The following is a 56473-nucleotide window of genomic DNA, read 5'->3' on the forward strand; positions in this document are numbered from 1 at the left end:
TCGCCTCCATCTCGGCGTCGCCGCTGTCCAGCAGCTCGCGCGCGGCGGCCAGGTCGCGCTCGCGCTGTTCATAGAGGCGGTACTGTGTCAGCAGCGAGGACAGCTCGGACTGCTCCTTGCTGAGGCTGCGGTAGCGCTTGATGTCGGCCGCGAGGCTGCCATCGGCCAGGACGGTGTCCAGTTCGGCAAGGCGGAAGGCGAGGCGCTCGAACTGCTGGCGCAGCGTGTTGTTCATGGTGTGCGGGGAAGAAGCGGAGGCGGCGGGACAAGCGGCGCCCGCCCGTGGGGCGCGGCGCGCGGAGCGAAGCAGCGGGCTTCGCTAGGACTCCGCCGGATCGCGCGGGCTCTTGCGCAGGAACAGGCGCGACACGGTGTGGGCCAGTTCCAGGCGCTTGTCGCCGTCGCTGGCGTGCAGTTCGGCCATGGCGCCGTGCAGCATCTTCTGGGTCAGGCCGCGCGACAGGGCTTCCAGCACGGTGTCCACGTCCTCGCCACGCGCGAGCAGCTTGCGCGCGCGCTGGATCTCGGCCTGGCGCCAAGCGTCGGCCTGCTGATTGAGGGCCTGGATCAGCGGCACCGTGTGACGCTGTCCCAGCCAGTGCACAAAGCTCTGCACGCCGGTCTCGATGATGGCCTCGGCCTGCTCGACGGCGGCCTGGCGCTTCTCGCCGGCGGACTGCACCAGCTGGGCGAGGTCGTCGACGGTGTAGAGGTAGACGTCGTCCAGTTGCGCGACCTCGGGCTCGATGTCGCGCGGCACCGCCAAGTCGACCATGAACATGGGCTTGTGGCGGCGCTTCTTCAGCGCCCGTTCCACCGCGCCCAGGCCGATCAGCGGCAGCGTGGAGGCGGTGCAGGAGATGACGGCGTCGAACTCGTGCAGCCGGGCGGGCAGGTCGGCCAGGCGTATCGCCTCGGCGCCCAGGTGGGTCGCGAGCTTCTCGCCACGCTCCAGCGTGCGGTTGGCCACCGCCATCGCGCGCGGGGTCTTGGCCGCGAAGTGGGTGGCGACCAGTTCGATCATCTCGCCGGCGCCGACGAAGAGCACGCGGATGTCGGCCAGGTCCTCGAACAACTGGGCGGCCAGGCGCACCGAGGCCGCCGCCATGCTGATGGAATGGGCGCCGATCTCGGTGGAGCTGCGCACTTCCTTGGCCACCGCGAAGCTGCGCTGGAACAGCTGGTGCAGCGTGGTGCCCAGCGTGCCGGCCTGGTCGGCCTCGCGCACCGCCTGCTTCATCTGGCCGAGGATCTGGGGTTCGCCCAGCACCATGGAATCCAGCCCGCTGGCGACACGGAAGGCATGGCGCGCGGCGGCGCTGCCCTCGCGCACATAGGCATGGTCCATCAGCGTGCCGCTGCCCACGCCGCCGACCTGGGCCAGCCAGTCGACGGCCGGGCGCAGCATCTCGCCGTCTCCGGCGACATAGAGCTCGGTGCGGTTGCAGGTGGACAGCATGGCCGCTTCCGGCAGCGCGGCGCGGCGCTGGCCCAGCTGTTCGCGCAGGCGCAGCAGCGTGGGCGCCAGCTGCTCGACCGAGAACGCGAACCGACCGCGCAGGTCCAGTGGCGCGGATTGGTGGTTCAGGCCCAGCGTGAAGACCGACATAGTGGGCGCGATTATAAAATTGCCCTCCATCCTCCCAGGGACATGGGGACTTGATGTGCATCAAGCGCCCGTGTGATCGTCCCCCGGATGCCCCATTTCAGCACCGACACCCGCGCGTGACTCCTCTCGACGCCCTCTGGCATTTCTGCAACCTGTTCCTGCCCGCCTGGGGTGTGGCCGCGCTGATGGCGCTGGCCGTGAAGCTGCTGTGGCGGCGGCAGTCGGGAGCAGGGTCCTGGGCCTCGCTGTGGCTGTGGGCCGGGCTGGGCGGCAGTGCGGGCCAGGTGGCCGGGCTGGCGCTGACCGGGCGCGACGGCAGCATGAACGGCTATGCGCTGATGCTGCTGGGGCTCAGTGTCGCGCTGTGGTTCAGGCTGGGGCGGCGCTGAGCGCCTGCGCGTCGCCGTTGCGATAGAGCAGCACCTTCAGCGCCCGCTCCGGTTCCGCGTCCGCGAAGGCCGCCGGGTTGGCGATTCGTTCGACGAATGACAGTCCCGGGGCTTCGCTGGCCACCAGGGCGCGCAGGAAGTCCGCGTCCAGCTTGGGCGAGTTCAGGCACAGCAGGGCCTGGCCGCCGGGCGCCAGCAGCTCGGGCAGGCGGCGCACCAGCCGCGCATAGTCCTTGGTCGCGACGAAGCTGCCCTTCTGGTGGCTGGGCGGATCCATGATGACCAGTTCATAGGGGCCGCCGCGGCGCAGCTTGGCCCAGGAGTTGAAGACGTCATGGGCCAGGAAGCTGGCGCCGGTGGCGAGGCCGTTGAGCTGGTGGTTGCGGCGGCCGGCCTCCAGCGCGCCGCGCGCCATGTCGCAGTTGACCACCTCCGCGGCGCCGCCGCGCAGCGCCGCCACCGAGAAGGCGCAGGTGTAGGCGAACAGATTCAGCACCTTGCCGCCCGGCTGTCGCTGCGCCCACTGGCGCACCCAGCGCCGGCCTTCGGCCATGTCCAGGAACAGGCCGTGGTTGTGGCCGCGCATCAGGTGGACGCGATAGCGCGCGCCGTCCTCCGGTACCACATGGTCCTCGGGCACCGCGCCTGACATCAGGCGGTTGCCGGGCTGCAGCTCGTCGCGGTGCTGGAAGACCCAGTTCAGCGGCTCGCCTGGCGCGATCTCGGCCCAGCGCCGCTGCAGGGCCTGGCCGATGTCCGCCAGTGCCGCATCGGTCATTGGCTCGAAGCTGGTCAGCAGCCAGACCGGCGGGTAGAAGTCCAGCGCCCAGGCCTCGCAGCCCGGGAAGAGGCCGCCGCGACCGTGGAAGACGCGGCAGGCCTGGTCCGGTCGGGGGAGGCGGGCGATGATGTCGAGCAGGGCTTGCATGAAAGGAATCTAGCGATGTTCTCGCATGTCTTCGTCGGCGTGTCCGACTTCGAGCGGGCGATGGCCTTCTACCGGCCGGTGATGGAGGCGCTGGGCCTGCGGCTGCGCTTCGTGGAGGCCTCGCGCCCCTGGGCTGGCTGGGAGTCCGCGCCGGGGGAGCGGCCGCTGTTCCTGGTGGGCCGGCCTTATGACCGCGCGCCGCATCAGCCTGGCAATGGGCAGATGGTGGCCTTCCTTGCAGACAGCCGGGAGCGCGTGGACGGGGTGCACGCGCTGGCCCTGGCCCGCGGCGGGCTGTGCGGGGGCGCGCCGGGGTTGCGGCCGGAGTACCACCCGAATTACTACGGGGCGTATTTCAGGGACTTGGATGGGAACAAGCTGGGCGTGGCTTGTCATCGTGAGGAATGAGAGGGGGGTGTTGCTTTCATTGTCTTTTTGCGCGGGCGCGCGGAGCCCGCCGGGTCCCGGCCCGGCAGCCGGGTCACTTTCTTCTGGGCCCAGAAGAAAGTCACCAAAGAAGAGGGCCTCAAATCCGATTTGACCGCCGCCCGCGCTGAACACCGAGTGCGAGCCCGACGACCACCCGGGCCTCGTGCCACCGCTCATGGCCTGCCAATGCTTGCGGCTCGATGCTGCGAGCAGCGGCGGTATTCAGGGCCGAGGGCCGGGCCGCCCCCACCGGGGGCCGCCCAAGGGTCTCCTTGGGCGGGGTGCGTGATTCCAGGGGCCGAGCGCCGGGCCGCCCTCATCGCCGCCCCCTCGGGGGGCGGGCCCAGCGTACCCGCTGGGCCCGGGGGCCCATCACACTTCGCCGCGCAGCGAGTGAGCAAACGCCTCGGTGATGCGCAGCGGGATCAGTTGGTTCATCAGCGTGTCGTCGCCTTTGAAGTTGACGATGCGGTTGCACTCGGTGCGGCCCATCAGCTCGGTGGCGTCCTTGCGCGCATGGCCGGTGACCAGCACGGGCACGGTCTGGCCGACCAGCGCCTGGTTGTAGCGCACCGCGTTGGCCTCGATCAGGGCCTGCAGCTGCTGCAGGCGCTGCACCTTGAGCTCGTGCGGCGTGTCGTCGTGCAGATTGGCCGCGGGGGTGCCGGGACGCGGGCTGAAGATGAAGCTGAAGCTGGCGTCGAATTGCACGTCCTCGATCAGCTGCAGGGTCTTGGCATGGTCTTCGTCGGTCTCGCCGGGGAAGCCGACGATGAAGTCGCTGGCGATGCGGATGTCCGGCCGCACCGCGCGCAGCTTGCGCACGATGCTCTTGAACTGCAGCGCGGTGTAGCCGCGCTTCATCGCCATCAGGATGCGGTCGCTGCCATGCTGCACAGGCAGGTGCACATGGTTCACCAGCTGGGGGATCTTGGCGTAGGCGTCGATCAGGCGCTGGCTGAATTCGTTGGGATGGCTGGTGGTGTAGCGGATGCGTTCGATGCCGGGGATCTCGGCCACGTACTCCAGCAGCAGCGCGAAGTCGGCGATCTCGCCGTCGCCCTCGCCCATGCGGCCGCGGTAGGCGTTGACGTTCTGGCCCAGCAGCGTCACTTCCTTGACGCCCTGGTCGGCCAGGCCGGCGACTTCCACCAGCACGTCCTCGAAGGGCCGGCTGACTTCCTCGCCACGGGTGTAGGGCACCACGCAGTAGGAGCAGTACTTGGAGCAGCCCTCCATGATGGAGACAAAGGCCGAGGCGCCTTCCACCCGCGCCGGCGGCAGGTGGTCGAACTTCTCGATCTCGGGGAAGCTGATGTCCACCTGCGGGCGGGACTGCGTCTGGCGCTGCGCCAGCATCTCGGGCAGGCGGTGCAGGGTCTGCGGGCCAAAGACCACGTCCACATAGGGCGCGCGGGCGATGATGGCCTCGCCTTCCTGGCTGGCGACACAGCCGCCGACGCCGATCAGCGTGCCGCGCGCCTTCAGGTGCTTGACCCGGCCCAGGTCGGAGAACACCTTCTCCTGCGCCTTCTCGCGCACCGAGCAGGTGTTGAACAGGATCAGGTCGGCCTCCTCCATGTCCTGGGTGGGCTCGTAGCCTTCGGCGGCGCGCAGCACGTCGGCCATCTTGTCCGAGTCGTACTCGTTCATCTGGCAGCCAAAGGTCTTGATGAAGACTTTCTTGCTCATGGGGCACTTTCATCGCGCGCGCCGCGCGCGGAGGGAGAGAGGAGGCAAAAAGGGGCGGCCACGGACAGCGGCCCGGGTGTCAGACGCGCGCGGCGTTCAGGGCTTGGTCCAGACCTGGCTGGCCAGGTCGAAGCGCCAGCTGGCGGCTTCCTGCGGCGTGCTGGGCCAGGTTTTGTTGGCCAGCTCGACCTCGTTGAGCACCCACACGTCCATCAGCAAGCCGGTAAATTCGCGCGTGTAGTGCACGACCAGCTTTTCGCCGATCAGGCTGCCGGGCATCAGCAGCAGGTTGTTGGGGCTGCGGATGCGCGCACCCGGGGCCAGGCGCTCGGGCTTGCCGTTGAGCTGGACGATGGGCGGCTGGGTCAGCACCAGCTCGCCACGCAGCGCGTTGGCCGGGAAGTGCCGCGCGACCTGGGCTTGCGCCGAAGGCAGGGCGCCCAGCAGCGGCAGCGCACACAGCAGCATCAGGGCAACGCGACGGGGGAAGGCATGGGATGCACAGCGGTACATGGTGTAGATCCAGTGGCTGTCGGGGTAAACGCGGCATTGTACGGGGCGCTCTGCGGGTGCAGAGCCGCGTCCGGACGCACTGTGCCGATTTCCGCGCCCGCGGCGCCCCGATGCATCAAGACAGCACAGGGCGCGATTCCTACAGTCGCCAGCGGCAAAAACGACAAGCCCGCGAGGAGACATGAAACACCGATCCCTGACCCCGACCGCTCTGGCCGCGCTGATGGCGCTCAACCTGGGCCCGGCCTGGGCGCAGAGCGCCGAGCCCGAACGCGGGACCGACGGCAAGCTGCTGCCCAAGGTCGTCGTCACCGGCTCCAACATCAAGAGGACCGACACCGAAACCTCGCAGCCGCTGCAGGTGATCAGTCGCGAAGACATCAAGACCACCGGCGCGCTGACCGTGGGTGAGGTGCTGGGCACGCTGACCACCAACGACGGCAATGCGATCAGCGACCTGGGCGGCGCCAACTCCTGGGCCAGCGGCGCCTCTGGCGTGTCGCTGCGCAACCTGGGCACCGGCGGCACGCTGGTGCTGGTGAACGGCCGGCGCGTGTCCAGCTACGGCTTCGCCGACGGGCTGCAGCTGAACTTCACCAACATCGACAGCATCCCGGCCAACATCATCGAGCGCGTCGAGGTGCTGAAGGACGGCGCCTCGGCCATCTATGGCTCGGACGCGATCGGCGGGGTGATCAACATCATCACGCGCCAGGACTTCGCCGGGCTGGAGCTGTCGGCCAGCACCCAGCAGTCGCTGCGCCGCAGCTGGCTGGCCAAGGAGCAGCAGGCCTCGCTGACCGCGGGTCGCGGCTCGCTGGACGCCAATGGCTACAACGTCTACGGCCACCTGGAGTTCTTCAAGCGCGGCAGCTACAAGGACCGCGCGGTGCGCCCGCTGCTGCCCGATTGGTTCGTGCAGATGAACCCGGACCGCGACCAGCTCTCCACCGGGTCCATGCCCGGCAACTACGTGGGCCGTTATCCGGCCAACTACGCGGACCCGGCGCTGGCCGGCAAGTCCATCAACCGCGCGGCACCCGGCTGCGCGCCGGAGCTGCTGATCGGCGGGCTGTGCCGCTACGACTACTGGAAGGACAGCGACGCGATGCCGGGCACCGACCGTGTCACCGCGCTGGCTGGCGCGCGCGTCAAGCTGGGCCAGGAATGGACCGGCTTCGTCGAATTCCATGGCGCCGACATCCGCGCCAAGTACTACACGGCCGTGCCGCGCAGCAACATCACCGGCGTGCCGCTGAACTGGTACGACTCCATCAAGGGCGAGCTGCAGTACTTCACCGATCCGCAGCTGCCCGTGGGCCATCCCGCGAACCCCTACAGCTTTCCGATCGGCCTGAACTATCGCTTCTCCGACAACCCGGAGATGTTCAAGAACGTCGGCAGCTCCACGCAGTACCGGCTGCTGGCCGGGGCCGAGGGCCACTGGGCGGGCTGGGACATCGACACCGCGGTGGGCGTGATGGGCTCCAAGGCGCGCCAGCGCCAGCATGGCGCGCGCGACCGCTACGGCTACCACGACGCCATCGTCAATGGTGAATACAAGTTCGGCCAGGCCAACCCGCAAGAGCTGCTGGACCGCATGTTCCCCGAGTACGGGTCCTCGGGCCGCTACAAGCAGCTCTTCGTCGACCTGAAGGGCTCGCGCGAGATCGCCCGCATCGGCAACCGGCCGGTGATGCTGGCGACCGGCGTGGAGCTGCGCCACGAGGACTTCTGGCACCGCAGCTCGGACAATGTGCTGGCGGCGCGCATCGTGCAGTTCTCCGGCGTGTCCATCTCCGGCAAGCGCGACATGGCGGCGATGTTCGCCGAGGTCGAGGCGCCGCTGACGCGCGAGCTCAAGGCCACGCTGGCGCTGCGCGGCGACAAGGTCTTCGACGGCGCCGGCGCGGTCACGCCCAAGGTGCAGCTGGCCTGGCGGCCCAATGAGCGCGTGATGCTGCGCGGTACCGCGACCCAGGGCTTCCGTGCGCCCAGCCTGCCGGAAACCGGCAATGGCGGCGCGTCCTGGTTCAACAACGGCTATGTGGACCCCAAGCGCTGCGCCACCGCCACGCAGATGCGCGACATCCTGAAGACCGGCAACGCGGCTGACCAGGTCAACGCCAACGTGGCCTACGCGCTGGGCTGTTCGGTCAGTTTCCCGGCCGCGGTCTCGCCCAACCCCGATCTCAAGCCCGAGCATTCCAACAATGTCTCGGTGGGCATCGTGCTGCAGCCGCTGGATGCGCTGAGCCTGTCGCTGGACTACTACAGCATCCGCCGCCGCGACGAGATCGGCGTGCGCAGCGTGGATGCGACGCTGGCCAACGAGGACCTGATCCCCGGCCTGGTCGATCGCGGCGCGCTGACCGTGCAGGACAAGGAGCTGGCCCAGCGCATCAAGGAGCTGACGGGCCGCGACCTGGGCTTCGCCGTCGGTCCGGTGCGCAGCATCAGCGCCCAGTACCGCAACCAGAACAAGACCAAGGTCTCGGGCCTGGACCTGGACGTGCGCGCGCGCTGGGGCCTGGGCGACTGGGGCCGGCTCAGCACCGGGCTGGAGCTGAACTACCAGCTTGAGTACCGTGACTGGGACAGCTATGCCAACACCTACTCCGAGAACTATGTGGGCGGACGCGGCACGCCGCGCACGCGCGCGGTGGGCAAGCTGAACTGGAACCGCGGCGACTGGTCGCTCGGGTCGCGCATCAACTACCGCGCCGGGCAGAAGCTCGCCTGGGGCACGCTGGACAGCAGCAACACGCTGGAAGGCTGCGCCGACCGCGGCGTGGAGGCCTCGGCCTGCCGCATCGCGTCCAACACCACCGTGGACCTGTGGCTGCAGTACAGCGGCCTGAAGAACCTGGTGCTGTCGGCCAACCTGTTCAACGTCTTCGACCGCGCCGACCCGGTGCAGATGCGTGCCGGCTCCTACCTGCCGCTGGCCGGCCGCGTGGCCAAGCTCAGCGCGGAGTACCACTTCTGATGGGCGCGCCCGTCAAGATGATCGCGGGCCTCGCGGCGCTGCTGCTGGCCGCCTGCTCGGCACCGGTGGCGGCCGCGTCGGCGCCCGCGGGCGAACGCGAGGGCGCGGACCCCCACCTATGGCTGGAACAGGTCCAGGGCCGCGAGGCGCTGGACTGGGTGGGCGCGCAGAACGAACGCAGCCGCCAGCAGTTGGAGGGCAGTCCGCGCTTCGCCGCGCTGATGCCGCAGCTGCGCGAGGTGCTGGACTCGCCGCAGCGTCTGCCGCAGCTGCAGCAGATCGGCGCCCATGTCTACAACTTCTGGCGCGACGCCGAGCATCCGCGCGGCCTGTGGCGGCGCATCCCGGCCGAGCAGCTGGGGCGTGGCGAGCCGGCCTGGCAGACCGTGCTGGACCTGGACGCTTTGGCCCGGCGCGAAGGCGAGAACTGGGTCTGGGCCGGTGCCAGCTGCCTGGCGCCGCAGACCAGCCGTTGCCTGGTCTTCCTCAGCCGCGGCGGGGCCGACGCCCAGGTGCTGCGCGAGTTCGACACCGCGCGCGGCGACTTCGTCGCCGACGGCTTCGCGCTGCCCGAATCCAAGGGCGGCGCGGCCTGGGTGGATGCCGACACGATCAGCGTCAGCACCGACTTCGGCCCCGGCAGCATGACCGAGTCCGGCTACCCGCGCCAGGTCAGGCTCTGGACGCGCGGCACGCCGCTGGCGCAGGCGCGGCGGGTCTTCGAGGGCCGCGAGCGCGACGTTGGCGTCTGGACCTCGGCCGAGTCCACGCCGCAGGGGCGGCGCCACTGGGTGGAGCGGCGCAGCAGCTTCTTCGCCGGCGACGAGTACCTGCTGGTGGACGGCCGGCTGCAGCATCTGGACAAGCCCGCCGATGCCGACGCCCAGCTCTTCGGTGAGCAACTGTTGCTGCGGTTGCGTTCCGACTGGCGCACCGGCGGCCGGCAGCACCCGGCCGGCGCGCTGATCGCGATGCCGCTGCGCGACTTCCTGGCCGGCAAGCGCCGCTTCCAGACGCTGTACGCGCCGCCGTCGCGCGGCGCGCTGCAGCAGGTGCTGCCGCTGAAGGACCGGCTGCTGCTGATCAGCATGGAGGAGGTGCGCCAGTCGCTGGCCGAATGGCGGCTGGAGAAGGGACGCTGGCAGGCGCAGCCGGTCCCCACCGACCCGTTTGAAAGCCTCTCGGTGTCCGCGCTGGCGGGCCAGCAGGGCAATGCCTATCTGCTCACGCGCAGCAGCTTTCTGTCGCCCAGCCGCCTGGTGCTGATGGAGGCCGGCCAGCCGCAGCGCCAGACCGAGCTGCGCCGCCTGCCCGACTTCTTCGACGCCAGCGGGCTGGAGGTGAGCCAGCTGCAGGCGCGATCACGCGACGGCACGGCCGTGCCGTATTTCGTCGTCGGCCCGCGCGGCGCACTGGCGGACGGGCCGCGGCCCACGCTGCTGTATGGCTATGGCGGCTTCGAGATCTCGCTGAAGCCGGCCTACAACGCCCTGGTGGGCCGGGCCTGGCTGGCGCAAGGCGGGGTCTATGTGGTGGCCAATCTGCGTGGCGGCGGCGAATTCGGCCCGCGCTGGCACCGCGCGGCGCAGCGCGAACACCGGCAGCGCTCCTACGACGACTTCATCGCCGTCGCCGAGGACCTGCAGCGGCGCGGCATCACGCGGCCCCAGCAGCTGGGCATCATGGGCGGCAGCCTGGGCGGCATGCTGGTGTCGGTGGCCATGCAGCAGCGTCCCGAGCTCTTCGGCGCGGTGGTCAGCCAGGTGCCGCTGACCGACATGCGGCGCTATCACCGCATGCTGGCCGGCGCCTCCTGGATCGAGGAGTACGGCGACCCCGACATCCCCGAGCAATGGGCCTACATCCGCCCCTACTCGCCCTATCACAACGCCCAGGCCGGGCGGCACTACCCGCCGGTGCTCTACACCAGCTCCACGCGCGACGACCGCGTCCACCCGGGGCATGCGCGCAAGATGGTGGCGCGGCTGGCACAGCAAGGCCATGCGGTCTGGTACTGGGAGAACCTGGAGGGCGGCCATGCCGGCGCGGCCGACAGCAGCCAGCAGGCGCGGCTCTGGGCGCTGAGCTACAGCTTCCTGATGGACCGGCTTGCGGGGGCGCCAACGGCCGCGCCCGCGGCCCCCGCAGCGGTGGCGCGTTGAGCGGCGGCGACGGTGGTCGTGCGTTCAGCCGCCGCCGTCCTGCCGCAGGCGCCGGTACTGCGTCGGGCTCATGCCCACGGTGGCGCGGAACTGGCGCGTGAAGGCGCTGTGGTCGGCATAGCCGCAGGCCGCAGCGATCTCGGCCACGCTGGGGCCGGGCGATTGCGCCAGCAGCGCGCGCGCCGCGTCCAGCCGGGTCTGCAGCAGCATCTCGCGCGGGCTGAGGTGGAAGACGCGCTGGAACAGGCGCTCCACCCGGTCCAGGCTCAGCCCTTCGTCCTGCGCCAGTCGGGCCAGCGACAGCGGTCCCGGCGCCAGGCTGCGGATCTGCTCGGCGATGCGCGCCACCAGGCGATAGACCGGCTGGTCCTCGTCCGGCGCGCCGAGGTCGCGCGAAATGCCGGCGACGCCGACGATGGCGCCGCCCGCGTCGCGCAGCGGCAGCTTCTGCGTCAGGCACCAGCCGGCGCGGCGGTCGGCGTAGATGTGCAGCTCCAGATGGCGCTGCATGGGCTGACCGCTGCGCAGCACCTCGCGGTCCTGCTCGCCGAAGGCCTCGCCCATGCCGGCCGGGAACAGCTCCTGCGGCCGGCGCCCGATCAGCGCGGCCTTGCTGCGCAGCGCGCAGCGCCGCACCAGGGTGTGGTTGGCGGCGAGGTAGCGGCCCTCGCGGTCCTTGACGAAGAAGACCACGTCGCCCAGCGGATCGAACAGGTCTTCCAGCAGCGAGAGCTGGCAGGTCGGCAGCGCTCGGGCGGCGCGCAGCGGGGGATGCGGGGCCATGGACTCAGGCCCGCGGGCTCAGCAGGGCCACCAGGCGGTCCCGCCATGCCAGGTAGAGCGGGCCCAGGCGGCCCGCGGCGTCGACGGCGAAGCGCGTGGCCTGCTCGCGCCGGCGCGCGGCGTCGGGCTCGTCGGCCAACGCCTGGTCCAGCGCGTCGAAGGCCTGGTGCAGCGCCTGCTCGGCCGCGTCGCGCCAGGCGGCCAGCTGCGGCATGGCGCGCTGGTAGCCCAGCTGCACCAGCTGGTCGGCGGCCTGGATGCACCAGCGCAGCGAGCGCGGGTCGAAGCGCCGCGGATCGTGGCGGCCGATGGATTCGTGCACGGCATCCACGCCCACATGCATGGGCAGCCAGCTGCTGCTGTGCGGGTTGCCCAGGCACAGCCAGTAGACGCCGGCGATGTCGGCCGGGCGGCCCTGGCGCAGCTGGCAGAGCGCCGCGTACTGGCCGAAGTCGCGCGCCACGGTGCGGCGCTGCGTCAGCGCCAGCAGGCGGCGCCATTCGGCGCCGGGGAAGGGCGTGGCCAGCTCGCTCTTGCGCATCTGGCCCTGGTCGTCGACCACCCGCCATTGCGGCTGCGCGGTGATGTCGTAGATCGTGTCCTCGAAGGTGGCGCGGTGCAGGGCCATCAGGTCCTCGCGGCCCAGCGGGCGTTCGGGCCGGGCTGAGAAGGGATAGAAGTCCAAGGGCTCGACGACCTGGTGGTAGGCGTCCAGCGTGGCATGTGGATCGGCCCCCAGCCGGCGCGCCGGCCAGGGCTTCAGCGTGGGCGCGATGCGGCTGTAGAACAGCCACAGCCTGGCGGTCGCCCATTCGTGCGGCAATGGCGTAAAGCAGGCGCGCCAGTCGAACGGCTGGCCTTCGACATGCCAGCCGCGTGCCCGCGCGAAGGGCCGGGCGTGGGGGCTCAGGCGCTGGTGCTCGGCGTCGTCGGGGTCGATGCGACCCAGCACGCTCCAGTTGGCCGCGATCAGCGCCTCGTCCTCGGGCAGCTGGCGCGCGGCCCAGAGCACGCCCGGCTGGCCGCTGGCGGCGCTCCAGTCCGGGCCGACCGAGAACAGCTCCAGGATCCACACCTCCTGTGGGTCGGCGAGGCACAGCAGCTCGCCGCTGTCGTCGCAGGTCGGGCGGAAGCCGTGGCGCTCCATCAGCTCGGTGATCAGCGCCAATGCCTCCTGCGCGCGGCGGCAGCGCTGCAACGCGAAGACCATGGCCTGCTCCACGCTCATGATCTGCTCACCGCGGCCCTGGGTTTTCAGTTCGGGACGCTGCGCGATGGTGCTCTCGGTGATCGCGAGCTGGTGCTCGTTGAGATGCGAGTAGGCCGAATGGAAGTAGGCGTGGGTGTGCGCGACCTGGGGGATGTGGCCCAGCACGCGGCCGTGGTCGGCCAGATCCTCGCTATGGATGTGCTGCAGATCCTCATGCACCGGCGCCAGGCTGCCCGGCGCGTGGTCCATGGCCGGGACCTTGTGGACGCGCGAGTCCTCGCCCGCGTCCGAATGGCTGATCCAGGTGCTGCCGTCGCGGCTGGCGCGGCGTCCCACGGCAATCACTGTGCACATCGTCGTCTCCTTGGTGCGCGGCCCGCGCGCTGCGCTTGCGCCGGGCGTCAGGCCCCGTTGCGTCTGATATTGGATCCAATATACGATAACGGCCTGGTCTGCAACAGAGGCACAACACGGGGAGACGCATGGACAGAATCGAGGGCATGGCGCTGGGTGTGGGCGGATGCCGCCCGGAAGAGGCGCTGGCCGCGCTGCGGCCGATGACGGAAGGCGTGCGGCCCATCGCGGCGGACGAGTACCGCGGCCGCCTGGAGGCCCTGCAGGCCGCAATGCGCGCGCAGGGCGTGGATGCCTGCTGGCTCAACGCGGGCAGCAACCTGCGCTATTTCACCGGGCTGGTCTGGCATCCCAGCGAGCGCCTGGTGGGCGCGCTGCTGCCGGCGCGGGGGCCGCTGCGCTACCTGGCACCCTGGTTCGAGCAGGGCAGCATTCAGGAGCGCCTGGTGCTGGACGCGCCGCTGCTGACCTGGCACGAGCACGAGAGCCCCTATGCGCTGCTGGGCCGCGAGCTGCCTCCCGGGGCGCGGCTGGCGGTGGACGCGTCCACGCCCTTCTTCGTGGTCGACGGCCTGCGCGCCGCGGGCTGCGCGGTCGAATCCGGCGCGCCGTGCATGGCGCCGCTGCGCATGCGCAAGTCGGCCGCCGAGCTGGCGCTGATGCAGCGCGCCTTCGACATGACGCTGGCCGTGCAGCGCGCCGCCGCCAGCGTGCTGCGCGAGGGCATCACCACCACCGAGGTGCAGGACTTCATCGACGCCGCGCACCGGCGCGTCAGCGGCGCCGGGTCCAGCTTCTGCATCGTGCTCTTCGGCGTGGCCAGCTCATTCCCCCATGGGGTCAGCGAGCCGCAGGTGCTCCAGCGCGGCGACGTGGTGCTGATCGACACCGGCTGCTATGTGCAGGGCTACAGCTCGGACCTGACGCGCAGCTATGTGTATGGCCGCGCGGACGAGGACGTGCGCCGCATCTGGGTGGTGGAGAAGGCGGCCCAGGCGGCGGCCTTCGCGGCCGCGCGGCTCGGCGCGCCCTGCAGCGGCGTGGATGCCGCGGCGCGCGCGGTGCTGCAGGCCCATGGCCTGGGGCCGGGCTATGCGCTGCCGGGGCTGCCGCATCGCACCGGCCATGGCATCGGCCTGGACATCCACGAGGGCCCCTATCTGGTCGGTGGCGACGACACGCCGCTGGTGCCCGGCATGTGCTTCAGCAACGAACCCATGATCGTGCTGCCGGGGCGTTTCGGCATTCGGCTGGAGGACCATTTCCACATGGGCGCCGACGGGCCGCGCTGGTTCACGCCACCCAGCCACAGTCTCGACGATCCCTTCGGCCTCGCGGCCTGAAGGTTCAGGCGCGGCGTGGCCTGCGCGCCGCCGCGGGCTGCGGCGCCGGCGGCGCTTCGGTGACGTCGACGAAGGACTGCAGCGCGCCCAGGATGTGCTCGCGCGTCAGCCTTGCGGCCAGCCGCGCGTCGCGCGCGATCACGGCGTCCAGCAAGGCCTTGTGCTCGGCGCGCGCCTGCGCCATGCCGTCGGTCAGGCGCAGCTGGTCGATCAGGTAGCGCTCGGTCTTGTCCAGCGCGCTGCGCACCGCCTGCAGGTGGTAGGGCATCTGCGCGTCGCGGTAGAGCGCTTCGTGGAAGTCGCGGTTCAGGTCGCCCCAGCGCATCGGGTCCTTCTCCTTTGCGAAGGCCTGGCAGCAGCGCTGCGCCAGCGCCAGCGTTTCTTCCGACAGGCGTCGCACGGCCTGTGCGATCAGTTCGGCCTCGACGAGCGCGCGGAACTGGCAGATCTCCGCGATCTCCTGCTGCGACAGGCCGGCGACCGTGTAGCCGTGGTAGCGGCGCATCTCCACCAGCCCGTGCTGCTCCAGCTTGGTCAGCGCCTCGCGCACCGGGATGCGGCTGGTGTTGAAGCTCTGCGCCAGGTCTTCCTGGCGCAGCGGCTGGCCCACCGGCAGCTCGCCGGAGATGATGGCGCGGCGCAGGCGTTCGAACACCAGGTCGGAGGCGGAAGGCGTCTGGCTGACGTCGATGGGCGGGAGCTTGATCGGGGCCATGGGCGGGAACGGGATGGAGGCGGTCCGGCGCATTATGCGTCCTGGTCCGGAAAACTGTACATTGGATCCAATATCCATTAAGCTGACCAAATCGCAACTGTGCAAAGTCCTGCGCGGCAGGCAAGGAGCTCGTATGTGGAAGGGTGTCATCCCCGCGGTCACGACCAAGTTCACGGCGTCCGGTGAGCTGGATTTCAAGGAGATGCAGCGCTGCTTCGCGCTGCAGATGGAGGCGGGCTGCGACGGCCTGATCGCCTGCGGTTCGCTGGGCGAGGGCCCCATGCTGTCGCACGACGAGCGCCTGGACGTGCTGCGCGCGGTGAAGGAGGTCACCGGCAGCCGCCCCGCGCTGCTGACCGTGGCCGAGGCCGCCACCCGCGAGGCCTGCCGCCTGGCCGAGCGCGCCGCGGCCGCCGGTGCCGACGGGCTGATGGTGGTGCCCAGCACCATCTATCACACCGACCGGCGCGAAACGGTGGCCAATCTGCGCGCCATCGCCGCCGCGGGCGACCTGCCGGTGATGATTTACTCCAACCGCGTGGCCTACCGCGTCGACGTCACGACCGACATCCTTGAGGAGTTGGCCGACGACGCGCGCTTCGTCGCGGTCAAGGAGTCCAGCGACGACATCCGCCGCACGACGGAAATCCTCAGCCGCCTGGGCTCGCGCTACGACGTCTTCACCGGCGTGGACAACCTCGCCTTCGAGGCCCTGGCCGTGGGCGCGGTGGGTTGGGTGGCCGGTCTGGTGGTGGCCTTCCCGCGCGAGACGGTCGCGATCTATCGCCTGATGCAGGCCGGCCGCCAGGCCGAGGCGCTGGCGATCTACCGCTGGTTCCGCCCTCTGCTGGACCTGGACGTGTCGACCTACCTGGTGCAGAACATCAAGCTCGCCGAGGCGCTGGCGATCGGCTCCAATGACCGGGTGCGGGCGCCGCGCCTGCCGCTGGACGGTGCGCAGCGCGAGCGCGTGGCCGCCATCGTGGCGCAGGCGCTGCGCGAGCGCCCGACGCTGCCCCAGTTCTGAGCCGGAGGAGAAAGCGCATGGAATTCAAGAGCCTGATCGGCGGCCGCTGGGTCGCCGGGCCGCGGTCGCAGCCCAATGTGAACCCGTCCGACACTGAAGACATCGTTGGCCAGGCCTGGCTGCTGGACGAGGCCGGCGTCGACGCCGCGATCGCCGCCGCGAAGCAGGCCGCGCCCCAGTGGGCGGCGAGCACGCCGCAGCAGCGCTTCGATGTGCTGGACCGCATCGGCACCGAGATCCTGGCGCGCCGCGACGAGCTGGGCCGGCTGCTGTCGCGCGAGGAGGGCAAGACCCTGGCCGAGGGCGTGGGAGAAGTCGCGCGCGCCGGTCAGATCTTCAAGTTCTTCGCTGGCGAGGCGCTGCGCCAGGGCGGCCAGCACCTGGATTCGGTGCGCCCGGGGCTGGAGGTGGACATCTGGCGCGAGCCGGTGGGCGTGGTGGGCCTCATCACGCCGTGGAACTTCCCCATCGCGATCCCGGCCTGGAAGGTGGCGCCGGCGCTGGCGCATGGCAATGCCGTGGTGCTCAAGCCGGCCGACCTGGTGCCCGGCAGCGCCTTCGCGCTGGCCGAGATCATCGCGCGCTCGGGCTTGCCCGAGGGCGTGTTCAACCTGGTCCTGGCGCGCGGTTCGGTGGCCGGGCCGCGCCTGGTCGACAGTCCGGACATTCACGCCCTCAGCTTCACCGGGTCGGTGGGTGTGGGCCGGCGCCTGGCGGCCGACTGCGGGCTGCGGCTCAAGAAGCTGCAGCTGGAGATGGGCGGCAAGAACCCGCTGGTGGTGCTGGACGACGCCGACCTGGAGCTGGCGGTGAATGCCGCGGTGCAGGGCGCCTTCTATTCCACCGGCCAGCGTTGCACCGCGTCCAGCCGGCTGATCGTCACCGCGGGCATCCACGACCGCTTCGTTGCCGCCTGTCGCGAGGCGCTGCGCGCGCTGAAGGTGGGCGATGCGCTGGACCCGTCCACGCAGATGGGGCCGGTGGTCGACGAAACCCAGCTTCAGCAGGATCTGGACTGGGTGGCGCGCGCCCAAGCCGACGGCGCGCGGCTGGCCTTCGGCGGCGAGCGCCTGCAGCGGGCGCGGCCGGGCTTCTATATGGCGCCGGCCCTGCTGGTCGACACCGACAACGCGATGGCCATCAACCGCGAGGAGGTCTTCGGGCCGGTCGCCAGCGTGATCCGCGTGAAGGACTACGAGGAGGCGCTGGCCGTGGCCAACGACTGCGAATTCGGCCTGTCCGCGGGCCTGTGCACCGGCTCGCTGAAGCACGCGATGGACTTCAGGCGCCGCGTCCAGGCCGGCATGGTGATGATCAACGCGCCCACCGCCGGCGTGGACTATCACGTGCCCTTCGGCGGCCGCAAGGGCAGCAGCCTGGGGCCGCGCGAGCAGGGCACGGCCGCGGCCGAGTTCTACACCACGCTCAAGACCTGCTACCTCAAATCGTGAGTGCCGCGGACTGGAGCGGCGCCCTCCGCGACGAGGCGCTGCCGCCGCTGCTGCTCGACAGGCATGCCGTGCAGCCGCTGGTGGTGGTGGGCGGCGGCGTGGTCGGCGTCAGCATCGCGCTGCGCCTGCAGGCCCGCGGGCGTCCGGTGCTGCTGCTGGAGCGCCGCGGCATCGCTGCCGAGGCCAGCCGCGGCAACGCCGGGGCGCTGGCCTTCTCGGACATTCAGCCGCTGGCCTCGCCGCGCATCCTGCGCCAGGTGCCTCGCTGGCTGCTGGACCCGCTGGGGCCGCTGGCGCTGCGCCCGGCTTATTTACCGCGCATGCTGCCCTGGCTGTGGCGCTTCTGGCGCGCCAGCCGGCCGCGGCAGGTGGAGGCCTCCACGCGCGTGCAGGCGGCGCTGCTGGCACTGTCGGCGGCCGAGATGCCCTACCAGCTGGCGCTGGGCGGCGCCAGCGCCATGCTGCGCCGCGACGGCAACCTGCACCTCTACGACAGCGAGGCGCACTGGCGCGCCAGCCTGCCCGGCTGGGCCCTGCGCGAGCGCCATGGCATCGCCTTCGAGCACCTGCATGGCGCGCAGGCGCTGGCCGCGCTGCAACCCGGGCTGGCGCCGCAGCTGTGCCATGCCACCTTCGTGCCGCACTGGCAGACCGTGGAGGACCCGCAGCAGCTGGTGCTGCGCATGGCGCAGGCGTTCGCCGCGGCGGGCGGCCGCATTGCACGCGCCGAGGCGCAGGCGCTGCGGCCCGAGGCCGACGCGGTGGCGCTGCAGCTGGCCGGGGGGCAGGTCTTGCGCGCGCAGCAGGTGGTGGTGGCGGCCGGGGCCTGGTCACACCGGCTGGCGGCCACGCTGGGCGAGCGCATTCCGCTGGAGACGGAGCGCGGCTACAACACCTCGTTGCCGCCGGGAGCGCTGGACCTGCGCCGGCAGCTCACCTTCGCCGACCATGGTTTCGTCGTTACGCCCATTGGCGGTGGCGTGCGCGTGGGCGGCGCGGTGGAGTTCGGGGGGCTGGCGGCCGCGCCGGACTACCGACGCGCCGACGCGATGCTGGCCAAGGCGCGCCGCTTCCTGCCGGCGCTCAAGCCCGAAGGCGGCACGCGCTGGATGGGCTTCCGGCCCTCGCTGCCGGACTCGCTGCCGGCGCTGGGGCCGGCGCGCGCCGACGCGCGCGTGATCTACGCCTTTGGCCATGGCCATCTGGGCCTGACCCAGAGCGCCGCGACCGCCGCACTGGTGGAGCGCCTGCTGGCCGGCGAGGCGCTGCCGCCGGAGCTCGCGCCGCTGTCGCCGCGACGCTTTGGCTGAGCGCGCCTGCGGCCGACGGTCGGCCCGCACCCTTCGGGGCTTGGTGAGCGGAGCCGGCCGGTGCCGACGTGAAAAGTTGGCACCGGCCTGACCTTTCGCCGGGTGCATTGATTTCGGGGTTCATGTCGTTTGTATGATTTTTATCAATTAAACGATTTCTCCAGTGTTCACGATGGCGGGATGCCGGCGGAAATCTTCACCGTGAACGCGACGAGGCCCCACGCATGACATCCCCTGAAGCAAGAGCGACGACGCCAGGCGGCGGTGCAGGTGCGGCCCGGCTGGCCGGCAAGACCGCGCTGGTGGTCGACGACTTCGCCACGATGCGCCGCATCGTGGCGTCTCTGCTCAAGGCGCTCGGCTGCGAGCATGTGATCGAAGCCGAAAACGGAGCCGAGGCGCTGCGCGTACTGGCGCAGCAGAAGGTGCACCTGGTGGTCAGCGACTGGAGCATGCCGCAGATGACCGGGCTGGAGCTGCTGACCCAGCTGCGCGCCGACCCCAGGCTTCAGTCGCTGCCCTTCCTGATGGTCAGCGCCGAAGGCTCGCGTGAGAACATCGTCGAAGCGGCGCGCAGCGGCGCCGACGGCTACATCGTGAAGCCCTTCACCGCCGCGGTGCTGGGCGACAAGGTGGCGCTGGTGATGCGCAAGCGCGCCGAGGCGGCGTCGGCGCTGGCGATGCCGGCCTGAGCGCGTCGGCCGCGCGCGGGCCGGGCTTACTCCTCCGCCGAACCGGACCAGTAGGCCTGACGGACGCCGGCGTGCTGCCGCAGGCCGTCCACCGCCTTGTCCAGCTCGTCGGGATCGACGGCGGTCGCGAACAGCCGGGCCTCCAGCTCCACGGCCTGCTCGCCCATGGCGCGGACCTCCAGCTCGCGCACCGGATAGGCCGCCGCTTCCAGGGCCTCCACGAGGGTCTCCCGGAGCCGCACATGATCCTCGGGCGCGCAGGTCAGGTGCACGGCATAGCTCGCCTCGCCGCGGGCCTCTTCGATCGGCCGCCGGTTGATGCGGTTGACCACCGGCCGCAGCAGCGTGTTGCTGGCCAGCACGAAGAGCGTGGCGACCAGGGCCTCGGCGAGCAGGTCCGCGCCCGCGCAGGCGCCCACCGCGGCCGACCCCCACAGCGTGGCGGCGGTGTTCAGCCCGATCACGTTGGCGCCCTCCTTCATGATGGCGCCCGCGCCCAGAAAGCCCACGCCGGAGACCACGTAGGCCACCACATGGACGGCCGCGTCATGGCCGCCCAGCCGGTTGGCCATGTCGACGAACACCGCGGCCGCGACCGCGACCAGCGCATTGGTCCGCAGGCCCGCGCTGCGCTGGCGCCATTGCCGCTCCAGGCCTATGGTCGTGCCCAGCACGAATGCGGCGCCAACGCTGACCAGGGTGTCCAGCAGCGAGGGCAGGTTCAGGTTGTCAAAGGCTTGCATCGTGCGTTCTCCGCCAGGGTGAGAGCCTAGTGGCCTTGCGTGACTGTTGTGGGTCTGGCCGTTCTTCATTGCCAGCCGAAGCGGCGCGCATACCAGCCCTTCACCGACTGCGTCAGACCCATGTAGGCCAGCAGGATCAGCGGCAGGAAGGCGAAGTACAGCGGCGGCAGCGCTTGCAGCCTGAGTCCGGAGGCCAGCGGACCCATGGGCAGGAAGATGCCCAGCGCGGCGATCAGCACCGTCATCGCCAGCAGCGGCGCGGCGGCCATGCTCTGCACGAAGGGCAGCCTGCGCGTGCGGATCATGTGCACGATCAGGGTCTGGGTCAGCAGGCCCACGACGAACCAGCCCGACTGGAACAGGGTCTGCTGCTCGGGCGTGTTGGCACCGAAGACGAACCACATCAGCGCATAGGTGGCGATGTCGAAGACCGAGCTGATGGGCCCGAAGAACACCATGAAGCGCCCGAGGTCGGCCGGGTCCCAGCGCTGCGGACGCTGCAGGAACTCTTCGTCCACCCGGTCGAAGGGGATGGCGATCTGCGAGATGTCGTACAGCAGGTTCTGCACCAGCAGGTGCAGCGGCAGCATGGGCAGGAAGGGGAGGAAGGCGCTGGCGACCAGCACCGAGAACACGTTGCCGAAGTTGGAGCTGGCCGTCATCTTGATGTACTTGAGCATGTTGGCGAAGGTGCGCCGGCCTTCGATCACGCCTTGCTCCAGCACCATCAGGCTTTTCTCCAGCAGGATGATGTCCGCCGATTCCTTGGCCACGTCCACCGCGGAGTCGACCGAGATGCCGATGTCCGCCGCGCGCAGCGCCGGCGCGTCGTTGATGCCATCGCCCATGAAACCCACCACATGGCCGTTGTCGTGCAGCGCGCGCACGATGCGCTCCTTGTGCGCCGGCGTCAGCTTGGCGAAGACCTGGTGCTGCTCCACCAGCCGCCGCAGCTGCAGGTCGTCGGCGCGCTCCAGGTCCTGGCCCAGCACGACCTCGCCGGGCGTCAGGCCGACGTCCTCGCACACCTTGCGCGTGACCCATTCGTTGTCGCCGGTCAGCACCTTCACCGTCACGCCGTGGTGCGCCAGCGCGCGCAGCGCCGGGGCCGTGGAGTCTTTCGCCGGATCGAGGAAGGCGATGTAGCCGGCCAGGGTCAGCCCCTGTTCGTCGGCCACGCCGTAGGCGCTGCGGCCTTGCCCGGCCGCGAAGCGGCGGCTGGCCACCGCGACGACGCGCAGACCCTGACGGTTCAACTCGGTGGCCACGCTCCGGATCTGCGCCAGTAGCTCCGGGCCCAGTGCGACCTGCCGGTCCGCGCGCTCGACATGGCTGCAGACGGCCAGCATCTCCTCCAGCGCGCCCTTGCAGATCAGCAGATGCTCGCCATCGGCGCCCGCCACGACGACCGACATGCGCCGGCGCGCGAAGTCGAAGGGCACCTCGTCGACCTTCTCCCAGGCCTGCGCTTCGGCCCGCAGAGCGTGGCCGTGCTGCAGCACGGCCAGGTCCAGCAGGTTCTTCAGGCCGGTCTGATGGCGGCTGTTCAGGTAGGCCAGCTCCAGCACATGCTGGGCCGGCTCGCCCCAGGCGTTGGTGTGGCGTTCCAGCGCGATGCGGTCCTGGGTCAGCGTGCCGGTCTTGTCGGTGCACAGCACGTCCATGGCGCCGAAGTTGTGGATGGCCTCGAGCCGCTTGACGATGACCTGGCGCCGCGCCATGAAGACCGCGCCCTTGGCCAGCGTCGCGGTGACGATCATGGGCAGCATCTCCGGCGTCAGCCCGACGGCGATGGACAGCGCGAACAGCGCGGCCTCCCACCAGTCGCCCTTGGTGAAGCCGTTGATGAGCAGCACCAGCGGCGCCATCACGAGCATGAAGCGGATCAGCACCCAGCTGACGCGGTTGATGCCCGCCTGGAAAGCGGTGGTGCCGCGCTCCACGCGGCCCAGGCGCTGGGCCAGCGCGCCGAAGAAGGTCCGCTCGCCGGTGTGCAGCACCAGCGCCACCGCGCTGCCGCTGACCACGTTGGTGCCCATGAAGAGCAGGTTGTCGCGCTCCAGGGCGGGGCCCTCGCCGCGCGTCTGCGCGAACTTCTCGACCGGCAGCGCCTCGCCGGTCAGCGCCGACTGGCTGACGAACAGGTCCTTGGCAGCGACCAGGCGGCAATCGGCCGGGATCATGTCGCCCGCCGACAGCGCCACCAGTTCGCCCGGCACCAGCTCGCGCATTGGCAGTTCGACGCGCCGCGCGGCGGCCAGGCCCTGCTCCAGCGGCAGCTCGCGACGGGCGCCCGCGGCCGGGCGCAGCACGGTGGCGGTGTTGCTGACCATGGCGCGCAGCCGGTCGGCCGCCTGGTTGGAGCGCAGCTCCTGGACGAAGCGCAGCAGCGTGGACACCGCCACCATGGTGGTGATCACCACCGTGGCCTTCAGGTCCTCGGTCAGCCAGGAAATCAGCGCCAGCGCCGACAACAGCAGATTGAAGGGGTTGCGGAAGCACTGCCACAGGTGCAGCCAGGCCGGCAGCGGCTTCTCGTGCGGCACCTCGTTGGCCCCGAGCTTGGCGCGCAAGGCCTGCGCGCGCCCCGGATCCAGGCCTTCGCTGCCGCTGCCGTGTTGCAGCAGCAGCTCCTCGGCATCGGCGCGCGACGCGTGCAGCAAGACTTCTTCGATGCGGCGCGGCAGTTGCGCCGAACCGGGCGCCGGCGACTTGCCGCCCAGGCCCAGCGGCCAGCGGGCGAAGTGGCGCAGCAGGTGGCGGCTGCGCAGGAAGTTTTCGAACAGGGTGTAGAGCGTGTGCGTCATGGTGAGCTCCCGGCCGCGCATGCGGCGGCCAGACCGGCAGCGCCGTGGCTGCGGTCGATGAGGGGGAAGAGGTGAGGGGCGGTGGCGCTTAGCGGGCGAAGACCCAATTCAGGCCCAGGCTCCACCAGGCGTCGTGGGTGGCCCCAAGCGCCTGCGCGCGGCTGAGGTCCACGGACAGCGAGGCGTCGATGAGATGGCGCAGCCCCACGCGCCGGCGCGTCTGCTGGCCGTCATGCCATTGCTCGACCAGGCCCTGCCAGCGCGCGCTGGGTTGCCATTCCAGCGCCAGGCCATAGCGCGGCCGGTCGGGTTCGCCGCGGTTGAAGTCCCGCCCGGCATTGAGATGCAGCGCGAGATCTTCGCGCGGTGTCCAGCTCAGCGGCAGCAGCAGCGACTGGCCGGCGAAGCGCGGCGAGCCGCTCTGCCAGTTCGCCGCCCACACGATGCCCCAACTCAGGCCCGGTCGCAGCGCTTGCGCCCACTTCAGCTGCAGGCCGGCGCTGCGCACGACGGGGTTGCCCCGCGGCGCGTAGCGGTCCAGGTTCAGCCCCCATTCCAGCCCCAGCCAATGGCAGGCAGGGCCCAGGTGCTGCAGCTGGCGCTGGCGGCCCTGTTCGATCCAGGTTTCGAGCTGGCATTGCCCCGGCTCGAGCAGCGCGGCGTCGTCGATGCCGTGATGGCCGCCCGCCGCCTGACTGGGCCATGGCAGCAGCACGCCGGCGGCCGTGGCCATGAGCGCGAGCAGGAGCCGGAAGAGGCCGGCGAAGGTGGGGCGATGTGATCCTGCGCGGCTGGGGCCGCGAGAGTCGTGGAAGGTCGGGGTGCCCGGGTCGGTGTGCGACCAGCACAGCAAGGCGAAGTGCATGGGGTTCTCCTGCGCATGGGCGCGGCACCCCAGGCCCGCTAGCGAGAGGGGTGCGCGCGCACCGTCGTGCGCGTGGTCATCGTTGAGCGTGGGCTCGGTGCGGTGGGGGGCGCGTGGCGGCGCCAACTAGGGTCGGGGTCCATGGCGGCCTCCTTGGTGGTGTGGGGAATCAGCTCGACGCGCGCTTGCCGTCCGCGACGGGCAGCAAGGCACCGCGCAGCCGGCGCGTGGTCCACAGAGTTTGCTGCTCCAGGCGCAGCAGATCGCGCAGCGTGTCGACCGGCGTGGTGCCGGACGGCTGTACGCGCACAGGCTTGCAAGGCGAGGTGGAGGTACGCATGAACGCTTCCTTTTGGAAAGGCGTTCGTGCGGGCAGAGGCCCGCATCCTGCCCGTGCCGGTCCAAGGCGCGCAGCAGAACGCTGAATGGCGATGCGAGCGAGAGAAGGCGGAAGGGCTGCGGCGCTGACGCGCCGCCGGAAGTCGGCGTTAGCGCGTCAGAGAAGCGGCGGCCATCCCGGCTCGCATCGCAAAACTACTGGCACTGTCCACGCACGGACTCCGTTGTTGAGGAGCGCGGATTGTTGCACTGCAATATCGGGTCGGTCAACCCGTGCGCGAGGGGGATTGAGCCGGGCCCGCGGGGCGCGCGCGTTCACCGGGCAAGCCGGCCCGGGGCCGCGACGCGCCAGGACCGCGTGGTGGGGGGCGATGCTGTTGCTATGGCCGCAGGCGGGCAACACCTGACCCTCGGGCGGGACGGTCGCGGTGTTCGAAGGTCGGCCCGTGTCCCGTCCTGAACTGCGTTGACACTTCCGGACGGTCGTAAAGGTCGGCGTTAGCCGACCGGGAACGCCCGGTGCATTGCATCGGGCGTTTGCATTTTGGCGAGAGGCGCAGCCGCTCTTCGTTGTAGATCTGGACCGACTCCCTCACCATCCGCCGTGCCTGGCTTAGGTCCGCCATGCAGGCCGAGGGCGATGAGGACAACGAAGAGACGCGCCCGCTGACTGAGGTTGGGGCCATCCTGCTGTTGACTGCGTCCGACCTCGACGATCGGCGCAGGCGTACCTACGCGCGCAGCCTGTTTCGCGAGATGTAGGCCTTCGCGCTTGGGTCAGGGCTGCGCCTCAACGAGGTCTGCTCGCCGCGGCCCGAGGACCTGGATGCTGTTGGGGGTGGTCAGCTTGTGACGGACCGAGTTCCACTTGTGGAGATCCGATTCCGTGTTCAAACGGATGAGGCCAGCTTTCACGATCTCTTGAAGGTCTTGACCATGCAACACATCCGCAACACACTTGCAGCATGAAGACCGCCATCCTGCCGCAAGTGCGCGTGGAGCCCCAGCTTCGCGCTGACCTCGAATCAGTTCTGCGCGAGGGCGAAACCCTGTCCGATTTCTTGGAGTCGACCGTCCGTCAGGCTGTGGACTATCGGCGAATGCAAGCTGAATTCAATGCCCGTGCCAATGCCGCCTGGACTCGATACCAGCAAGCAGGTGGGGGCGTTCCAGCCGAAGAGGTCGTGGCGCAGATGCGGGAGCGCCTTGAGGCCAAGCGGCGCGAACTGCAAGGCAAGCATCGCCCGACTGCTGAATGACGTTCAGGGTTGTTGTTGACCCGGAGGCGAATGCGGACCTCCAGCGGCTGTACCAGCACCTGCTTGATCGGGTTGAGTGTGTCGAAGACCTGGCGGTTGCTGATCGCGCGTTGCTGGCCATTGAAGAGGCGATGACTGCGCTCGCGAAGGCGCCGTTTCTCTTCCGAAAGGAGGCGGGGTCTCGAAGCCAACTGCGGCGCGAACTTGTCGTGCCGTTCGGGGCCTCTGGGTATGTGCTGAAGTACGAGATCGCTTCGCCAACGCTTGTGGTGGTGCTGGCGGTTCGTCACCAGCACGAGGCCGATTACCACTGACCCCCTCGCAGGATCGCTGTTGACACTTCGTTGACAGCCCACAAAGAACAAGGGCTTAGCATCGCTGCTAAGCCCTTGATTTTGTATGGTGGCGCTTCAGGGATTCGAACCCCGGACCTGCGGATTATGATTCCGTCGCTCTAACCGGCTGAGCTAAAGCGCCTAAGAGAACGAGACTATAGCAGGCTTTTGCGAGACAATGCAAGTACTGCACCGCAAATTTTGAGCGGCCCCCGATGTTCAGCTTCTTCAAAAGAAAATTCGGCTCCGCGCCCGCCCCGGCGCCCGAGACCGCCAGCACTCCCGCCGCTCCCGCGGCGGCACCGGCCGACGCATCCGCTCAGCCCGTGTTGCCGCAGGACTGGGCCGCCCCGGCGGCAAGTCCGGCCCCGGCACCCGTGCCGGCCGCGCCACCGCCTGTTGCGCCTGCCGTGGTGACCGCCGCCCCGGAGCCTGCACCCGTGGCCGGGCCGGCGCCTGTTCCACCGGCCCGCCATGACAGCGCGGCCGAGCGCGTGTCCACGCCGCCCGCGCAAGCGCCTGTGTCAACAGTGGCATCGCCTGTGCCAACACCAGCAGCAGCTGCACCGGCACCAGCACCAGCACCAGCACCAGCACCAGCACCAGCACCAGCACCGGCACCGGCACTGGCGCCAGTTGCGCCCGCTGAGCCCGCGCCGCGCCGTGGCTGGCTGGACAAGCTCAAGAGCGGCTTGCGCAAGACCGGCTCCAGCATCGCGCAGGTCTTCACCGGCACGCAGATCGACGATGCGCTGTATGAGGAGCTGGAGGCCGCGCTGCTGATGGCCGACACCGGCGTGAAGGCGACGGAGCATCTGCTGCAGGACCTGAAGCGGCGCGTCAAGGACAGCCGCGCCAGCGATCCGGCCGCGGTCCGCGCGCTGCTGACCGATGCGCTGGCCGAGTTGCTGCAGCCGCTGCAGAAGCCGCTGGTGGTGGGCGAACACACGCCCACGGTGATGATGGTGGTGGGCGTCAACGGCGCCGGCAAGACGACCAGCATCGGCAAGCTGACGCGCCATCTGGCCGACGCCGAACAAAACGTGCTGCTGGCCGCGGCCGATACCTTCCGCGCCGCAGCGCGCGAGCAGCTGTCGGTCTGGGCCGACCGCAATCGCGTGCAGATCGTCAGCCAGGAGGGCGGCGATCCGTCCGCGGTGACCTATGACGCCGTGGTCGCCGGCCGCTCACGCGGCTGTGACGTGGTGATCGCCGACACCGCGGGGCGGCTGCCAACGCAGCTGCACCTGATGGAGGAGCTGAAGAAGATCAAGCGCGTGATCGGCAAGGCCCAGGAGGGCGCGCCGCACGAGGTGCTGCTGGTCGTGGACGGCAACACTGGCCAGAACGCGCTGAACCAGGTCCGCGCCTTCGACGACGCGCTGGGCCTGACGGGCCTGGTGGTCACCAAGCTGGACGGCACCGCCAAGGGCGGCGTGCTCGCGGCGATCGCGCGCGAGCGCCCCATCCCGGTCTACTTCATCGGCGTGGGCGAGAAGCTGGAAGACCTGCAGACCTTCGACGCGCGCGAGTTCGCGCAGGCGCTGCTGGAGTAAGGGGAGGGCGGCGCGCGGGCGCCGCTGGCGCGATGGGCCTCAGCCCATCATGCCCTTCAGGCCCTTGAGGCCGCCCATGCGCTTCATCATCTTCATCAGGCCGCCGCCCTTCATCTTCTTCATCATCCCCTGCATCTGATCGAACTGGTTGAGCAGGCGGTTGACGTCCTGGATCTGCACGCCGGCGCCGGAGGCGATGCGGCGCTTGCGGCTAGCCTTGGTCTTGCCGTCCATCAGCAGCGCGGGGTGGGCGCGTTCCTTGGCGGTCATCGCGTTCAGGATGCCCTCCATGCGCTTCATGTCGCGCTCGGCGCGCTCCATGTCGGAGGCGCCGGCCTTGGCGGCCATCTGCGTGGGCAGCTTGTCCACCAGGCCGGAGAGGCCGCCCATCTTCTTCATCTGCGAGATCTGGGCGAGGAAGTCGTTGAGGTCGAAGCCGTCGCCGGACTTCAGCTTCTCGGCCAGCTTCTGCGCCGCCTCGACGTCCACGCCCTTCTGGACTTCCTCGACCAGCGCGACGATGTCGCCCATGCCCAGGACCCGGCCGGCGTGACGCTCGGCGTCGAAGACCTCCAGGCCGTCGATCTTCTCGGAAACGCCGGCGAACTTGATCGGCGCGCCGGTGATGGCGCGCACCGACAGCGCCGCGCCGCCGCGCGAGTCGCCGTCCAGCTTGGTCAGCACGATGCCCGTCAAAGGCAGCGCTTCCCGGAAGGCCTTGGCGGTGTTGACGGCATCCTGGCCCTGCATCGCGTCGACGACGAACAGGGTTTCGACCGGGTTCAGCGTGGCGTGCAGGTCGCGGATCTCGGCCATCAAGGCCTCGTCGATCGCGAGGCGGCCGGCCGTGTCGACCAGCAGCACGTCGAAGTAATGCTTCTTCGCGTAGTCCAGCGCCGCCAGCGCGATGTCATGCGGCTTTTGCTCGGGGTTGGACGGGAACCATTCGCCGCCGGCCTGCGCGGTGACGGTCTTCAGCTGCTCGATCGCCGCGGGACGGTAGACGTCGGCCGACACCGTCAGCACCTTCTTCTTGCGCTTCTCGATCAGGTGCTTGGCGAGCTTGGCGGTGGTGGTGGTCTTGCCCGCGCCCTGCAGGCCGGCCATCAGGATGATGGCGGGCGGCTGCGCGGCGAGGTTGATGTCCGCCACGCCTTCGCCCATGGTGGCGGCGAGTTCCTTGTGCACCACCGAGACCAGCACCTGGCCCGGGTTCAGCGAGCCCACGACCTCCTGGCCCAGGGCCTTGTCCTTGACACGGGCGATGAAGTCGCGCACCACCGGCAGCGCCACATCGGCCTCCAGCAGTGCCATGCGCACTTCGCGCAGCATGTCCTGGACATTGCTTTCGGTGATGCGGGCCTGGCCGCGCATTGTTTTGACAAGGCGACTCAGGCGATCGGTCAGGGTGGAGGCCATGGAGCGGGGCGCCGGAATGAGTGGCGCGCATCAGTACACTTTGGCCATGATTTTATCGTTCGCTTCCGCCGGCCCCGCGGGCCAGGTCTTGCTGGCCGCCAGCGCGCTGAGTGCGCTGCTCTATGCCTGGGTGGCCGGCGCGCATCAGGCTCGGCCGCGCGCGCTGATCCTGGCGTGGTCGCTGCATCTGCTGGCGCTGGTCGTCGACATCGCCGGCCTGGGCACCGGCCTGCCAGGGGCGCGCTTCGGCTTCGCGCCGGCGCTGTCCATGACCATCTGGCTGGTGCTGGGTGTCTATCTGGTTGAAAGCCGCTTCCTGCCGCTGCCCAGCGCGCAGCGCGTGCTCAGCCTGGCGGCGGTGGCGGTACTGCTGCTGGCGGCCGCCTTCCCGGGCGAAAGCCGCCCGCAAGCGGCCTCGCCGTGGGCGCCGCTGCACTGGGTGCTGGGGCTGGCGTCCTATGGACTGTTTGGCGTCGCGGTGCTGCACGCGGCCATGCTCAGCCGGGCGGAGCGTCAGATGCGCACGCAGCCCGGTTCGGGCTCCATCGGGCTGCCGCTGCTGCGGCTGGAGCGGCTCACCTTCCAGTTCGTCGGTGCCGGGGTGCTGGTGCTGTCGGCCGCGCTGCTGATGGGCTGGCTGTTCTCGCCGCAATGGCGCTGGGACCACAAGACGCTGTTCGCGGTGCTGGGCTGGCTGGTGCTCACCGGGCTGCTGACCGGGCGCCAGGTCTTTGGCTGGCGCGGCCGGCGCGCGACGCGCTGGCTGTATCTGGGCGCGGCGCTGCTGCTGCTGTCCTATGCCGGCTCCCGCTTCGTGCTGGAGGTGGTGCTGCAGCGAGGCATGAGCTGAATGAAGTACCTGCTGTTGATTCTGCTGCTGGCCCTGGTGTTTTTCATGCTGGGTGTGAAGCGCGCGCGTCCGCCGCAGCGGCGCACGCCGGCGCCGCCGCCGCCACCGCCCGCCGCCATGGGACCGCAGGCCATGGTGTCCTGCGCGCACTGCGGCCTGCACCTGCCGGCGTCCGAGGCCCTGCCGGGCCGTGGCGGCCAGTTCTGCAGCGCGGCGCACCGCGCGGCTTTCGAAGCTGCGCACGGGCCGCGCTGAGATGGGCGCCGACGTCAGCACCGAAGCGCCGCTGAGCCGGCTGCCCTGGCCGGACACGCAGGACGAGGTCACGCGAGCGCGGCTGGCCGGCGGGGCGTTCCGGCGCCTCTACCTGGCCTTCATGGGCGCGCGCGCGGTGCTGGGGCTGGCGCTGGTCGGCGCCCAGGTCCTCACCCTGGGCATGGCCGGGCGGGGGCCGGGCGCGCTGCTCTATGCCAGCCTGGCCTATGCGTTGCTGGCCTTGTTTGGCTGGGCGCTGGCGCGTCGTGGCCGGCCCGAGGCGGCACGGCTGAGTGTGCGCCAGTGGTGGGCCAGCATCGGCCTGGACCTGGGCTGGTTCGGCGTGTTGCATGCGCTGGACGCCGGGGCGCTCAGCTATGGCGCGCTGTTCGTGCTGCCGGTGCTGATGGCCAGCGTGCTGACGCCGCGCCTGTTCGCGCTGGCCGCCGCCGCGGTGGCGACGCTGGTGCTCTTGGGGGTGGCGCTGTGGTCGGTGGCGCTGGGGCTGGACAGCGGCGCGCGGCTGCCGCAATCGGGCATCCTGGCCTGCGGGCTGTTCCTGGTGAGCCTGCTGTCCAGCGAACTGGCCAACCGCCTGGCGCGCGAGGAGCGCGTGGCACGCGGCAGCATGGCCGTGGCGCGCCAGCAGGCCGAGTTGAACCGGCTGGTGATCGACGAGATGCAGGAAGGCGTGCTGGTGGTGGACCGGCGCGGCATGGTGCGGGCCGCGAACCCCGAGGCCATGCGCCTGCTGTTCGAGGCCGGGCCGCGCGTGGACATCCCGTTTTCGCTCGAGGAGCGGCCGGCCTGGGGGGCGCTGCAGGCGGTGGCGCGCGACGCCCACCGCATGGAGTCCTGGCCCGAGGCGGGGCGCGACCTGCCGATGGACTTCGGCCCCACGCTGCAGCGCAGCGTGCGTGCCCGCGTGCGCCATACCCATCGCCCCGAGGTCGGCGAGGACCTGTGCGTGATGTTCCTGGAAGACAGCCGCAAGCTGCAGGCGCGCATCCGGCAGGAAAAGCTGGCCGCCATGGGGCGCGTGTCGGCCGGCATCGCGCACGAGATCCGCAACCCGCTCAGCGCGATCGCGCAGGCCAACGCGCTGCTGGCCGAGGAAAGCGGCGACCCGCGCCAGCAGCAGCTGCTGGACATGGTGGCCGCCAACGTGCAGCGGCTCAAGCGCATCGTCGACGACGTGATGGAGGTGGCGCCCGGCGCCACGCCGGCACCACAGCCGGTGGAGCTGGAGCGCCTGGTGCGCGATTGCTGCGACGAATGGCTGCGCACCGGCCAACTGCCCGGTGGGCCGGACGGGCCGCTGCATCTGGAGCTGCCGCTGCCGGGCGGCTGTTGGGTCAGCTTCGACCCCGAGCATCTGCGCCGCGTGCTGATCAATCTGTTGGACAACGGCCTGCGCCATGCGATCCCCGGCCCCGGCTGCGTGCGCGTGACGCTGCGTCCCGAGCATGAGGACAGCGTGCGCATGACGGTGGCCAGCCGCGGCGCGGCGATTCCGGCGGAGGTGGAGCGCCATCTGTTCGAACCCTTCTTCTCGACGCGCAGCCGCGGCTCGGGCCTGGGCCTGTACATCTGCCGCGAGCTGTGCGAACGCTATGGCGCGCGCATCGGCTACCGGCGCGCCGAGGACCGCAACGAGTTCAGCATCGTGTTGCGCCGCGCCACAATGGCGACTCCATCCTGAAGGCCTGCCATGACCTCAGCCTGCATCCAGCCCCTGCTGGTGATCGACGACGAGCCCGACCTGCGCACGCTCTATGAGCTGACGCTGATCCGCGAGGGCTACGAGCTCGACACCGCGGGCAGCGTGGAAGAGGCGCTGGCACGGCTGCAGCAGCGCCGCTATGGCGCGGTGATCACCGACATGCGCCTGCCCGATGGCAGCGGCCTGGATGTGCTGAACTGGCTGGACCAGCAGGGTCGCAGCGAAAAAACCCTGGTGATCACCGCCTACGGCTCGGCGGAGAACGCCGTGGAGGCGCTCAAGGCAGGGGCCTACGACTACCTGACCAAGCCGGTGGACCTGCGCCAATTCCGTATGGTCGTGGCCTCCGCGCTGGGGCGCGCGCCGCGGCCGGCCGCGACGGCCGGTGAGCCGGCGGCGCGCAAGGGCGGCCGCGTGGCCGCCGCCAGCGGCAGTGCCGCGCTGGACCGCCTGGTGGGCGATTCACCGGCGATGAACCAGGTGCGCGCGCTGATCGTGAAGGTGGCGCGCAGCATGGCGCCGGTGCTGCTGCACGGCGAGTCCGGCACCGGCAAGGAGCTGGTGGCGCGCGCCATCCACGACGTGAGCCCGCGTGTGGCCCAGCCCTTTGTCGCGGTGAACTGCGGCGCGATCCCGGAGCAGTTGCTGGAGGCCGAATTCTTCGGCTACCGCAAGGGCGCCTTCACCGGCGCCAACGAGGACCGCGAAGGCTTCTTCCAGGCCGCGCACGAGGGCACGCTGTTTCTGGACGAGATCGGCGACCTGCCGCTGGCCATGCAGTCCAAGTTGCTGCGCGCACTGCAGGAGCGCTCGGTCCGTCCGGTCGGCGCGGTCAGCGAGTCGCCGGTCAATGTCCGGCTGCTCAGCGCCACCCACAAGGATCTCGCGGCCGAGGTCGCGGCGGGGCGCTTCCGCCAGGACCTGTTCTACCGGCTCAATGTGATCCAGATCCGCGTGCCACCGCTGCGCGAGCGCATGGAGGACCTGCCGGCGATTTCCGAGCGTGTGCTGGCGCGCATCGCCGGCGATGCCGGCGTGCAGCCGGTGCCGCGCCTGACGTCCGAGGCGCTGACCCTGCTGATGCGCTACAGCTTCCCGGGCAATGTGCGCGAGCTGGAGAACCTGTTGCACCGGGCGCTGGCGCTGTCCGGCGGCGACCGCATCGACGCCGGCGATCTGGACCTGCCCGAGACCCTGCTGGGCCGGAGTGAATCCCAGTTTGCCGCGCTGGAGCCCGAGCCCGTGGCCCCTACGCCGCAGCCCATGGCCGCGCCCGACGAGGCCGCGCCGCCACTGCCCGCCGATCTGGCCGCCCATCTCGATGCCGTCGAGCGCAGCATCCTGGTGCGCGCGCTGGAGCAGCATCGCAACAACCGCACCGCGGCGGGCGCGGCGCTGGGCCTGTCGCTGCGCCAGATGCGCTATCGCATGGCCCGGCTGGGCATCTCCGTCGGCGATGAGTCCTGAGGACGCGGTCTCGTCGCCGTCCACGGGCTGGACCGAGGGATGGTGGCGCGGCGCTCGCGCGATCGCATCGCCCCATCATGGGCCGCGGCCGCCGGGCACGGCCGTCGATCTGCTGGTGTTGCACTCCATCAGCCTGCCGCCCGGTCGCTATGGCGGTGACGAGATCGAGCGCCTGTTCACCGGGCGGCTGGACTGCGCGGCGCATCCTTATTTCGCCGGCCTGCGCGGGCTGGAGGTCTCGGCCCATTTCGTGATCCGGCGCGATGGCGAGCTGCTGCAGTTCGTTTCCTGCGACCGGCGCGCCTGGCATGCCGGTGCCTCCAGCTTCGCGGGCCGGCCCAACTGCAACGACTATTCCATTGGCGTGGAACTGGAAGGGCTGGAAGGCACGCTCTTCTCGGCCGCGCAGTACGCGGCGCTGGCACGCCTGCTGCGCGAGCTGGCGGCCGTCTATCCGCTGCGCGCGGTGGCGGGGCATGAGCATGTGGCGCCCGGGCGCAAGCGCGATCCCGGCGCGGGCTTCGACTGGGCTCGCGCGCGCCGGGACGTCGCCTTGGCGGGTCTGGGCTGGCCGGACGCCGCTGGCCCGTCCTGAACTGTCGCCGGCGCCGCGGCGCGCAAGCCACACCTCTTGGGACTTATCCCAATCGCACCCGATACCGCTTGTTTCCGACGCTCATTGCGTGCGGCCGGCGGCCGCGACGAGCACCAGCATTCATGCGCCCTGGCGCGCGCTTCTGCCCGCGAGACGGCGTCAATGCTGGGGTTGGTGGCGCGGACCCCGTGTTGATCGGGGCTGCGCGCGCGGTGGTCGCCCGCGAGGCCCGGGCAAGGGGCGATATGGGGTGTTCCCGAACGCTATCTGTAGTGCTTGAAGCGTCACATACCCCCAGATATAGTGTCCTTCGTGTTATCCTGCTGACCTAGCAAAGACGCCATGTCCCACCATGTCGACCCCGTCCTGCCAATGCCGTGCGCATGCCCGGCCAGGCAGCAAGACCCAGGGGTCGAGAGGCGGGGGCCACCAACGATGGCAGGCCGTTCCAGCCCCGATGGCGGGGCGGACGGTCAACCGCTTGCGCCGCTGATCGCGCGGCAACACGACAACCCCAGCGCCTGAGCCTGCGCCACGCAGGTCGGGCGCAGCTTTTTCTTGATTCGAACAATTCTGACGAGGACACGCATGCAGATCCACGCCACCACACCGACCGGCTCGTCCGCGGCCGCCGCCACCTTCCGGGAGCCGGGCTCCGCGGCGCAGGCCCAGTTCCAGGGCTACCAGATCATCCGCCGCAACGGCGCGGTGGTGGCTTTCGAGCCGAGCAAGATCGCGGTGGCGCTGATGAAGGCCTTCCTGGCGGTGCATGGCACCAGCGGCGCGGCCTCGGCCAGCGTGCGCGAGACCGTGGATGCGCTGACCGAGGCGGTGGTGCGCGCGCTGCTGCGCTCGCGTCCCAGCGGCGGCACCTTCCACATCGAAGACGTGCAGGACCATGTCGAGCTGGGTCTGATGCGCGGTGGTCACCATGAGGTGGCGCGCGCCTACGTGCTGTACCGCGAACGCCGCGCGCAGGAGCGCCTGCGCCAGGGCGAGGCCCAGCAGGCTGCGCTGCTGGACCACGGCATCAGCGTCGTCGACAACGGCCAGCGCATGCCGCTGGACCTGGGCAAGCTGTCGGCGCTGATCAGCTCGGCCTGTGCGGACCTGGGCGACGACGTCAAGCCGGATCCCATCCTGGCCGAGACCAAGCGCAATCTGTACGACGGCGTGCCGATGGACGAGGTCTACAAGGCCGCCATCCTGGCCGCGCGCACGCTGATCGAGAAGGATCCGGGCTACACCCGCGCCACCGCGCGCCTGCTGCTGCACACCATCCGCAAGGAGATCGTCGGCGAGGAGGTGACCCAGGCCGAGATGCAGACGCGCTATGCCGAGTACTTCCCCACCTTCATCAAGAAGGGCGTGCAGGCCGAGCTGCTGGACGAGAAGCTGCAGCAGTACGACCTGGCCAAGCTGGGCGCGGCGCTGAAGGCCGACCGCGACCTGCAGTTCGACTACCTGGGCCTGCAGACCCTGTACGACCGCTATTTCCTGCACGTGCACGGCACCCGCATCGAGATGCCGCAGGCCTTCTTCATGCGCGTGGCCATGGGTCTGGCGCTGAATGAGATCGACCGCGAGGCCCGCGCGATCGAGTTCTATGAGGTGCTGTCGACCTTCGACTTCATGTCCAGCACGCCGACGCTGTTCAACTCCGGCACGCGCCGCTCGCAGCTGTCCAGCTGCTACCTGACCACGGTGTCGGACGACCTGGACGGCATCTACGAGGCGCTGAAGGAAAACGCGCTGCTGTCCAAGTTCGCTGGCGGCCTGGGCAACGACTGGACCCCGGTGCGCGCGCTGGGCTCGCACATCAAGGGCACCAACGGCAAGAGCCAGGGCGTCGTGCCCTTCCTGAAGGTGGTCAACGACACCGCGGTGGCGGTCAACCAGGGTGGCAAGCGCAAGGGCGCGGTCTGCGCCTATCTGGAAACCTGGCACCTGGACATCGAAGAGTTCCTGGAGCTGCGCAAGAACACCGGCGACGACCGCCGCCGCACCCACGACATGAACACCGCGAACTGGATTCCGGACCTGTTCATGCGCCGCGTGATCGAGGGCGGTGACTGGACGCTGTTCAGCCCCTCGACCTGCCCGGACCTGCACGACCTGTTCGGCGCGGCCTTCGAGAAGGCCTATGTCGAGTACGAGGCCAAGGTCGACCGCGGCGAGATCAAGCTGTACAAGCGCATGCCGGCCAAGGACCTGTGGCGCAAGATGCTGACCATGCTGTTCGAGACCGGCCATCCCTGGATCACGTTCAAGGATGCCTGCAACGTGCGCTCGCCGCAGCAGCACGTGGGCGTGGTGCACTCGTCCAACCTGTGCACCGAGATCACGCTGAACACCAACGACAACGAGATCGCGGTCTGCAACCTGGGTTCGGTCAACCTGGCCCAGCATCTGAAGGATGGCCCCAACGGCAAGGAGATCGACCACGAGAAGCTGAAGAAGACGGTGTCCACCGCGATGCGCATGCTGGACAACGTCATCGACATCAACTACTACGCGGTCAAGAAGGCGCGCGACTCCAACCTGCGCCACCGCCCGGTGGGGCTGGGCATCATGGGCTTCCAGGACGCGCTGTACCAGCTGCGCACCGCCTATGCCTCTGATGGCGCGGTCGAGTTCGCCGACCGTTCGATGGAAGCCGTCTGCTACTACGCCTACTGGGCCTCGACCCAGCTGGCCGAGGAGCGCGGCCGCTACAGCAGCTACCGCGGCTCGCTGTGGGACCGCGGCATTCTGCCGATCGACTCGCTGAACCTGCTCGCCGAGGCACGTGGCGGCTATGTCGAGGTGGACCGTTCGGCCACGCTGGACTGGGACGCGCTGCGCGCCCGCATCGCCCAGCACGGCATGCGCAACAGCAACTGCGTGGCCATCGCGCCGACCGCGACCATCTCCAACATCATCGGCGTGGACGCTTCGATCGAGCCCTGCTTCGGCAACCTGTCGGTCAAGTCCAACCTGTCCGGCGAGTTCACCGTGGTCAACGAGTGCCTGGTGCGCGACCTGAAGAAGCTGGGGCTGTGGGACGACGTGATGGTCATGGACCTCAAGCACTTCGACGGCTCGCTGCGCCGCATCGACCGCGTGCCCGAGGAGCTGAAGGCGCTGTACGCCACCGCGTTCGAGATCGATCCGGTGTGGCTGGTGGAGGCCGCCGCGCGCCGCCAGAAGTGGATCGACCAGGCGCAGAGTCTGAACATCTACATGGCCGGTGCCTCGGGCAAGCGCCTGGACGAGACCTACAAGCTCGCCTGGCAGCGCGGCCTGAAGACCACCTATTACCTGCGCACCATGGGCGCCACGCACGCCGAGAAGAGCACGGTGCAGAAGGCCGGCCAACTCAACGCGGTGAGCAGCGATGTCGGCGGCTACCAAGCTGCGGTCACCGCCGCTGCGCCGCAGGCCGAGGTGGCCGTGGATGCGGCGCCGGCGACCGACGTGAAGTTCTGCGCCATCGACGATCCCGGCTGCGAAGCCTGCCAGTGATGGCCTGAAGAAGACCTGCGAGACGTGCGTGCTTCCAACACCCGCCCATCGTTCGCACACGCGCTGCGGCGCATGTGCGGACGTCGGCGAGCACGCCTCTCGCGGGTCTGCGCGGGATGAGGTCGATGCCCGCGATGCGAGTGTTCATCGATGTTTCCGGCGATCGGTGCCTTCGCCGAGACCATCGATGAATGCTTGATGCCATGGCTTCGCCGAGTGTCGATGCGCTCGCACACGCGATGCGATCGAGCAACGGCGAAGCGCGATGGATGTCAAGAAGTCCTTGGTGTTTGAACACAACACTCCGATAATCCGCGACGATAGGAAGACCACCATGTTGGTTTGGGAAGAAGACCAGAAGCCTTCAAGCAGCGCGAATCACAGCGCATCGATCAACGCAGCGACCGCACCGGTCGCGCGTGAGGCCCTCGCCTCCGCTGTTCCCGCCCAATCTGCCTCCACCCCGAGCTCGACCAGCAGCGTCCAGGCCGCCAGTGAGCGCCGCGTGAACGTGGCCGACAAGCGCATCATCAACGGCCAGACCGACGTCAATCAGTTGGTGCCGTTCAAGTACAAGTGGGCCTGGGAGAAGTACCTGGCCACCTGCGCGAACCACTGGATGCCGCAAGAGGTCAACATGTCCCGCGACATCGCGCTGTGGAAGGACCCGAACGGCCTGTCCGAAGACGAGCGCCGCATCATCAAGCGCAACCTCGGCTTCTTCGTGACCGCGGACTCGCTGGCTGCGAACAACATCGTGCTGGGCACCTACCGCCACATCACGGCGCCGGAGTGCCGCCAGTTCCTGCTGCGCCAAGCCTTCGAAGAGGCGATCCACACGCACGCCTACCAGTACATCGTCGAGTCGCTGGGTCTGGATGAAAGCGAGATCTTCAACGCCTACCACGAGGTGGCGTCCATCCGCGACAAGGACGAATTCCTGATCCCGTTCATCGACGCGATCATGGATCCCAATTTCCGCACTGGCACGCTGGAGGCCGACCAGACGCTGTTGAAGTCGCTGATCGTCTTTGCCTGCCTGATGGAAGGGCTGTTCTTCTACGTGGGCTTCACGCAAATCCTGGCACTGGGTCGCCAGAACAAGATGACCGGTGCCGCCGAGCAGTACCAGTACATCCTGCGCGACGAGTCCATGCACTGCAATTTCGGCATCGACCTGATCAACCAGATCAAGCTCGAGAACCCGCAGCTGTGGACGCCGCAGTTCCGGGCCGAAATCAAGGAACTGTTCCAGAAGGCCGTCGACCTGGAATACCGCTATGCCGAGGACACCATGCCTCGCGGCGTGCTGGGTCTGAATGCGGCCATGTTCAAGGGCTATCTGCGCTACATCGCGAACCGCCGCGCCACCCAGATCGGGCTGGAGTCGCTGTTCCCGAACGAAGAGAACCCCTTCCCCTGGATGAGCGAGATGATCGACCTGAAGAAGGAGCGCAACTTCTTCGAGACTCGCGTCATCGAGTACCAATCGGGCGGCGCACTGTCCTGGGACTGAGTTCCCGGTGCGCGGCCTTCATTGTGGTTTGTGAATGAGATCAAGCTTGGCGATGCCTCAACCGACCGACGCAGAAGCGGCGGTGGTGCATCGCATCCCCATTCACCGCACCGCGGCGCAGCTCGCGGGCGGTGGATACCTGACCCAAGGTCGACCGGTTGGCCGAGGGCAGGTCTGTTTCACTTGATCAAGGAGAACTGAAATGGCAACTGCGAAGAAGGCCGCTCCGGCCAAGAAGGCCGCCCCGGCGAAGAAGGCCGCTCCGGCCAAGAAGGCTGCGGCTCCGGCGAAGAAGGCCGCTCCGGCCAAGAAGGCCGCCGCTCCGGCGAAGAAGGCTGCCCCGGCCAAGAAGGCTGCGGCTCCGGCGAAGAAGGCCGCTCCGGCCAAGAAGGCCGCCGCTCCGGCCAAGAAGGCTGCTCCGGCCAAGAAGGCCGCGGCTCCGGCGAAGAAGGCCGCTCCGGCCAAGAAGGCCGCCGCTCCGGCGAAGAAGGCTGCTCCGGCCAAGAAGGCCGCTCCGGCGAAGAAGGCTGCTGCGCCCAAGAAGGCCGCTGCTCCGGCCAAGAAGGCCGCTGCGCCCAAGAAGGCTGCGGCTCCGGCGAAGAAGGCTGCTGCGCCCAAGAAGGCTGCTCCGGCCAAGAAGGCTGCCGCTGCCAAGCCGGCCGCCAAGCCCGCTGCGAAGCCCAGCGCCAAGAAGGCTGCTGCCGCGAAGCCGGCTGCCAAGCCTGCCGCTGCCAAGCCTGCTGCGAAGCCCGCCGCCGCCAAGAAGGCTGCTGCCAAGCCTGCCCCTGCGGCCAAGCCCGCTGCTGCGCCCGCGCCGGCCGCCAAGACCGCGCTGAGCCCGCAAGCCGCCTGGCCCTTCCCGACCGGCAACAAGCCCTGAGGGCAAGCGCGCTGACCCCCGCCTTTGCGCGTGGGTCGGCAAGACCTGGCCCCCGCTCGCGGGGGCGGGATCAAAGCCCGGCTTCGGCCGGGCTTTTTCTCTTGTCAGGGCTGTTCGCCGGCGGGCTGGAAGATTTCGATGCTGTAGCCGGCCACAGCCTGCTCGCCACTCTCGAACACCAGCTGCAGGCTCTGCTCCGCGCCGGGGGCGATGGACTTGCCGTCCATGCCGAAATCCTGCGGCGACAGCATGCGCCGGGCCACCGGCTTGCCTGCCGCGTCCTGAACACTGAGGTCCACCCAGGGCAGCGCCAGCTCCCAGGGGCTCTGGTTGCGCAGACTCAGGCTGAGGCGGTAGTGGTGGCCGCTGCCTTCCTGTACCAGTCCGCTGCTCTCGACATGCAGCCCGGTGATCTGTTTCCACGGGCGAATCTCGCAGGCGAGCCATTGGCACAGGGTCTGCAGGGCCGGCCTGGCCTTGGGGTATTGCGCGGCGAGGGCATCGCGCTGATGGCGTGCCAGCTGCAGCGCCAGCGCGCCCAGCAGCAGCAGACCCGCCGCCCCCAGTGCCAGCCGTACGCCGGGGCGTTGCCAGCGCGCGCGGCGCTGAGCCTGGCGCACGAAGCCGGGCGTCGCGGGCGCGCCGTCGGGGTCTGCGGCGGTCGGGGTCTCCGATGCCCGCGCCTGGCCCTGGCCGGCCGCGGCCGCGGCCAGGCTGGGTGACAGCAGCACATCGGGCGCCGCGCTGTCTGCGAGCGCCGCGCCATCCGCCGCCTCGGGCGGCGTCCAGCCCTTGGGCACCGGCAGGCCATCGTCTTCGGCCTCGGGGGCCGCGGGCTCCATCGTCAGATAGGGCTCACGCCGACGCTCCAGCTCCGGATCATGCTGCTGCACGGTGACGGGCCATTCCTCCTCGGGCTGCGCGACCGGCGCGGGCGCCGGAGTGGGCGGTGGAGGAGGCGGAGGTGTTGGCGGCGGTGGCGGCGCGGGAGGCTCTTCCGGCCAGGGCTGCTGAGGCGCCGGGGCCGGCATCGGCGGCGCATGCCAGCCGGATGGCAGATCGTCGGGGGCTTCCGTGTCGGCGCTGGGCTGTGTGGCCTCGGGCTGCGGTGGCGCCCCGGCGGGCGGCCAGGGCGGCGCGGCTTCGCGTTCCAGGTCGAACAGTTGCTCGCGGGCGTCGAACACCTCGGCGCAGCGCCCGCAGCGCACCCAGCCTTCGGAGATGCGAAGCTGGTCCTGCACCACCCGGAAGATGGTGCCGCAGGCGGTGCAGCGCGTCGCGAGATTCATGGGCGCCGATGATGCCACGAACGGGGGGCAGGTCTTGCCCGTGGTGTGGCTCTGTGGTGCTCAGGCCCCGCGGCGCGCCGTCATCAGGATCCAGCCGTCCTCGTGGTCGGCCACGTCCAGCGCCACATAGGGCGCGTAGGCGGCCTTGAGCTCGTCGGCCTGGCGCTCCAGGATGCCCGCCAGCACCAGATGGGCGCCGGGTGCCAGGTGCCGGGTCAGCAGCGGCGCCAGCAGCTTCAGCGGCGTGGCCAGGATGTTGGCCAGCACCACCGGGTACTCGCCCTGGGCGGCATCGGGCAGCGCGGCCTGCAGCTGCACCTGGTTCTCGGCCGCGTTCTGCAGCGAGGACTGCACGGCGGCCGGGTCGATGTCCACCGCGGTGATGCCACGCGCGCCGAACAGGCCGGTCGCAATGGCCAGGATGCCGGAGCCGCAGCCGTAGTCCAGCACGCGTTCCCATTGCGCGGCCTCGGCCGCATGCGCGGCGATCCAGCGCAGGCACATGCGCGTGGTCGGGTGAGTGCCGGTGCCGAAGGCCAGCCCCGGGTCCAGCCGCATCACCTGGCGTGCCTGCGCGGGCGCCTCGTGCCACGAGGGCACGATCCAGAATTCCGGCGTGATCTCGACCGGCGCGAACTGCGACTGGGTCAGCCGCACCCAGTCCTGCTCGGCCACCGCCTGGATGGTCTGCACATGGACATCGGTCGCCCAGTCCTGCGCCAGCAGCAGCGTTGCCGCCTCGGTGGCCTCGGCCTCGGTGGCGAAGAGCGCCTTCACGACCGATCGTTCCCATCCGGCCTTGGGTGCCGGCATGCCGGGTTCGCCGAACAGCGCCTTCTCGGACGCGGTGTCGGCGTCGGCGTCTTCGACCGAAACGGCCAGCGAGTCGACCTCCATCAGCGCGTCACTGACGGTTTCGACGTCGTCCTCGCGGCAGACCAGGACCAGTTCGTGCAGGGTGCCGTTCATATCAACGCTTGTGCTCGCTCATCCACGCTTCAAGGTAGTGGATGGAGGTGCCGCCTTCAATGAACTTGGCGTCGGCCATCAGCTCGCGATGCAGCGGGATGTTGGTCTGGATGCCTTCCACCACCGTTTCCGACAACGCGATACGCATGCGCGCCAGCGCCTGCTCGCGCGTGTCGCCGTGGACGATGATCTTGCCGATCATGGAGTCGTAGTTGGGTGGCACGAAGTAGTTGGTGTAGGCGTGCGAGTCCACGCGCACACCAGGGCCACCGGGCGGATGCCACATGGTGATGCGGCCGGGCGAGGGCACGAACTTGACCGGGTCCTCGGCGTTGATGCGGCATTCGATCGCGTGGCCGCGCATCGTGATGTTGCGCTGGGTGAAGGGCAGCTTCTCGCCCGCGGCGACGCGGATTTGCATCTGCACGATGTCGATGCCGGTCACCATCTCGGTCACCGGATGCTCCACCTGCACGCGCGTGTTCATCTCGATGAAGTAGAACTCGCCGTTCTCGTAGAGGAACTCGAAGGTGCCCGCGCCGCGGTAGCCCATCTTCTTGCAGGCGGCGGAGCAGCGATCGCCGATGCGTTCGATCAGGCGGCGCGGGATGCCGGGCGCCGGCGCTTCCTCGATGATCTTCTGGTGGCGGCGCTGCATGGAGCAGTCGCGCTCGCCCAGCCAGACGGCGTTCTTGTGACCGTCGGCCAGCACCTGGATCTCGATATGCCGCGGGTTCTCCAGGAATTTCTCCATGTAGACCTGCGGGTTGCCGAAGGCCGCGCCGGCCTCGGCCTTGGTGGTCTGCACCGCGTTGACCAGCGCGGCCTCGGTGTGCACCACGCGCATGCCGCGGCCACCGCCGCCGCCAGCGGCCTTGATGATCACCGGGTAGCCCACGCTGCGCGCGATCTTGACGATTTCCTTGGGGTCGTCCGGCAGCGCGCCTTCGGAGCCGGGCACGCAGGGCACGCCGGCCTTGATCATGGCCTGCTTGGCGGACACCTTGTCGCCCATCATGCGAATGTTGTCCGGCGTCGGGCCGATGAAGGTGAAGCCGCTGCGCTCCACGCGTTCGGCGAAGTCCGCGTTCTCGGACAGGAAGCCGTAGCCGGGGTGGATGGCCTCGGCGTCGGTCACCTCGGCCGTGGCGATGATGGCCGGCATGCTGAGGTAGCTCTGCGCCGAAGGCGCGGGGCCGATGCACACGGCCTCGTCGGCCAGCTTCACGTACTTGGCGTCGCGGTCGGCCTCGGAATAGACCACCACGGACTTCACGCCCAGCTCGCGGCAGGCGCGCTGGATGCGCAGGGCGATCTCGCCCCGGTTCGCGATCAGAATCTTCTTGAACATGATCGAGCGGCCCGGCTTACTCGATGATGAAGAGCGGCTGACCGAATTCCACCGGCTGGCCGTTCTCGACCAGGATCTTGGTGACCGTGCCGCTCTTGTCGGCCTCGATCTCGTTCATGATCTTCATCGCTTCGATGATGCAGATGGGCTCGCCTTCCTTGACCTGCTGGCCCAGCTCGGCAAAGGGCTTGGCATTGGGGCTGGAGGCACGGTAGAACGTGCCCACCATGGGCGACTTGACGGCATGGCCGGTCTCGACGGCCGGCGCTGCGGCCACCGGGGCCGCGGCGGCTGGTGCCGCAGCGGCGGGCGCCGGCGCGGCGACCATCGGCTGGGCCTGGACCATGGGCATCGCGGCCACCACGGGGTTGCCGTCGGACTTGACGATACGCACCTTGCCATCGGCTTCGGTGATTTCAAGTTCAGAAATGTTCGACTCGGACACGAGGTCGATCAGGGTCTTGAGCTTGCGCAAATCCATAGGGTTCTCCAACGGGAATGGTTGTCCGTCCGGTGTCTTGCCGGCTGACCGGATCAGGTCAGGCGGCGCCCTGGCTCAACGCGTACTGCAAGGCCAGTTCGTAGCCCTTGGGGCCCAGGCCGCAGATCACGCCCAGCGCAAGTTCCGACATGTAGCTGTGATGCCGGAAGGGTTCGCGCTTGTGGATGTTGGACAGGTGCACTTCAATAAAGGGCAGGGACACCGCCGCCAGCGCATCGCGGATTGCGACGCTGGTGTGGGTGTAGGCGGCCGGGTTGATGATGATGAAGCTGGTTCCATCGCGTCCCGCGGCCTGAATCCGGTCCACCAGCGCACCTTCATGGTTGCTTTGGAACGATTCAAGGCGGGCTCCGGCTTTGTGCGCGATTTTGGCGAGATCAGCATCGATCTGCGTCAAAGTCTTCGCACCATAAACCTCAGGCTCGCGGGTGCCCAGGAGATTGAGGTTGGGGCCGTGGAGTACCAGGAGTTGCATCAGCGACCGGTCGTGCCCATTTAGAGCGCAGACACTAGAAGCGTAAAAGTCCGCACTTTACGCTTTTTAGACCCAGATCCCGACGGCTGGGGAAAAATAAATGGCTTGACCGACGTTGGCTCAGCGGCTAGGGGACGGCGGGCTTCCCCTCCGCCCCAGGCCAGGTCCTAGCGCAACGCTGTGGCGAATTTTCGCAGCTCTTCGAGGTCGGTTGCGCCCAGTTTGTGCCAGATTGGCTGACCTTGGATGTCGAAGGCCACGCTGAACGGCAGCCCCCCGCGCTGGTTGCCCAGCTGGCGCGACAGCTCGGTACCGGTCAGCCCCGCCAGCGCCACGGGGAAATCGACCGGCAACTTGGTCAGGAACTGGCGCACGGGCGTCGGGGCATCCACCGCCAGGCCCAGCACCTGCCAGCCCTGGGGGCCGAACTCGCGCTGGAAACGGTTCAGCTCGGGCATCTCCTTGACGCAGGGCGCACACCAGGTGGCCCAGAAATTGAGCAGCAGGGGGCGGCCAAAGAAGCGCTCACGCGGTACCAACCCCTGGCCGTCCAGCGTGTCGAAGCGGGCATCCCAGAACGCCAGGGCCGCGTCGGCGCCGGCGGGTTGGCCGATGGCGGGGTCGGCGGCGGCCGTGACGGCGCGGCGCTCCTTCATCACGGCGAACAGCGCGCCGGCGAGTGCCGCTGCGGCGCCGGTGCCGCCCAAGGCCACCCATTGGCGTCGGTTCATGGGGCGTTCTCCTTGTCCATCAGCAGGCGCAGCGCGGCGAGGTCGCCGCGTTCGCTGCGGCCCCGGGCGTCGGGTTTCAGCGCGCCGCGCTGGTCGTCGTAGTCCAGGATGGTCAGCGCGACGCTGACCGTTTCGTTCAGTGGCCGGCAGGGCGCGGCGATCACCAGGCAGTCCACCTGATCGCCGCGCGGCCCGCGGACCTGGCCCACGTCATAGTCCACGCCCAGGTTCAGCAACGCGATTTCGGCCGACTTGGGATCATCGCAGTACAGCTGCAGATGGATGTTGGACAGCCGGGTCGCGGTGCCGCGCCACACGGCGCCGGTCAGATGGGGGCGGAACTCGGCCAGGCGCTCCATCCACTGGGCGGCCAGCGCCCGCAGCGCGGCCAGTTCGGCCGGCTGGGTGTCGGCGCAGAAGAGAGTCAGGTATTCCCGCACCTGGTCCTCCAGCTCGTCGTTGCCGGGCAGCGGCGTGCGAGCGGGCAGGCCGAGCACACGCAACGCGCGTTGCTTGGCTGGCCCGTACTCCAGGCCTTCCTCGACGACCAGACGGGCCGCGGCGGCGGCGATTTCGGTGGTGGTGTTCATCAGCGGTGACTCGGGGGCGGCCCAGCATACCCGCTGGGCCGGGCAGGCGTCGGCGTCAGGGCAGTTCGACCGCGCCCATGCGCGCCTCGATGGTCGCCGCCCGGCTGAGGACATAGGGCGACGCGGGGCGCTTCTCGAAGCGCTTGGGGGCGGGCAGCATCACCGCCAGCCGGGCCGCCTGCGAGGGCGAAAGGCGGTTGGCGTCGATGCGGAAGTAATGGCGTGCCGCGGCCTGGGCGCCGAACAGGCCTTCGCCCCACTCGACGTTGTTCAGGTAGATCTCCAGGATGCGGTCCTTGCTCAGCAGGGCTTCCAGCATATAGGTCAGCACCAGTTCCTGGCCCTTGCGCGCCAGCGTGCGTTCCGGGCCCAGGAACAGGTTCTTGGCCAGTTGCTGGGTGATGGTGGAGCCGCCGACGATCTTGGTCGGTGCCGGTGGGCGCGCGGCCTGCTGCTGGGGCGATAGGCGCTGCAGGCGTTTCTCGGCCTGGGCCTGTGCCTTCTGGTTGCGCTCCCAGGCTTTTTCCAGCGCATCCCAGTCCACGCCGCCATGCTCGGCGAAGCTGGCGTCCTCGCTGGCGATGACCGCGCGCTTCAGGTGCGGGGAAATCTGGTCGCCGTCCACCCATTGCTGGGCCCACAGCAACTGGCCTTTGTCGCGCAATAGGCGCAGGATCTCGGCGCGCTGGAAGGTGGTGGACTGGGGCGCGATCAGGTTCATCGCCGCAATGCGCAGCAGGAAGAACAGCTGCAGGCACAGCAGGGCCAGCAGCAACAGGCTCAGCAGACGACCCAGCGAGGCGAGCAGGCGCCGCATCACGCCCCCGCGAGACGCTGGCGCAGCGCCGCGAGCACCGGTGCGGTATCGGGGCGCAGCCCGCGCCAGAACAGGAAGGCCTCGGCCGCCTGCTCCACCAGCATGCCCAGCCCGTCGCGCAGCACGCCGCCGGGGCCGGCCTGTTCGCCGGCCCAGTCCAGGAAGCCTTGCGCGGCGGGCCCGTACATCATGTCCAGCGCCAGGCCGCCCTCGGCCAGCACGCGCCCCTGAGACGCGGGCACCGGCACGCCAGCGCCGGCCAGCGAGGCGCTGGTGCCGTTGATCAGCAGGTCGTGGGTTCCGCCGCAGTCGTCCAGCGCGCCCGCGCTGAGCTGTACGCCATGCGCATCGGCCCAGGCCTGGTGACGCGCGGCCAGGGCCAGGGCCTTGTCGGCGCTGCGATTGACCACGCGCAGCCGGGCCGGCCGCGCGGCGATCAGGCTGCCCAGCACGCCCGCCGAGGCGCCGCCAGCGCCCAGCAGCAGCACGCGCTGGCCGGCAAGCGGCCGGTGGGCGTTGCGCTGGATGTCGTTGACCAGGCCGGCGCCATCGGTGTTGTCGCCCTGCCAGCCTCGCGCGTCGAAGCGCAGCGTGTTGGCCGCGCCGGCCAGTTGCGCCCGTTCGCTGAGGTCCGCGGCCAGTGCCGCCGCCTCGAATTTGAAGGGCACGGTGACGTTGCAGCCCTTGGCACCGCTGGCGGCGAAGGCGCGCACCGTCGCGGCAAAGCCGTCCAGCGGGCAGAGCAGCCGTTCATAGACCAGGGCCTGCCCGGTCTGCGCCGCGAAGGCGGCATGGATGAATGGGGACTGGCTGTGCTCGACCGGATGGCCGGCGACGGCGTAGCGGTCGGGGGCGCGGGCAGGGCTTGGATTCATGGCGCGGTGCTGAGTGTGGTCTCCAGTCCATCCTCGCGGGTGAACCTGAAGCGGGAGGTGATCACCAGGACTTCGGCGCCCTTGCGCATCTCGGGCGTGAAGCTGCCGAACGGGGCGCTGGACTGGACGATGGCCACGGCGCGCCGGTCCAGCACCGGGTTGCCGGAGCGCTGCACGATGTCGGTCTCGACCACGCGGCCGTTGAAGTCGACATGGATGTTCATGACCAGCTCGCCATAGAGCTTGCGGCCCTTGTAGGTCGGGAAGTCGCGCGTGCCGCGCGCCTCGATGCGACGGCGCAGCGACTCGTAGTACAGCGCGTACACCACCTCGCGGGTGGCCGGGCTCACGTAGCGCTTGCGTGGTCGGGCGTTCTCGTCGTTGACGCGCTTCTCGATCTCGGCAAGCAGTTGCACCAGCTGGCGGCGCTTGTCGGCCTGTTCGCGCGATTCCTGGTCGCCGCGCCTGGGGTCGGGCGGTGGCAGCTTGGCCACCTCGCGGCGCAGCTGGGTCAGCAGCTGTTCCTGCACCGCCTGCAGCTGCGCGATCTGGGCGCGCTGCAGCTCCACGTTGTCGCCCGTTTCCGGCTTGGGCGATGGGGCGAGCGGCGAGGTGGCGCGCACATCGGCGCGCGCCGCTTCGCCGCCGCCGGCCAAGTTGGCCTGAGCCAGTGCCTGGGCCTGCGCGGGCGGCTCGTTGCCGCGCGCGTTGACCAGTACCACCTCCAGCGGCATGTCGCGGAACAGGCGGTCGAACCGCTCCGGCGCGACCAGGCGCAGCATGCCCAGCCCCGCATGCAGCGCGGCCGATGCGATCAGCGCATAGTGCAGGGTGCTGAGCTTGGCCACGTTGCAGGAGTGGGTCGGCGTGCCGTCAGGGCGCGGCGGGGGCGGCGGCGTCCGTCGCGCCGTCCTCGGCGTTGACGTCGATGGCCAGGGTCAGCGTGCCGGTGCCTTCTTCCTCGTCGTCCTCGGCCGGCGCGTAGTCCGCCGCCGGCGTCTCGTCCAGGCGCTCGACCAGGCTGGCGTGCACGTCCAGGGTCAGCTCATCCAGGCCGGTGATGCGCACCTTCACATGGCTGCCGCGCGGCAGGTTTTCGCAGCCCAGCGCGCGGAACACCAGCGGCAGCGTGTCGGCGCGCACCAGGCCGTCCTTCAGGACCGCGGCGCTGAGCTCGGTGATGCCTTGCTGCTGCAGATAACGCAGCGTCCAGTAGCGCTCGATGCCGCTCTGGAAGCCGTTGTAGGCCGTGTAGGCGGCATCGAAGCCGGAGATGATGGAGAACAGCTGCGCGTCCTTGGGCTTGAAGGGCGCGGCCAGCGCGGCCGTCTTGCCATGGCGTGCGCAGGCGATGATCTGCCACTGGTTGACCAGGTCCACATAGCGGCGCAGCGGCGAGGTCGCCCAGGTGTACTGGGCCACGCCCATGCCGGCGTGCGGCAGCGGCTTGGTGCCCATGCGCACCTTGATGCCCGGCGCCAGGCTGGCCTGGCTACGGTAGATGCCCGGCACGCCGCAGTCGGCGAGGATCGCGCCCCAGCTGCTGTTGGCCAGGATCATGGCCTCAGCCACGATCAGGTCCAGCGCCGCGCCGCGCTGGCGCACGCTGATGCTGACCTGTTCCTGTCCGACCGGCTCGGTCTGGCCTTCGTTGTCCAAGCGGAAGTTGTAGTCCGGACGGTTGAAGGTTTCGGGCTTGCCGCGCACCACCTCGCGCTTGGCCTTCAGGTCCCGCGCCAGGCGGTAGGCGAAGGCCAGCTCGGCGGCAAAGGCATAGCCGGCGGGCGCGGCGCCGGTCAGCGTCGCGTCGGTGATGACGTTGTCCAGCTTGTCATGACGCAGGTTCAGCGCGATGGGCACGCGCTCCAGCCGGGTTTCGCGGCTGCGTATTTCCAGCGTGGCCTCGTCCAGCGTCAGGTAGATGGACACGGCGGGGCAGTCGCGCCCCTCGGTGAGCGTGTAGGCCTGCACCACCTCGTCGGGCAGCATGGTCAGCTTCCAACCCGGCATGTAGACGGTGGAGAGGCGCTCGCGCGCCACCTTGTCGACCGCGGAGTCCGGCTGGAAGGCCAGCCCCGGCGCGGCGATGTGCACGCCGAACACCACGCTGCCAGTGCCCAGGCCCTGCACCGAGATCGCGTCGTCGATCTCGGTCGTGGCCGAGTCGTCGATGGAGAAGGCCTGGACCGGCGCCAGCGGCAGGTTTTCGCTGATCTCCGGCGCCTTCAGCGCCGGGAAGCCGGTGCCTTTGGGGAAGTGCTCGAACAGGAAGCGCTTCCAGTGGAACTGGTAGGGGCTGGTGATCGCGCCGGCTTCCTTGAGCAGGTCCAGCGGCGCTTTCTGGCTGCGCTTGGCAGCCTCGACCAGGGCCTTGTACTCGGGGCCGTTCTTGTCGGGTTTGAACAGGATCTTGTAGATCTGCTCGGCGATCGGCGGCGGGCAGCGGCCAGCGGCCAGCTCGACCGCCCATTGCTCGATCTGCGCGGCGATCTGCTTCTTGCGTTCGATGCCCAGCAGCGCGGCCTTGACCGTCTCGGCTGGCGCTTTCTTGAACTGCCCCTTGCCCATGCGGCGGAAGTAGTGCGGCGCCTCATAGAGGCGGAACAGCGCCGCGGCTCGGTGCGCGAGGCCGGCCTGGGCGTCGAAGTAGTCGGCGGCCAGGTCGGCGAAGCCGAACTCGGTGTCGGGCGCGAACTCCCAGGCCAGGTCCAGGTCGATCTCCTCGGCCAGGCGCTGGCCCTCGCTGATCAGTTCGGCCGGCTGGGGCTTGTCGAACCGGATCAGCACATGGGCGGACTTCACTTTGACGCGCTTGCCTGAATCCAGCTCGATCTGCATCGAGGATTCGGCTTCGGACATCACGCGGCCGGCGAGGAATTTCCCGCCTTCTTCATAGAGGGCAAACATAGCGGCGGCATTGTCGCTGATCGCGGGCGCGGCGACGGATCCCGCCGCGCGCCGTGCGCCAGGTGACGTCGCCACCCTCGCGCTTGCGCCAGATCATGGATGGTGCATCCTCGTGCCGGCCGCGGTGGCAAGGCGGAGTCGGCTTCCTAGAATGTTGGCAACGGGGTGCCGGCCGGTCATTGCCACCGGTGCCCGCAGGAGGTCAGGATGTTCACGGACCCTCACGAGCGCGGCGGCGCCGCGCTCGCTCCCACGGCGGGCCTGGCGCCCATGCTGGAGCGGCACAGCGAGGCCTTGCAGGACTTTCCCATCCGCCAGCTGCTGGCCGACGGGGCCGAGCCGGCGCTGGATTTGCTGGAGGCCTGCGTCGAGCACTGGTTGCGCGAGATGGCCACGGCACGGCCCGACAGCGACGGCCGCGTCGCCGAAACCCTGGATACCGATCTGCGCGCGTCCTTCGAGCGCGTGCGGCAGCGCCGCCGTCGCACGCAGCAGGCGCTGGCCGAGCTGCTGGACTGGCTGCAGGCCGGTCACGGCCCGCAGCGTCCGCACTGAGCGGGCCTCGCGGCGCGCGACTCAGGCACCCGGCTGCAGCCTGAAGCGGCCAGCCAGACTGGTCATCTGCTCGGCCTGGCGGTTCAGCGAGGCCGCCGCGGCCGCGGCCTGCTCCACCAGCGCGGCGTTCTGGCGCGCCATCTCGTCGATCTCGTCCAGGCTGTCGCGCAGCGCCTCCATGCGGGTGGATTCCGCATGGGCGTCCTCGGCGATGCCTTCGACGCCGCTGCGGACCGTGGCGATGCGCTCGTTGACCGCATGGATGGCCGAACCGGCCTCGCCGACATGTGCGGTGCCGGTTTCCACGCGGCTGACCGCCTGGTGGATCAGGGCCTTGACCTCGCGCGCCGCCTGCGCGCTGCGCTGGGCGAGGCCGCGCACCTCGGCCGCGACGACCGCGAAGCCGCGGCCCTGCTCGCCGGCGCGCGCCGCCTCCACCGCGGCATTCAGCGCCAGGATGTTGGTCTGGAAGGCGATGCCGTCGATCACCGAAACAATGTCCGCCATCTGGCGCGCGCTGCCGTGGATGGCCTCCATGGTGGCGAGGAACTGCTGTACGCGCTCGCTGCTTTCGCGGCTGGCCTCGCTGACGCCCAGCACGCCCTGGCGCGCGCGGCCGGCGGCCTGCGCGGTGTCGGCGACGGTGCGCGCCAGCTGCTGCACGGTGTTGGCGACCGCCTGCACGCGCATCGCGGCAGCCTCGCTGCGATGGTTGAGGTCCTGGTGGCCGGCGGCGATTTCATCGGCGGCACGGTGGATCTCGCCGGAGGCGCTTTGCAGCTGCGTGACCAGCTCGCGCAGCCGGTCGCGCATGCCGGCGATGGCCTGCAGCACGCGGCCCAGTTCGTCGCGGCCATGGACCGGGATGTGCACCGAGAGGTCGCCCTGGGCAATGCGCTCGGTGGTCGCGATCGCGGCCTGTACCGGTTCCCAGATGCCGGCCAGCGCGCGCCACAGCATGGCGGCGACCAGGACCAGGCCCGCCAGCAGCAGCCCCAGCGTCCAGGCGGCCCGCTGTTGCAACGTCGCGGCGCGCTCGCCGAGCAGCTTCTCCAACGCATCGCCGGCATGGCGGCTGAGCTGGGTCTGCAGCTGGGCGGCGCGCGCGAAGGCGGCGGTGAGCTGTTCGAGCGGGTAGTTCACGTCGCGCGCCGAGGCCTCCAGCGCCTGCAGCACGGTGTCGCGCTGCTGCTGGATGGCCTGGCGTGTCGCGGCCTGGCTGCCCTGGGTGTCCGGGGCCAACTGCGCAGCCAGCGCCAGGTTGGCCATCAGCGCCTCGCTGTCGGCGCGGTAGCGGGCCGCGGCGCTGGAGACGGCGGCGATGTCGTCCACCGCGGCGGCCTGGGCGATGGCCGACAGGTCGGCCAGCGTGTCGGTCAGCCGCGGCGCCAGCTGCAGACCCGCGACCATCGCGAAATGAGTGGCCGGATCGGGGTCCAGCAGCAGGCCGGACGCGGCATTGAGCCGGCCCAGCTCCTCCAGCAGCAGGCGCGCGATTTCGCGGTGCTGCAGCAGCAGCTCGGGCAGCGGCAGCGGGCCCTGGCCCAGCCGCGCCTGCAGCGATTCGAAGCGCTCGCCGAGCTGGCGCAGCGCCTGCTGGCGTTCGGCAGGCAGTCCGGCCTGCGCCAGCAAGGGCGGCAGCGCGGCGAGCTGGCGCTGCACCGCCTGCGCGGCCTGGTCGCGCTGCTGCACGGCGTCCGGCTTGCTGGAGGCCGCGGCGATGCGGTGGTCGGCCAGGCGGGCCAGCAGGGCCTGCCAGGCCTCGTGCGCGGGCAGGGCAGCGCGTTCTCCGGACAGCGAACTCAGCTGGGCCCGCATGCCCAGGCCCAGCTGGGTGGCGGGAATCAGGCTCAGCAGCGCGCACAGCAGGGCCACCAGGCCCAGACGTTGTTTCAGGTTCAGATGCATGGACCGCAGGCCAATCAGTGAAAACCAGGAAATTCTCGAAAGCGTTGCCGAAACAATTTGTGACACCCCGGTATCGGGGATGGCGCCTCATGGTTTGCGGGCGTCTTCATCGGCCTGTCATGGCGCCGCGGTAACTACGCAGATCCCCTCCTTCCGACGCAACGATGAGCACTCTGCTGGACTTCCAAGGCGCGACGCACCGCTACGGCACCGACGACCACGGCCTGATCTGCGCCTTTCTGTTCTGCCCCGGCCAGCCGCCGCAGGCGCTGGATTCACTGGCCCAGGTGCGCGAGCAGCTCGGCGCGTTGCAGACTGAGAAGGGCGGGGAGCGCTTTGTCTGGCTGCACCTGAACCTCAGCCATGCGGGCGCGCTGGCGGGGCTGCAGTCCCTGGTCCACCTGTCCGACAGCTTTCACGAAGCACAGCAGCAGGGCTCGCGCTCCAGCCGCATCGAGCGCGATGGCGAGCGGCTGTTCGCGGTGCTCAACGACGTCACCTTCGACTTCGATTTCGACGTCAACGATGTCTCCACGCTGTGGGTCAGCGTGGAGCGCCATCTGGTCGTCAGTGCGCGGCGCCAGCCGCTGCGCTCGGTGGACCGGCTGCGCATGGCGGTGCGGCGTGGCGAGCCCTTGGCTTCGGGCACGGCGCTGCTGGACCATCTGCTGCGCGACCAGGCGGATGAGCTGCAGCGCATCGTGCGCCAGGCCACCGAGCGCGTCGACGAGATCGAGGACGCGCTGCTGGCGGGCCGCCACAGCGGGCATGAGGGCGAGGTGGCTTCGCTGCGCCGCCTCATGGTGCGGCTGCAGCGCCTGCTGGCGCCCGAGCCCAGCGCCTTGCTGCGCATGCTCTCCAGCCCGCCGGCCTGGGTGCGCGCCGAGGATGTGCAGCACCTGCGCCAGGCCAGCGAGGAGTTCGCGCTGGTGCTGCGCGACATCGCGGCGCTGCAGGAGCGCATGCGCGTGATCCAGGACGAGACCGAGGCGCGCGTCGCGCAGGAGAACAACCGCAGCCTCTATGTGCTGACCATGGTCACGGTGCTGGCCTTGCCGATCAACCTGGTGTCCGGTCTGTTCGGCATGAACGTGGGCGGCGTGCCCTTCAGCGCGCACCCGCATGGCTTCGTCGCCATGCTGGCGCTCATCGTGCTGCTGACGGTGCTGGTGGCGCTGACGCTGATGCGGCTGCTGCGGCCGCCGCGTTGAGCCCGTCCGCGGTTCCAGCGGGATGCTGCCTCATTTGGAGGCAGTCCAAGCAATTCCCTGCCAGGACAAGCACTTGCGCGCTCCGGTCAGAGCTTGTCCCGCGACTTGTCCACAGGCGGCGTGGGCAAGTCGGCAGGGAAGGGTGGGGTCAAACCGTCATGCCGCCGGACACTTCGAGCACGGCGCCGTTGACATAGCTGGCCTCGTCGCTGGCCAGGAAGGCGTAGACGCTGGCGATCTCCTCGGGCCGGCCCAGGCGCTTCAGCGGCACATGGGCGCGCATCTCGTCCATCACCTTGTCGGGGATGGTGGCGAGGATGGGCGTCTCGATGAAGCCCGGCGCCACCGCGTTGACGCGCACGCCCTTGGGGCCCAGCTCGCGGCTCCAGGTCTTGGTGAAACCGATCACGCCGAACTTGCTGGCGGCGTAGTTGGTCTGGCCGAAGTTGCCGTAGATACCCACCACCGAGCTGGCGTTGAGGATCACGCCCGCGCCCTGCGCCACCATGGTGTCCGCGACCGCCTGCGCGCAGTGGAAGACGGCGCGCAGGTTGACGTCGATCACCGCGTCGAACTGCTCCTCGGTCATCTTCTGCAGCCGTGCGTCGCGGGTGATGCCGGCGTTATTGACCAGCACGTCGACGCGGCCGAAGCGGGCCTTGACCTCGGCCACCATGGCGTCGACCTGCGCGCGCTCGGTGACCGACAGCGCGAAGCCCAGCGCCTGGGCGCCCAGCGCGCGGCATTGCGCGACGGCGGCGTCCACGCCGTCCTGGCGCAGGTCGCAGACGACGACGATCGCGCCCTCGGCGGCGAACTTCAGCGCGGTCGCCAGGCCTATGCCCTGGGCGGCGCCGGTGATGATGGAAACCTTGTTCTGCAGACGTTGAGAAGCGCTCATAGCTGGAGGAAGTCGATCAGGTCGGGAAGGTGGTCGTCGAAGTCGCTGAGGCCGTGGTCGCTGCCTTCGAGCAGCTTGATGCGGCAGCCGGCGTAGCGGGCGCTCATCTCGTGCCAGTCCAGCAGTTCGTCGCCCTTGGCGATCACGGCCATCAGGCGCTCGGGATGGGCCAGCGCGCCGACCTGCAGCGCGCGCAGCTCGTCGACGAATTCGGGGCGGAAGAAGAAACGCTCTTCCGGGTTCTGCCAACAGCGCTGCTCGCCGATGTAGGCGGCCAGGTCGCGTGCCGGGTCCACCGCGGGGTTGAGCAGCGCGGCGCGGCAGCCGCGCTGCTGCGCCACATGGGTGGCGTAGAAGCCGCCCAGCGAGCTGCCCATCACCGCCATGGTCGCGGCGGGCCAGTCCTGCGTCAGCCGATGAACCAAGCTCATGGCCTCGCGCGGCGAAGGCGGCAGCTGCGGGCATTCGAAACGCAGATCCGGGCGCTGATCGCCCACCCATTGCGCCATGCGGCGCGCCTTGGCAGAGGCGGGGGAGGAGCGGAATCCGTGCAGGTAGAGAAAGTGGGTGGTGCGCGTCATCACGCGGCAGTCTAGCCGTGCGCCGCGCGCGCCCGCTGTCCGGCACGCGTCAGTGCGCCGGAGGGCGATGCGACGAAATCCGGCTTTCGCATCTTCAGCTGCTGTTTGTCACATTGACGCGCGACGGTGCCGCGGCCAAAGTGCCGGCTTTGCCAACCACAGGGCCGCGAGAGCCCGTCAATGCAATGATCGAGACCCAGAAGCTGTCGGCCGTGGCCCTTGCCGCCACGCTGATGCTGAGCGCCTGCGCCAGCAACCCCACCGCGCCCGATGCCGCCGCCGCCGACAAGAGCGCCGCGGCGCCCGCCGCCGCCAAGCCGGCCGGTGCCGCCGCCACGCCGGCCGCCGGTGCGCCGGCCGCACGCCCCGCCGAGCCGGGCGCGCCCAAGCCCTTCGCCGAGGTCAGCAAGGACGCAAAGCGCCAGGACGGCCTGTTCCCCGTCTGGCGCAAGGACGACAAGGTCTGGATCGAGATTCCCAAGGCGGGCTTCAACAAGCCCTTCCTGTTCACCGTCAACAATGCCGACGCGGTCGGCGAGCGCGGCCTCTACGCCAGCCAGATGGGCCGCGCCCACATGGCCGAATGGCGCCGCATCGGCAACCAGATCCAGCTGGTGGCGCTGAACACCAAGTTCCGCGCCGAAGGCGGCGGCAAGCTGGCCGCCGAGCAGGCCTTCTCGCCCAGCCTGCTGGCTTCGGCTACCGTGGCCAGTGCCGAGCACCCCGAGCGCAAGTCCGTGCTGATCGACGCCAGCCTGCTGCTCACCGACATCCCGGGGCTGTCCACCCGCCTGGAGATGGCGTACCGGCTGCCATTCGCGCCGGACCGCGCCAACTCCTTCTTCGAAGCCGCACGCGCCGACGCCGAGCTGACCACGCTGACCGCGCGCATGCACTTCGCGACGGCACGCATCCCGGCGCCGCCGCTGATGCCCGCGCCGGTGCCCACCCCGACGCCGCCGCAGGCCACGCCGGACCCGCGCAGCCTGTTCGTGAGCTTCGTCTACAGCTTCAAGGCCCTGCCCGAGACGCCCATGGCCACGCGCCGCCTGGATCCGCGTCTGGGCCACTTCATGGAGTCCTATACCGACCTGGGCGACGA

The 56473-nt window shown here is 69.8% G+C and carries 50 protein-coding genes and 1 tRNA gene (2 of these 51 only partly in view); 23 read left to right on the forward strand and 28 right to left on the reverse strand.

The annotated features are described in order from the left end of the window. Together prfA and hemA are read right to left on the reverse strand one after the other, a co-directional pair. Window positions 1–235, reverse strand: partial view of a peptide chain release factor 1 gene (gene prfA, locus LZ017_RS12935; RefSeq protein WP_241397247.1) — the start only. The gene continues 848 nt to the left of window position 1, outside the view; 235 of the gene's 1083 nt are visible here — the first part of the coding sequence; its start codon is at window positions 233–235; its stop codon lies off the left edge, out of view. 84 nt (window positions 236–319) lie between these two features. Continuing rightward, on the reverse strand, window positions 320–1609 hold the full coding sequence (gene hemA, locus LZ017_RS12940) for a glutamyl-tRNA reductase (protein WP_241397248.1): 1290 nt from the start codon (window positions 1607–1609) through the stop codon (window positions 320–322). A gap of 116 nt (window positions 1610–1725) precedes the next feature. Here hemA and LZ017_RS12945 point away from each other — a divergent pair, with 116 nt between their 5' ends. After that, window positions 1726–1998, forward strand: a complete 273-nt coding sequence (locus tag LZ017_RS12945) for a hypothetical protein (protein ID WP_241397249.1) — start codon at window positions 1726–1728, stop codon at window positions 1996–1998. On the opposite strand, the gene LZ017_RS12950 is transcribed toward LZ017_RS12945, so the two are convergent. Beyond that, complete coding sequence (locus LZ017_RS12950; RefSeq protein WP_241397250.1) at window positions 1979–2926, reverse strand: class I SAM-dependent methyltransferase; 948 nt, start codon at window positions 2924–2926, stop codon at window positions 1979–1981. The genes LZ017_RS12945 and LZ017_RS12950 overlap by 20 nt on opposite strands. A 15-nt stretch (window positions 2927–2941) precedes the next feature. Here LZ017_RS12950 and LZ017_RS12955 point away from each other — a divergent pair, with 15 nt between their 5' ends. Then, window positions 2942–3334, forward strand: a complete 393-nt coding sequence (locus LZ017_RS12955) for a VOC family protein (protein ID WP_241397251.1) — start codon at window positions 2942–2944, stop codon at window positions 3332–3334. A 393-nt stretch (window positions 3335–3727) separates the two neighbouring features. On the opposite strand, the gene miaB is transcribed toward LZ017_RS12955, so the two are convergent. Further along, window positions 3728–5047 (reverse strand): tRNA (N6-isopentenyl adenosine(37)-C2)-methylthiotransferase MiaB, encoded by a 1320-nt coding sequence (gene miaB / locus LZ017_RS12960; RefSeq protein WP_241397252.1) that lies wholly within the window; start codon window positions 5045–5047, stop codon window positions 3728–3730. A 96-nt stretch (window positions 5048–5143) separates the two neighbouring features. Next, window positions 5144–5560 carry a hypothetical protein gene (locus LZ017_RS12965; RefSeq protein ID WP_241397253.1) on the reverse strand — a complete coding sequence of 139 codons (417 nt, stop codon included), beginning with the start codon at window positions 5558–5560 and terminating at the stop codon, window positions 5144–5146. A gap of 181 nt (window positions 5561–5741) precedes the next feature. Here LZ017_RS12965 and LZ017_RS12970 point away from each other — a divergent pair, with 181 nt between their 5' ends. Next, window positions 5742–8549 (forward strand): TonB-dependent siderophore receptor, encoded by a 2808-nt coding sequence (locus tag LZ017_RS12970; protein WP_241397254.1) that lies wholly within the window; start codon window positions 5742–5744, stop codon window positions 8547–8549. Further along, complete coding sequence (locus LZ017_RS12975) at window positions 8549–10711, forward strand: prolyl oligopeptidase family protein (RefSeq protein WP_241397255.1); 2163 nt, start codon at window positions 8549–8551, stop codon at window positions 10709–10711. The genes LZ017_RS12970 and LZ017_RS12975 overlap by 1 nt, the downstream gene beginning before the upstream one ends. 24 nt (window positions 10712–10735) lie before the next feature. Here the strand turns inward: LZ017_RS12975 and LZ017_RS12980 are convergent, their stop codons facing one another. Next, window positions 10736–11494 carry an AraC family transcriptional regulator gene (locus tag LZ017_RS12980; protein ID WP_241397256.1) on the reverse strand — a complete coding sequence of 253 codons (759 nt, stop codon included), beginning with the start codon at window positions 11492–11494 and terminating at the stop codon, window positions 10736–10738. A 4-nt stretch (window positions 11495–11498) separates the two neighbouring features. Beyond that, window positions 11499–13058: a C69 family dipeptidase gene (locus LZ017_RS12985; protein WP_241397257.1), complete on the reverse strand. Its 1560-nt coding sequence runs from the start codon at window positions 13056–13058 to the stop codon at window positions 11499–11501. A gap of 128 nt (window positions 13059–13186) precedes the next feature. Between LZ017_RS12985 and LZ017_RS12990 the strand changes: the two genes are divergently transcribed. Continuing rightward, on the forward strand, window positions 13187–14401 hold the full coding sequence (locus LZ017_RS12990; protein ID WP_277604683.1) for a Xaa-Pro peptidase family protein: 1215 nt from the start codon (window positions 13187–13189) through the stop codon (window positions 14399–14401). A gap of 4 nt (window positions 14402–14405) precedes the next feature. On the opposite strand, the gene LZ017_RS12995 is transcribed toward LZ017_RS12990, so the two are convergent. Then, complete coding sequence (locus LZ017_RS12995) at window positions 14406–15149, reverse strand: GntR family transcriptional regulator (protein ID WP_241397258.1); 744 nt, start codon at window positions 15147–15149, stop codon at window positions 14406–14408. A gap of 100 nt (window positions 15150–15249) precedes the next feature. On the opposite strand from LZ017_RS12995, the gene LZ017_RS13000 reads away from it, so the two are divergent. The 4 genes from LZ017_RS13000 (at window position 15250) to LZ017_RS13015 (ending at window position 19596) form a co-directional block, all read left to right on the forward strand. After that, window positions 15250–16143, forward strand: a complete 894-nt coding sequence (locus tag LZ017_RS13000) for a dihydrodipicolinate synthase family protein (protein WP_241397259.1) — start codon at window positions 15250–15252, stop codon at window positions 16141–16143. A gap of 17 nt (window positions 16144–16160) precedes the next feature. Further along, entirely contained in the window at window positions 16161–17594 is a 1434-nt protein-coding gene (locus tag LZ017_RS13005; RefSeq protein ID WP_241397260.1) for an aldehyde dehydrogenase family protein, read from the forward strand. Further along, window positions 17591–18904: an FAD-binding oxidoreductase gene (locus LZ017_RS13010; RefSeq protein WP_241397261.1), complete on the forward strand. Its 1314-nt coding sequence runs from the start codon at window positions 17591–17593 to the stop codon at window positions 18902–18904. The genes LZ017_RS13005 and LZ017_RS13010 overlap by 4 nt, the downstream gene beginning before the upstream one ends. 224 nt (window positions 18905–19128) lie before the next feature. Next, a complete protein-coding gene (locus LZ017_RS13015) occupies window positions 19129–19596 on the forward strand; it encodes a response regulator (RefSeq protein ID WP_277604684.1) in 468 nt (155 codons plus the stop codon). A 26-nt stretch (window positions 19597–19622) separates the two neighbouring features. Here LZ017_RS13015 and LZ017_RS13020 read toward each other — a convergent pair whose 3' ends face one another. The 4 genes from LZ017_RS13020 to LZ017_RS13035 all read right to left on the reverse strand — a co-directional run bounded on the left by LZ017_RS13020 (window position 19623) and on the right by LZ017_RS13035 (window position 24351). Beyond that, window positions 19623–20339: an MgtC/SapB family protein gene (locus tag LZ017_RS13020; protein ID WP_241397262.1), complete on the reverse strand. Its 717-nt coding sequence runs from the start codon at window positions 20337–20339 to the stop codon at window positions 19623–19625. A 65-nt stretch (window positions 20340–20404) separates the two neighbouring features. After that, window positions 20405–23146 carry a magnesium-translocating P-type ATPase gene (gene mgtA, locus LZ017_RS13025; RefSeq protein ID WP_241397263.1) on the reverse strand — a complete coding sequence of 914 codons (2742 nt, stop codon included), beginning with the start codon at window positions 23144–23146 and terminating at the stop codon, window positions 20405–20407. 88 nt (window positions 23147–23234) lie between these two features. After that, the gene (locus LZ017_RS13030; protein ID WP_241397264.1) at window positions 23235–24011 is read right to left on the reverse strand and encodes a hypothetical protein; all 777 of its coding nucleotides are present in this window, start codon (window positions 24009–24011) and stop codon (window positions 23235–23237) included. Window positions 24012–24180: 169 nt separating this feature from the next. After that, window positions 24181–24351, reverse strand: a complete 171-nt coding sequence (locus LZ017_RS13035; RefSeq protein WP_241397265.1) for a hypothetical protein — start codon at window positions 24349–24351, stop codon at window positions 24181–24183. 964 nt (window positions 24352–25315) lie between these two features. Here LZ017_RS13035 and LZ017_RS13040 point away from each other — a divergent pair. Further along, on the forward strand, window positions 25316–25609 hold the full coding sequence (locus tag LZ017_RS13040) for a YlcI/YnfO family protein (protein WP_241397266.1): 294 nt from the start codon (window positions 25316–25318) through the stop codon (window positions 25607–25609). Then, a complete protein-coding gene (locus LZ017_RS13045) occupies window positions 25606–25923 on the forward strand; it encodes a type II toxin-antitoxin system RelE/ParE family toxin (RefSeq protein WP_241397267.1) in 318 nt (105 codons plus the stop codon). The genes LZ017_RS13040 and LZ017_RS13045 overlap by 4 nt, the downstream gene beginning before the upstream one ends. An 86-nt stretch (window positions 25924–26009) precedes the next feature. Here LZ017_RS13045 and LZ017_RS13050 read toward each other — a convergent pair. After that, window positions 26010–26086, reverse strand: a tRNA-Met gene (locus LZ017_RS13050). A gap of 73 nt (window positions 26087–26159) precedes the next feature. Here LZ017_RS13050 and ftsY point away from each other — a divergent pair. Next, on the forward strand, window positions 26160–27500 hold the full coding sequence (gene ftsY / locus LZ017_RS13055; protein ID WP_241397268.1) for a signal recognition particle-docking protein FtsY: 1341 nt from the start codon (window positions 26160–26162) through the stop codon (window positions 27498–27500). 39 nt (window positions 27501–27539) lie between these two features. On the opposite strand, the gene ffh is transcribed toward ftsY, so the two are convergent. Next, window positions 27540–28919 (reverse strand): signal recognition particle protein, encoded by a 1380-nt coding sequence (gene ffh / locus LZ017_RS13060; RefSeq protein WP_241397269.1) that lies wholly within the window; start codon window positions 28917–28919, stop codon window positions 27540–27542. A gap of 46 nt (window positions 28920–28965) precedes the next feature. Between ffh and LZ017_RS13065 the strand changes: the two genes are divergently transcribed. The 8 genes from LZ017_RS13065 to LZ017_RS13100 all read left to right on the forward strand — a co-directional run bounded on the left by LZ017_RS13065 (window position 28966) and on the right by LZ017_RS13100 (window position 39709). Continuing rightward, window positions 28966–29769 (forward strand): inner membrane protein YpjD, encoded by an 804-nt coding sequence (locus LZ017_RS13065; protein ID WP_241397270.1) that lies wholly within the window; start codon window positions 28966–28968, stop codon window positions 29767–29769. Beyond that, window positions 29770–30024 carry a PP0621 family protein gene (locus LZ017_RS13070; RefSeq protein WP_241397271.1) on the forward strand — a complete coding sequence of 85 codons (255 nt, stop codon included), beginning with the start codon at window positions 29770–29772 and terminating at the stop codon, window positions 30022–30024. It abuts the gene before it with no gap. A 1-nt stretch (window position 30025) separates the two neighbouring features. Beyond that, on the forward strand, window positions 30026–31726 hold the full coding sequence (locus LZ017_RS13075; RefSeq protein ID WP_241397272.1) for a PAS domain-containing sensor histidine kinase: 1701 nt from the start codon (window positions 30026–30028) through the stop codon (window positions 31724–31726). A gap of 9 nt (window positions 31727–31735) precedes the next feature. Then, window positions 31736–33214, forward strand: a complete 1479-nt coding sequence (locus LZ017_RS13080; RefSeq protein ID WP_241397273.1) for a sigma-54 dependent transcriptional regulator — start codon at window positions 31736–31738, stop codon at window positions 33212–33214. Further along, on the forward strand, window positions 33204–33809 hold the full coding sequence (gene ampD, locus LZ017_RS13085; protein ID WP_241397274.1) for a 1,6-anhydro-N-acetylmuramyl-L-alanine amidase AmpD: 606 nt from the start codon (window positions 33204–33206) through the stop codon (window positions 33807–33809). Before LZ017_RS13080 ends, ampD begins: the two co-directional genes overlap by 11 nt. A 588-nt stretch (window positions 33810–34397) precedes the next feature. Further along, window positions 34398–37313 (forward strand): ribonucleoside-diphosphate reductase subunit alpha, encoded by a 2916-nt coding sequence (locus LZ017_RS13090; protein WP_241397275.1) that lies wholly within the window; start codon window positions 34398–34400, stop codon window positions 37311–37313. A 334-nt stretch (window positions 37314–37647) separates the two neighbouring features. Next, entirely contained in the window at window positions 37648–38829 is a 1182-nt protein-coding gene (locus LZ017_RS13095; protein WP_241397276.1) for a ribonucleotide-diphosphate reductase subunit beta, read from the forward strand. A 202-nt stretch (window positions 38830–39031) separates the two neighbouring features. Beyond that, window positions 39032–39709: a histone H1 gene (locus LZ017_RS13100; protein ID WP_241397277.1), complete on the forward strand. Its 678-nt coding sequence runs from the start codon at window positions 39032–39034 to the stop codon at window positions 39707–39709. Between the two features lie 104 nt (window positions 39710–39813). Here LZ017_RS13100 and LZ017_RS13105 read toward each other — a convergent pair whose 3' ends face one another. The 11 genes from LZ017_RS13105 to LZ017_RS13155 form a co-directional block, all read right to left on the reverse strand. Next, a complete protein-coding gene (locus LZ017_RS13105; RefSeq protein ID WP_241397278.1) occupies window positions 39814–40998 on the reverse strand; it encodes a zinc-ribbon and DUF3426 domain-containing protein in 1185 nt (394 codons plus the stop codon). Window positions 40999–41058: 60 nt separating this feature from the next. Further along, window positions 41059–41955, reverse strand: a complete 897-nt coding sequence (gene prmA / locus LZ017_RS13110; RefSeq protein WP_241397439.1) for a 50S ribosomal protein L11 methyltransferase — start codon at window positions 41953–41955, stop codon at window positions 41059–41061. Window positions 41956–41968: 13 nt separating this feature from the next. Beyond that, window positions 41969–43318, reverse strand: coding sequence for an acetyl-CoA carboxylase biotin carboxylase subunit (gene accC, locus LZ017_RS13115; protein ID WP_241397279.1), 1350 nt, complete (start codon window positions 43316–43318; stop codon window positions 41969–41971). A gap of 16 nt (window positions 43319–43334) precedes the next feature. Next, window positions 43335–43799, reverse strand: a complete 465-nt coding sequence (gene accB, locus LZ017_RS13120; RefSeq protein WP_241397280.1) for an acetyl-CoA carboxylase biotin carboxyl carrier protein — start codon at window positions 43797–43799, stop codon at window positions 43335–43337. Between the two features lie 58 nt (window positions 43800–43857). Further along, window positions 43858–44298, reverse strand: a complete 441-nt coding sequence (aroQ, locus tag LZ017_RS13125; protein WP_241397440.1) for a type II 3-dehydroquinate dehydratase — start codon at window positions 44296–44298, stop codon at window positions 43858–43860. Between the two features lie 164 nt (window positions 44299–44462). Further along, window positions 44463–45026, reverse strand: a complete 564-nt coding sequence (locus tag LZ017_RS13130; protein WP_241397281.1) for a TlpA disulfide reductase family protein — start codon at window positions 45024–45026, stop codon at window positions 44463–44465. Continuing rightward, the gene (locus tag LZ017_RS13135; protein WP_241397282.1) at window positions 45023–45616 is read right to left on the reverse strand and encodes a hypothetical protein; all 594 of its coding nucleotides are present in this window, start codon (window positions 45614–45616) and stop codon (window positions 45023–45025) included. Before LZ017_RS13135 ends, LZ017_RS13130 begins: the two co-directional genes overlap by 4 nt. Window positions 45617–45671: 55 nt before the next feature. Further along, on the reverse strand, window positions 45672–46433 hold the full coding sequence (locus LZ017_RS13140; RefSeq protein ID WP_241397283.1) for a transglycosylase domain-containing protein: 762 nt from the start codon (window positions 46431–46433) through the stop codon (window positions 45672–45674). Beyond that, a complete protein-coding gene (gene aroE / locus LZ017_RS13145) occupies window positions 46433–47308 on the reverse strand; it encodes a shikimate dehydrogenase (protein WP_241397284.1) in 876 nt (291 codons plus the stop codon). The genes LZ017_RS13140 and aroE overlap by 1 nt, the downstream gene beginning before the upstream one ends. Further along, window positions 47305–48156 carry an energy transducer TonB gene (locus LZ017_RS13150; protein WP_241397285.1) on the reverse strand — a complete coding sequence of 284 codons (852 nt, stop codon included), beginning with the start codon at window positions 48154–48156 and terminating at the stop codon, window positions 47305–47307. The genes aroE and LZ017_RS13150 overlap by 4 nt, the downstream gene beginning before the upstream one ends. A gap of 25 nt (window positions 48157–48181) precedes the next feature. Further along, window positions 48182–50215 carry a ribonuclease catalytic domain-containing protein gene (locus LZ017_RS13155; protein WP_241397286.1) on the reverse strand — a complete coding sequence of 678 codons (2034 nt, stop codon included), beginning with the start codon at window positions 50213–50215 and terminating at the stop codon, window positions 48182–48184. Between the two features lie 207 nt (window positions 50216–50422). Here LZ017_RS13155 and LZ017_RS13160 point away from each other — a divergent pair, with 207 nt between their 5' ends. Then, a complete protein-coding gene (locus LZ017_RS13160; protein WP_241397287.1) occupies window positions 50423–50770 on the forward strand; it encodes a hypothetical protein in 348 nt (115 codons plus the stop codon). Window positions 50771–50791: 21 nt separating this feature from the next. Here LZ017_RS13160 and LZ017_RS13165 read toward each other — a convergent pair whose 3' ends face one another. Continuing rightward, window positions 50792–52678 carry a methyl-accepting chemotaxis protein gene (locus LZ017_RS13165; protein ID WP_241397288.1) on the reverse strand — a complete coding sequence of 629 codons (1887 nt, stop codon included), beginning with the start codon at window positions 52676–52678 and terminating at the stop codon, window positions 50792–50794. 164 nt (window positions 52679–52842) lie between these two features. On the opposite strand from LZ017_RS13165, the gene LZ017_RS13170 reads away from it, so the two are divergent. Further along, a complete protein-coding gene (locus tag LZ017_RS13170; RefSeq protein ID WP_241397289.1) occupies window positions 52843–53889 on the forward strand; it encodes a transporter in 1047 nt (348 codons plus the stop codon). A gap of 148 nt (window positions 53890–54037) precedes the next feature. Here the strand turns inward: LZ017_RS13170 and fabG are convergent, their stop codons facing one another. Next, on the reverse strand, window positions 54038–54790 hold the full coding sequence (gene fabG, locus LZ017_RS13175; RefSeq protein WP_241397290.1) for a 3-oxoacyl-ACP reductase FabG: 753 nt from the start codon (window positions 54788–54790) through the stop codon (window positions 54038–54040). Beyond that, window positions 54787–55371 (reverse strand): YqiA/YcfP family alpha/beta fold hydrolase, encoded by a 585-nt coding sequence (locus LZ017_RS13180; protein ID WP_241397291.1) that lies wholly within the window; start codon window positions 55369–55371, stop codon window positions 54787–54789. The genes fabG and LZ017_RS13180 overlap by 4 nt, the downstream gene beginning before the upstream one ends. A gap of 185 nt (window positions 55372–55556) precedes the next feature. On the opposite strand from LZ017_RS13180, the gene LZ017_RS13185 reads away from it, so the two are divergent. Beyond that, window positions 55557–56473 carry the 5' end (the start) of a zinc-dependent metalloprotease gene (locus LZ017_RS13185; RefSeq protein ID WP_241397292.1) on the forward strand. The gene runs 1765 nt beyond the window's last position, so 917 of the gene's 2682 nt are visible here — the first part of the coding sequence; it begins with the start codon at window positions 55557–55559; its stop codon lies off the right edge, out of view.

Origin of the sequence: Pelomonas sp. CA6, from assembly GCF_022549225.1 — a bacterium.
Taxonomy (GTDB): domain Bacteria; phylum Pseudomonadota; class Gammaproteobacteria; order Burkholderiales; family Burkholderiaceae_C; genus Roseateles.

Coding starts and splice junctions, on each gene's coding strand:
- hemA (WP_241397248.1), bottom strand. CDS start 1,609: ATGTCGGTCTTCACGCTGGGCCTGAACCACCAATCCGCGCCACTGGAC.
- LZ017_RS12950 (WP_241397250.1), bottom strand. CDS start 2,926: ATGCAAGCCCTGCTCGACATCATCGCCCGCCTCCCCCGACCGGACCAG.
- LZ017_RS12955 (WP_241397251.1), top strand. CDS start 2,942: ATGTTCTCGCATGTCTTCGTCGGCGTGTCCGACTTCGAGCGGGCGATG.
- miaB (WP_241397252.1), bottom strand. CDS start 5,047: ATGAGCAAGAAAGTCTTCATCAAGACCTTTGGCTGCCAGATGAACGAG.
- LZ017_RS12965 (WP_241397253.1), bottom strand. CDS start 5,560: ATGTACCGCTGTGCATCCCATGCCTTCCCCCGTCGCGTTGCCCTGATG.
- LZ017_RS12970 (WP_241397254.1), top strand. CDS start 5,742: ATGAAACACCGATCCCTGACCCCGACCGCTCTGGCCGCGCTGATGGCG.
- LZ017_RS12975 (WP_241397255.1), top strand. CDS start 8,549: ATGGGCGCGCCCGTCAAGATGATCGCGGGCCTCGCGGCGCTGCTGCTG.
- LZ017_RS12980 (WP_241397256.1), bottom strand. CDS start 11,494: ATGGCCCCGCATCCCCCGCTGCGCGCCGCCCGAGCGCTGCCGACCTGC.
- LZ017_RS12985 (WP_241397257.1), bottom strand. CDS start 13,058: ATGTGCACAGTGATTGCCGTGGGACGCCGCGCCAGCCGCGACGGCAGC.
- LZ017_RS12990 (WP_277604683.1), top strand. CDS start 13,187: ATGGACAGAATCGAGGGCATGGCGCTGGGTGTGGGCGGATGCCGCCCG.
- LZ017_RS12995 (WP_241397258.1), bottom strand. CDS start 15,149: ATGCGCCGGACCGCCTCCATCCCGTTCCCGCCCATGGCCCCGATCAAG.
- LZ017_RS13000 (WP_241397259.1), top strand. CDS start 15,250: ATGTGGAAGGGTGTCATCCCCGCGGTCACGACCAAGTTCACGGCGTCC.
- LZ017_RS13005 (WP_241397260.1), top strand. CDS start 16,161: ATGGAATTCAAGAGCCTGATCGGCGGCCGCTGGGTCGCCGGGCCGCGG.
- LZ017_RS13015 (WP_277604684.1), top strand. CDS start 19,129: ATGACATCCCCTGAAGCAAGAGCGACGACGCCAGGCGGCGGTGCAGGT.
- LZ017_RS13020 (WP_241397262.1), bottom strand. CDS start 20,339: ATGCAAGCCTTTGACAACCTGAACCTGCCCTCGCTGCTGGACACCCTG.
- mgtA (WP_241397263.1), bottom strand. CDS start 23,146: ATGACGCACACGCTCTACACCCTGTTCGAAAACTTCCTGCGCAGCCGC.
- LZ017_RS13030 (WP_241397264.1), bottom strand. CDS start 24,011: ATGCACTTCGCCTTGCTGTGCTGGTCGCACACCGACCCGGGCACCCCG.
- LZ017_RS13035 (WP_241397265.1), bottom strand. CDS start 24,351: ATGCGTACCTCCACCTCGCCTTGCAAGCCTGTGCGCGTACAGCCGTCC.
- LZ017_RS13040 (WP_241397266.1), top strand. CDS start 25,316: ATGAAGACCGCCATCCTGCCGCAAGTGCGCGTGGAGCCCCAGCTTCGC.
- LZ017_RS13045 (WP_241397267.1), top strand. CDS start 25,606: ATGACGTTCAGGGTTGTTGTTGACCCGGAGGCGAATGCGGACCTCCAG.
- ftsY (WP_241397268.1), top strand. CDS start 26,160: ATGTTCAGCTTCTTCAAAAGAAAATTCGGCTCCGCGCCCGCCCCGGCG.
- ffh (WP_241397269.1), bottom strand. CDS start 28,919: ATGGCCTCCACCCTGACCGATCGCCTGAGTCGCCTTGTCAAAACAATG.
- LZ017_RS13065 (WP_241397270.1), top strand. CDS start 28,966: ATGATTTTATCGTTCGCTTCCGCCGGCCCCGCGGGCCAGGTCTTGCTG.
- LZ017_RS13070 (WP_241397271.1), top strand. CDS start 29,770: ATGAAGTACCTGCTGTTGATTCTGCTGCTGGCCCTGGTGTTTTTCATG.
- LZ017_RS13075 (WP_241397272.1), top strand. CDS start 30,026: ATGGGCGCCGACGTCAGCACCGAAGCGCCGCTGAGCCGGCTGCCCTGG.
- LZ017_RS13080 (WP_241397273.1), top strand. CDS start 31,736: ATGACCTCAGCCTGCATCCAGCCCCTGCTGGTGATCGACGACGAGCCC.
- ampD (WP_241397274.1), top strand. CDS start 33,204: ATGAGTCCTGAGGACGCGGTCTCGTCGCCGTCCACGGGCTGGACCGAG.
- LZ017_RS13090 (WP_241397275.1), top strand. CDS start 34,398: ATGCAGATCCACGCCACCACACCGACCGGCTCGTCCGCGGCCGCCGCC.
- LZ017_RS13095 (WP_241397276.1), top strand. CDS start 37,648: ATGTTGGTTTGGGAAGAAGACCAGAAGCCTTCAAGCAGCGCGAATCAC.
- LZ017_RS13100 (WP_241397277.1), top strand. CDS start 39,032: ATGGCAACTGCGAAGAAGGCCGCTCCGGCCAAGAAGGCCGCCCCGGCG.
- LZ017_RS13105 (WP_241397278.1), bottom strand. CDS start 40,998: ATGAATCTCGCGACGCGCTGCACCGCCTGCGGCACCATCTTCCGGGTG.
- accC (WP_241397279.1), bottom strand. CDS start 43,318: ATGTTCAAGAAGATTCTGATCGCGAACCGGGGCGAGATCGCCCTGCGC.
- accB (WP_241397280.1), bottom strand. CDS start 43,799: ATGGATTTGCGCAAGCTCAAGACCCTGATCGACCTCGTGTCCGAGTCG.
- LZ017_RS13130 (WP_241397281.1), bottom strand. CDS start 45,026: ATGAACCGACGCCAATGGGTGGCCTTGGGCGGCACCGGCGCCGCAGCG.
- LZ017_RS13135 (WP_241397282.1), bottom strand. CDS start 45,616: ATGAACACCACCACCGAAATCGCCGCCGCCGCGGCCCGTCTGGTCGTC.
- LZ017_RS13140 (WP_241397283.1), bottom strand. CDS start 46,433: ATGCGGCGCCTGCTCGCCTCGCTGGGTCGTCTGCTGAGCCTGTTGCTG.
- aroE (WP_241397284.1), bottom strand. CDS start 47,308: ATGAATCCAAGCCCTGCCCGCGCCCCCGACCGCTACGCCGTCGCCGGC.
- LZ017_RS13155 (WP_241397286.1), bottom strand. CDS start 50,215: ATGTTTGCCCTCTATGAAGAAGGCGGGAAATTCCTCGCCGGCCGCGTG.
- LZ017_RS13160 (WP_241397287.1), top strand. CDS start 50,423: ATGTTCACGGACCCTCACGAGCGCGGCGGCGCCGCGCTCGCTCCCACG.
- LZ017_RS13165 (WP_241397288.1), bottom strand. CDS start 52,678: ATGCATCTGAACCTGAAACAACGTCTGGGCCTGGTGGCCCTGCTGTGC.
- LZ017_RS13170 (WP_241397289.1), top strand. CDS start 52,843: ATGAGCACTCTGCTGGACTTCCAAGGCGCGACGCACCGCTACGGCACC.
- fabG (WP_241397290.1), bottom strand. CDS start 54,790: ATGAGCGCTTCTCAACGTCTGCAGAACAAGGTTTCCATCATCACCGGC.
- LZ017_RS13180 (WP_241397291.1), bottom strand. CDS start 55,371: ATGACGCGCACCACCCACTTTCTCTACCTGCACGGATTCCGCTCCTCC.